Here is a 57671-nt window from a genome sequence, read left to right as displayed (position 1 = left end):
TTCTTCGTTCCAGCAGTACCTTTGTCCAGTGCTTTGGCACCCAGATGCATCCCGCAGCCAAGATCACACCTGCCAGCCAGTGGTGATAGAACAACATACCGACACCGAAAAATAGCAGTCCACTAATCAGCATGCAGACGGTTCGCTGTCTACCGGATAGCGTGTATACGGTATAATCCGTTAACACCTGCCTGGAATCACCCAACCTATTCACCTTCTAACCGCTTTAATTTACCTTGTTATCCAAATCTTCTAATTCCTTGTGGTACCGACCTATGTATTCACTCAGCCACTCTCCAAGCCCGGCCATTTGGATTTTCTCAATCTGCTTCAACTTTCCGACCTGTACCAACCCTCCAATGATCTTGCCTTCCCTTTCATCCCGCTCCTGGAAACGAAAGAGCGGATTCAGCAGTACTTCCCCGTCCTTCATGCCAATGACTTCACTGATTTCCGTCACTCGCCTTGAACGGTCTCTCAGCCGTGATAGATGAACGAAGATATCAATTGCTGAGCTGATCTGCTGCCGCACAACCGAAATAGGAAGCTCTGCCCCGCTGAGTACCATTGTCTCCAATCTGCTGATCATGTCCGAGATGTTATTGGCATGCCCTGTAGACAAAGAACCGTCATGACCGGTATTCATGGCCTGCAGCATATCAAGCGCCTCTGCCCCACGCACCTCTCCGATTACAATCCGGTTGGGTCGCATCCGTAGTGAAGACTTGATCAGATCCCGAATGGAGATTTCACCCTTGCCCTCGGTATTGGCGTTCCGCGTCTCCAGCGACACCAGATTCGGCACCGTGACAATCTGCAGCTCGGCGGAATCTTCAATCGTAATAATCCGTTCATCCGGAGGAATAAACTGTGATAATGCATTCAGAAAGGTCGTTTTCCCTGACCCGGTCCCGCCCCCGATGAAGATATTGAATTTGCTGCGCACCAACTGCTGCAGCAGCTCTGCCGCTTCCTCATGCAAGGCACCTTTTCCAATCAGGTCCGACATGGTCATCGGTTCACTTGGGAACTTCCGGATCGTCATGGTAGGACCTTTTAGCGCAATCGGCGGCAGCACAATATTGACCCGCGAACCGTCCTTGAGCCGCGCATCCACAATGGGAGAAGACTCATTCACGATCCGGTTCACCCCGGAGACGATCATCTGGATAATATCCTCCAGCCGTTCTCTGGATTCGAATTCGAGCTGAATTTGGCTAACTTCCCCTTCCTGCTCGACAAAGATCTCCCGGTGACTATTAATCATAATCTCCGTAATGTCAGGATGATCCACCAGGGGTTGAAGAATATCTAACCCGCGAAACGAATCAAACAGCCTCTGCACCAGCGCATGTCTTTCTCCAGATGTCAGGTCATCCAGTTCCGGATCAGATAACACCTTGCGCTCAATCCCCTGCCACAGTTCCTTGTCCCCGGCTGAAGACGTTAAGTCAAGGCCTGCCCTGACCTCGCGGCGCATGTTCTGAAATTGTTCTTCCCGGTCCAGAACTCTATGGGATGCATCACTCATCATGCCCACCCCTCTCCCTTATGGAGGCGCCCCGTCTGCTTCAGATCATCCTCTCCGTCCTGTACAAGCATGGCACACAGCCTTTTTACCTCACGCTGAAATATGGGAGAGCTTAGCAGCACTTCCTCCTGGTGAAGCTGCTTCCAGGAAGGGATATAGGGCAGCACTGCATCCAGCTGCAGCTCAGGTCGTGGAACGGCATTGACTATGCTGTCTCGGTATTTGTTTACCACAAAGCGGGCACGATCCAGTACACGTTCAACCAAGTCAGGCTCAGTCCGCTCAGCATGCGCAAGCCATTGGCCCCAGCGGTGCATGGCAGACAGGTCATCTTCAACCAGCCATACCAAGGCATCTGCCGCTTTCAAAATGCCTCGACTGCGTTCGTCCCAACCGGAGTCTCCATCCAGAATCAGCACGTCGTATTGCCCGGAAGTGGACAAATAATGAACGAGCCCCGTCGTATCTTCACACGACATCTGCAGCAGTTCCTTCCGGTTGGTTAATGGCCAGAACACATCGGCCTTCAGTCCATCATGACGAAGCACGTAACCATCTATGCCCTTGGAGGGAGCCTGCGTAGTCACCTGCCCGTGCTTGCCCGATTCCTTCCTCCCGACCTTGAGATCATACAACAGCCGGGACAGCCCCGTTTCAGCATCCGGAACACGCTGTACACTTCGGGATAATCCCTTCTCGAGGAACGGCAGCACACTGTCCAGCGTCTCCAGATTAAGATAGAGCACGGCGTAGCCTGCCAGTCCGAGCTGCTTTGTCATATGCAGTGCCACCGCTGTCTTGCCGCTTCCTCCCGAAGCTGACACCACTCCAATGGAAAGGGTTTGCTGTCCTGGACGGTGCACCTTTTTGCGACGAGGCTGCCGACTTGCATTCAGAACGGTATCCAACAATGCAGGCAGAGGTTGATATTTCATTAAGCGCTTATCTTCCGCCACCTCCTCATGACCTTCACTGAGAAGCAGCCAAGGCACACCCGGACTTTCACCCATACTTTCCAGCCAGGGATTCAGAAACTCAGGTTCTGCAATAACCAGATCCGGCTGTTCCTTTCCTTCATGTTCATGCATGTACTCCTGAAACGATTCCCACTGTGAAAAGGCGGTAAATCGCATTGCTGCACCAAATGAACTCCCCTGAACAAAATCAAGCCAGGCACTGACATACTCCTTGTCTTTTGAAGCAAGTACCGCCTTCAGCACGATCAATTTCTCCTCCCTCCCTGTAGAAAAGCACAAAAAAACACCGACCATGATCCGCATGTATTATGCAAGATTATGGACGGTGCTTCCGTCACGTGCTATGAATGTATGGATAATATAGCATACAATTTCTGGACGAGCAAGAGATTTATACAATTAACAATCTGATGCTTCCATCCTTATGATTGATAAGGTGCATCAAATTCAATAATGTTACGATCCGGGTCAAGAATGAAGATCTGTGCGAATCCTGCAACACTATCCGGTCTTGCTTCATACTCAATTCCCTGCTGTTCCAGCCAGGCTATCGTTTCGTTGTGACTTTTCACCCAGATGGCAAAGTGACCATCTGTCGTATCAATTCCCGCCTCACGCAGTGTATGTCCTTCCGGATGCTGGAGCAGATGCAGCTGCTGACTGCCAATCGCGTACCATGTGCCTGTAGAGCGGAAAGGCGGACGTTCAATTTCCTGCATACCTAGCAGTCCGGTATAAAATTGTTTGGCAACATCCAGATCACGCACTGCCAGGCTAACATGATGTATATGAGCATATTCGATCATCGCGTAATTCTCCTTCCAAGTCATATGATATTAATAAAAAAAGTTAATCGTTTTACACGACTATACTATACCTTTGTGCTTCCTGACCAGTTGTAGAAAAGAGAAAAAAACACCTTCGATCCAAGCAGGAACCTCTCTGGGTTCACACAAACTTGAATCAAAGATGTTTTCAATTAGAACCACGTTGCATGGATTTCAAAAAGGGATGTCTTTGCTTGTAGCAAGCTTAATCTCTCCCTATTTCGCGCTGTCCAATGCTTCCTGTGGAATCATAATCTCTTCTACCTGGTTATGGTTGGAGAAGGTGCTGGTCATCTTCATGTCCATGGTGATTTTCTGGCCTTCCTGCTCCATCTCCATCACCATATTCACGTCGGTACCAACAGGAAGATACGTTTCCTTGTTCACCATATATTTCATTTGCATGCTTTTAATATTCATCTGTTCAAGCATCGCTTGTGTCTGGGCGTCCGTCCCATTCTGCTCCATGACGGATTGAGCCAATTCCTTCACGTTATCACCCGATACGTCTGCGGTAATGACATAATTGTCGCCATCTTCGGTGATCTTGGTATCTTCCGCAATTTTATTGAATTGATCCAATTCCTCTTCGGGGTTCAGGGTTGATTTCATTTGCTCAATCAGCTGCTTCGTTTGATCGTCAGGAATTTTAACCCATTGATCTCCCACCTGCGAATAGATGGCATCGGAAGTAATGTACTGCTTCACGTTTTGTGCTTCCTGCCCGGACATTTCCATGTTCATCTCTTGATAGATCATCATTGGATCCTTGATGATATCCATCTTCATTGTTGTTTTTACCTGCTGATCCTGTGACTGTTCGCCAGCCTCCAGCTTCAAATTTTGATCAATGGTTGCATCGCTCGAGAAGCTTTTCATTTCCTTGGCTGCTTCATTCGTTTTGGTAATCAATTCTTCCAGTGTAGGGATCTGTGTTTCCTGCTCTGCAGGTGTATTCCCCTCGTTTGTCGCTTCATTGCCAGCCGGCGGCGTTGCAGTACTGTTATCCGCATCGTCACCGCATGCTGTCAGGCTTACTGCTAATAATGCCCCGATAATGAATGTCGTCCACTTCTTCAACTGTTTGTCCTCCCAAAATAGATGTGATCCGTATTCATTACCCAAATGTTTCCTTTATTAATCATGTTTGTGGTGCATGCTTGCTCTAGTAAGATTTACAAAAACCGATTCTTGATCTCAGGTGTCGGTAGCATACACGCTTCGTCCTTGCCAAACCACCGGTAACGATTACGGGCTACCCAGTTATATACGGCATTTCGAATGAATTTGGGCACAATAATAAAGACGTATAATAATGGATACGGAAATTTCAGACCTTTGGCCAGCCGCAGTGCAGCTGTCGAACGTGTATAGTAACGACCATTTTCGATAAGTACAAACGTATCCATGCTGTCTGTAGACAGATTTCCTTTCTTCAGCAAGTCCTTGGCTACATCGGATTGGAGCGATGCAAAATGATATTTCCCTTCCGGATCACGTTTGATAATCCATTTGGTTAATCCTTGGCAAAAGTGACAAACCCCGTCCACGAGTACAATTGGGTGTCCCTCATGCTCATCCGCTCGAATTGATGTCATAATTGAAGCCTCCTCATTTATGCTGTTAGATTAACTTACCCACTTTTCACCTTCACGTTCGGCTATCCCCAAAATTTATACGACTCAAAGGAATAGAATAGAAAAAGAGCGCAGGCTCTAAAGCCTACGCTCGTATCTGTTTGGGCAATTACTCAGCAATTGCCTTTTCCATCCACTGATCTTCAATCATTTGTTGATGCAGATCTCCTGCCCACTGGTCCATGCATTTGCAAATGAAATCTTTGCGGCATACGGGACAAGGCGTCTTCTGCAGACGGCTGATCGCTGTCATCTTCCATTCCGGAGATTTGGAGTAGAATACACGGCATTGCGTGCCATCTACCAGCTTCATTGTAAATTCATACAATCCGTCTTTTTCGTTTTTACTAGCTACTTGCAATTCTGCAATACTTGGTCTATAAGACATGGATATCACCTGTCAATTCAAATTTGTTTCCTGCATATTCCCTGCATGACACTTCTCAGTACTAAGTCATATTAAAGAAATTTTAGTTCGATGTCAACTCAGGGAGCACGAACCTCTCAGCTTATTTTGAATTGATTCCATACCCACCAAGTTATGCCACACTATCCACCGAACAGAATATCCAATATCGTGCCTACCTGACCCTGCTTTTTGCCTTTTAGTACATCGGGGTCGAATACTTCCACATAACCACATGAGGAACAGGCTACGAACAAATAGTGATTATGCTGAATGTCGAACATTTTGCTAAGACCAGCCCCGGACATGGATACTTCCTTGATGTTGCAATCCGTTCCCCGGCATTTCGTACATACGAACCTTCGCTCAATCATCTCTTCAATACTCATTTGCATTCCCCCTTTTTCAGATGCCTGGCATGAAGCAAGAGTATAATTATGTAAAAGAGTACGCGATTAAACCTGCAATCTCCTGCATGTCTTCTGATTTTAAATACAAAACCCTGCCGTTAGCCAGCAGGGCTTGTACCAAACAACAGGTATCTAGGATAGCCTGCTTCATTTACCTCTCCCTTTACTTCAGCGGGATTTTCGGTTTACACCACGTTCAATACGACATCAATATTCCCGCGAGTCGCTTTGGAATAAGGGCAAAAATCATGAGCTTTGCGAGCCAGATCCTCGGCCTGACTATGATCCACACCCGGCATGCTTACATCCAGCCGGACCGACAACTGGAATCCGTCATCCGCAGGATCTTTTCCAATGGATACATTACTTGTTACAGTCACATCTTCCAGTTTAACGCCAGCTTTACGTGCCACGTTGGCAAGAGCACTTTCGTAACATGCACCGTATCCTGCGGCAAAGAGCTGCTCAGGGTTCGTACCTTCACCGCCGGATCCACCCAGCTCTTTTGGCATTTTCAGATCATGTTTAAGGACTCCATCCGATGAAGTTACCGAACCTGTACGTCCACCTTTGACTGTCGCAGTTGCTGTATATAAAGCTTCCATTAGAATCTCTCCTTTTTCACCAATATTTTTGCTGCCTACAATTCAATTTAAACTTCTGGCTCAATTTGAAACGAATTTGGGTTACTTCATCAGCTTCTGCATCTTTATCATTTTCATGCATCTGGCTTCATCAGCATAACGCCACCTATGATATGCAGGTAAATTTTCTGAAGTTGGGTAATATACTAAGAGCCTGACTCCACCCACTTCTCATTTTGTCCATCTACATAAAAGTTGCACTAGACAAAAATTATTGAATGAGTACAATGTAAGTAACGACATATATTTTCAGACATATAAAAGTAAATGGCTCAGTTCTCATCATAAGGATGATCAATACGATTATTATTAAAAAGTCAGGTGAACATGTATGAGTAAAAAAAATCCATTCAATTCTCCTTCAGCTGAGCAATTAGCCGCAGCAGGCATGGCTCCCTCCCTTGGGGAAGCACACAGCTCCATGAAGGTTCCGAAGAACGCCGCTTGGTGGAAAAAATTCCTCGCCTTTGTCGGGCCAGGTTATCTGGTCGCTGTCGGCTATATGGACCCGGGTAACTGGGCAACAGATATTGCCGGAGGTTCCCAGTTCGGTTACACGCTATTATCCGTAATTTTAATCTCAAACCTGATGGCTGTCGTATTACAGTCACTTGCAGGCAAGCTTGGTATTGTAACTGGACGGGATCTGGCCCAAGCTTGCCGCGAACGGTTCAGTATGCCGGTTGTCATTATGCTCTGGGTGTTGTGTGAATTAGCTATTGCCGCCACAGATCTAGCTGAGGTCATCGGTTCAGCCATCGCACTGAAGCTTCTGTTCAACATCCCGATGTTATACGGCGTCATTATTACGGCTGTGGATGTTCTGATTATCCTTTTGCTGCAAAATAAAGGCTTCCGCGCTCTGGAAACACTGGTCATCGTGTTGATGGCAACCATCGCCCTCTGCTTCGGGATTGACCTGTTTCTGGCCAAACCGGACATGGGCGGGGTACTCACCGGCTTTGTACCAAGTGCCGAGATACTACAGAATCCTGCGATGCTGTATATTGCCATCGGAATCATTGGAGCAACGGTTATGCCGCACAATCTGTACTTGCATTCGTCCATCGTGCAGACCCGGCAGATTGAACAGACAACTCAGGGGAAAAGAGAAGCCATTCGTTACTCCACTATGGATTCAACAATCGCTTTGACCCTTGCCCTGTTTATAAACGCCGCCATACTCATTGTGTCAGCCGCTGTATTTCACAGCGCAGGCATGACACAGGTCGCTGAGATTGCAGATGCTTATCACTTGCTCACACCTCTGCTGGGCACAACCATTGCAAGTATCCTGTTTGGTGTCGCTCTACTGGCCTCCGGTCAGAACTCTACGCTTACAGGTACACTGTCCGGGCAGATTGTCATGGAAGGCTTCCTAAACATTCGGATTCCGGCTTGGCTCCGCCGGCTCGTGACCCGATTAATTGCGATCATCCCTGCCGTTATTGTGACGGCTATCGCCGGCGAACACGGAACGGAAGAATTGCTGATTTTGAGCCAGGTGATTCTATCCTTGCAGCTGCCTTTTGCTGTTATTCCACTTGTGATGTTTACGAGTGACAAAAAAAGCATGGGCGCATTCGCCAACAAACTGTGGCTCAAAGTCATCTCTTGGATCATCGCTGCCGTAATTGTGGTTCTGAACGTTTATCTGATCTTCCAGACCATCATGCTGTTTTAATCTGAATATGCTGTAAAACAGTTTTCCTCTTACCAGAGATTCATTAAAAAAGGCTGATTCCCTTAAGTATAATACTTAAGGGAATCAGCCTTTTAGCTTGCCGTGCACTTGCCTTGTCCTTTATTTAATGACACGAAAGTCATCACTTTTAAATTTTTTCCACTAACCCTCAGAAGGCACAAGCAGTGGAACAAGCTGCTCCAAGGCTTCGATGGTCCAGTCTGCACGCTCTTGGCCCTCAAGCTCAGGCTGAAATCGTCCATAGCCCTGCAAAATCCGAATCGTTCGCATCCCCAGCTTCTTGGCAGGAATGATATCGTTATCCATCCGATCTCCAATCATCACTGCTTCCTCGGGTTCACATCCCGCCTGCTTCAAAGCCACAGCGTAGAGTTCCGGATCCGGCTTCGATACGCCTTCTTCTGCCGAGCAAGCCAGTACATCCACGTACCTCCGCAGACCGTAGCTCTCCAGGCGCTCAGCTGTCCCTGGACTCTGATTGGCGATGATCCCGATTCGATAATGGTGTGACAATTCCTTCAACACCGCGTCAGCAGAAGCGAAGGGCTTCTCCAGCTCCTTCCGGAACTTCAACTTCTCCTGGATCTGCTCCCTATGACGTTCATCGCTGATTAGCGTTCGAATGGCTACCCTCATGGGCCACTGCTCATAATTTCGGTAACAGGAGGCAAATATCTCTCGCACTTCCTCTATTTTCACCGGATATCCAAGCAAGCAGGCTTCTTTTACAAACTGCCCTATAATATCATCTACCGGCTCCCATTCGTCGACCAGCGTATCTCCTACATCAAAGAACAACCATTTTAACACCCGTACATCCGGCACGCCTATTCCTCCTTGTTAGCCATGAACGCAATCTCTAAATCAGCAATGTACAATAATGCTCAAATAAAAAAGAAGACCCACCATCATGCATGAGTCTCCTCAGAATTCCGTTTTTCCACAAGTTCAATTATAACAGGCACCTTACACCGGATCAATCGGCAGCTATCACATTAACCATTAAGCAAGAAGCCAACTTCTCCATTAAGAGAATACACAATGCGGTCAGCTCCCATCCCGCGGTAAATGCCTTTGGGGTGACTCTGTTCCGTAATTACACATAGTGATTTGGAAGTCCAGGAACGGCAGATCTGCAGATAGCGGCAGGTCAGGTTCAAACTGTTCTCGAAAATAAAAACGTTGCCTACGCTCGACTGCGGTAGAAACCACTTCTGAGCTTCAGCTGTATTCATGCGAATGACGTTCTCCACTCCGATTCTGCGGAGCTTCCGTTCTTCCCCTGCACTGTTGGTCAGAACGGCAAACGGCATTTTTTTGTACATCAACAGCTTGATAAACTTGCGTCCTGCTTCATTCGGTGCTGTTACTAGAATCATCTCATTATCCATCATTCGTTCCTCCCTTGGCGTGAAAAGACAACAAAAAAGAAGCGTGGGGGACCAAGGCCTCCCGAACGCTTCTTGAATAACCCATGACGAAAACGCCATGAATATGCGTACGGCTTGTTGCCTCTCCCTTTAACGCTTACGAGGTTAGCTGACGGATTCGGGCGCGAGAGTCGCCCTATTTCCGGCTTGCACCGAAAAATTCACCCCATGGATTAGCTGCAATGACAGCCTTTCCGATTGGTTCCCCCGTTTCCCACCCATGAATGAATGGAAACTCAGCGATTAAAACATCGTTCCTGTTTCATGTATTGACCAGAGCGATATTATCGTTTGTTTCGTTGTTCATGTTAAGTTTAATTGAATTAGAAATTACGATATGAATCATACACCCGCGACATGTTAGTGTAAAGTCCGGTCAGATCACCGAATGGACGAATTTAAGGCATTACATATCAATGATATCGCTTACAACCAATCCATTCTCCATCCATCTCTGTGAATCTCACTAATTCTCGTCCTTATGAAAAACGGTTGTAATTTTAGATATCTGTAAGTAAACATAGGAATTTACTTAATTAGTTTTGCATTATCTAATTGTAAGCAATATAATATAACTATAGGAATTATTAACCCATTATACGATATGGAGGCGACTGATCATGTCCGTTTATGACTACAAAGTCAATACCCTTCGGGGCCAGGAAGTCGAGATGTCCGATTATCGCAACAAGGTGCTGCTGATTGTAAATACGGCAAGCAAATGTGGTCTGACCCCGCAATTTGAAGGCTTACAGGAACTCTACAACAAATTCAAAGACCGGCAGTTTGAAGTATTGGGTTTCCCAAGCAACCAATTCGCTCAGGAATCGGGATCTTCCGACGATATTGCTGAGTTCTGCCAGATGAATTACGGTGTAAGCTTTCCTATGTTTGAGAAAATTGATGTTAATGGTTCAAGCGCTCACCCTCTATTTCAGCACCTGACAAAAGAGGCACCGGGACTGCTCGGATCCAAAGCCATCAAGTGGAACTTCACCAAATTCCTCGTTGATCAGAACGGACGGGTCGTGAAGCGTTATGCTCCAAAAACCACTCCTGACCAGATTGAAGCTGATATTGAGAAACTGCTGAAATAGATCAACATGGAGAGGCCATAATTAACATGGAACCAGAGAAAGTCCGGTTCTGTGTGAATGGCCTTTTTTATGTTTCTCCAAACGCAAAAAGAGGTTTTCCATATTCGGAAAACCTCTTCTTGTCGTACAATATGATGCGGTCGAGAGGACTCGAACCTCCACGGGCATACGCCCACTACCCCCTCAAGATAGCGTGTCTGCCATTCCACCACGACCGCATGTCGTAAATAATCGGCAACAAAATTGATTATACAGGATCTCAATATAAAAGTAAAGCACTTTTATTAAAACTACTTTGCACCTGTGTTTTTCCTCCAAATATCGGTTTTTATCGTCATGATCTTTTGACTGCTGCATACATTAAATTTCAAATCTTTTATACATCTTCATTTTTAATTGTAGCTCTTCACAAGAAAACATATCATATACATAACATTGTATTTTGAGATTACAACTAATATAAGTAATAAAATATAACATTTAAATATAATTAAAGCTTAAAAACAAGAAACCATTGACAAAATACGGATATTTATGTGATTATATATATCATATAATTCGGATTTTAAACATAAAAGCATTCGGAAACCAATATTAATGTTATATAATATAACATTTTACGAACATAGGAGGCGAAAGACCGTGAACCGTGGGAATAAGCTGCTCGATTATGTCAAACTGCTTGATTCCTCCATTCATGTCGGAGGTTTCACCCATTCATTTGGCATGGATGTACACATTGCTGAAGGCAGCATCCGAAATGCCGATGATCTGGAATCCTTCATGCGCTGCCAGCTGCATCCCAGTATCGTTCGACTTGAGGGCATGGCGATTAAAGGTATCTACAGCGCAACAGATCATAATGACACATGGCGAACAGCACTCATTGACAAGTTGGTTCACGTTCAGCGGACTCCTTCTGATCAAAGGGAGCAAGCTGCTGCCATGGGCAAAAGACTGATCAAGCTGGCCCGGGCTCTCCACCCCTGGATTGAATTCAGCCAGCTCGAACACACCCTTGCCAAATACGAGTCTGTTGGCTGCCTCTCTACTGTTCACGCCTGGATCAACCACTACCTCGATATCCCCGTCGAGGAAGCGGTAATGGGTTACTTGCACTCAGCCATGAATGCATGCATAACCGAAGCCTCCAAAGTCCTCCCCATGCATAACGAAGCAACCCAGGAACTGCTGGTTCGCCTGGCCGCAGACCTGGAGCATGAATGGAATACCGTTAGCGCCTCCGCTGCGGATGGACCGGCACAGCCAACCTCAATGTCCATGAAATCGTTGTTCCCCAGCTTCCACATGCTTGGCGCAGGGCTGCATGCTTATCGCGCCTAATCTTACCGACTCCAAGCTCCCCTCATATTTCCCCAAACGAAAAAGCACGCAGCAACCTCCTTGCTGACGTGCTTTTTCACGTATGCCTATAGAAAATCACGTTATTACGTCATTATTTGTTATAAATACACTATTTTTCATCGTTTATAATTGTTACATGACGTAAATACGTATATAATGTAATGAACAGCTCGCATCTCCCACTATTATACACAGCCGAAGGCGGGTTGAAATACTTCTATGAGGGGTGAACCCTTTTGAACAAAAAGAAACCCGTGACTCCGTTCGGATGGGCCATCAAACGCCGCTTAACGGAGCTACAGATGGACCAGAAAACCTTCTGCGAGAAGCACGACATCCCGCCGTATCGTTTATCCAATCTCATCCATGGCACACGAAAAGCCACCCGTTTCCGAAACCAGGTCGCAGACATTTTGCAAATTTCGGATGAACTACGATGACACCGCCATTACCTTGCCGTCCCGATCCTTTAACTGATTGCCAAGGAGGGCCTATTCATGAGCTTCTTTACAACTGACCTTGAAAGGTTATCCTTTCAATCCTTACGTCATCAACTCATCATCGTCGACCGCGACTGGAGAATCCGCAGCTGCAATACCGCATGGCAGAACGGACTCGGGCGATTGCATCTCTCGAAATACAAAAAATCCGACGCCCACCGATCTTCTTGCGAAACGTTTCATTATCTTCAGCTGCTGCAGATATGGGCAGCCCAGGAAGAGGAAACGGAGAATTCATCGATTATTCAGAAGTTAGAGAAGATTCAACATCCCTTTGTTCACTGCCATACATATGACATCACCGTACAGTCTGCGAACCTGGAGCTTCGATGGTTCAGGCTGGAGCTTACCCCCTTGAATCAGACGGATCCTCCTTCTCCGATGGGACTCGCTCTGATCTCGCATACAGACATCACGGAACAGAAGCGAATTGAACAGCAATTGAAGCTGGCTCTATCCGAAGTACGAACACTACGCGGCCTGCTTCCCATTTGCGCCGTCTGCAAACAGATTAAGGACGAGCAGGACGTCTGGAATTCAGTCGAAGGTTATTTGGAGAAACATACCCACGCAGAATTTACACACGACATCTGTCCGGACTGCATCCGCAGGCTATACCCGAAGTACTCCAACATTTTGGATAAACGCTCCTGAGCAAAGCAAAAAAAAGCGAAAAATAACCACCTCTCCTATACGGACAGGTGGTGTTCAAATTGAGACATATCCAATTCCTCAGGTGATCCCTGCAGCGCAATTGCTCCCTTGTCCATGACATAGATAAAATCCGCAGCCCCACGCACAAAATCAATGCTCTGCTCGACGAGCAGCACGGAAATGTCGCCCTTCGCCTTGATTTGCAGAATGACCTGCCGAATATCCTCGACAATGGAAGGCTGTATGCCTTCCGTTGGTTCATCCAGCAGCAATAGTCCAGGCCTTGAGGCAAGCGCTCGTGCGAAGGCAAGCTGCTGCTGCTGGCCACCACTCAGATCACCGCCCTGTCGTCCATACATGGTCGCAAGGACCGGAAACATCGCAAGCACATCTTCAGGAAACGTCTTCACCCCAGGCGCAGATGTCTCCAGGCCGAGCAGCAGATTTTCCTTTACCGTGAGCTGAGGGAAAATCTCACGACCCTGAGGAACATATCCAATGCCTGCCTTGGCACGTTTGGCAGGTTCCAAAGCGGATATATCCTGCCCTTTCCAGTGGATGGCCCCCTTCCTCGTTTTGAGCAGGCCCATCAACGTTTTCATCAGCGTCGTTTTGCCGACACCATTCCGGCCCATTAGGCAGACCACCTGTCCAGGCAGGACATCCAGATTAACACCACGCAGCACATTACTTTCCCCGTAGCCGGATTCAATTCGTTGCAGCGACAGCATAGTCATCCCTCCTTTTTCCCAAGTAGACTTCGGCCACCCTAGGATCTTCCTGCACCTCAGCCATGGTACCTTCCTTCAACAGCTTCCCTTCATGCATCACGGTCACTTTCGCCGCGTACTCACGGACAAACTCCATATCATGCTCCACAACCACGACCGAACGTTCACGCGCTATCCCCTGTAACAGCCTGCCTGTTTTATGCGTTTCCTCGTCCGTCATCCCGGCAACCGGTTCGTCCAGCAGCAATACGCGCGGTTCCTGAAGCAGCAGCATGCCAATTTCCAGCCACTGCTTCTCGCCGTGAGAAAGCGCTCCTGCTCGTGTATACACGCGGTCTTGCAGTCCAATTTGCTCTATGACCTGTTCCATTGCCGTGTTGATTTTCCCAAACCGCGGAATACCAAGAGTCCGAAGCGGTGAACGCTGATTTTCCGCCGCCAAGGCCAAATTCTCCTGTACGGTAAGGCCTCCGAAGATGGACGGAGCCTGGAATTTGCGTCCTACACCCTTCCGGACGATCTGATGCTCCTTCAGACGTGTCAGCTCTGTGCCATCTTCCAGCCGCACCGTGCCGGAGAGGGGTTTGGTTTTTCCACAAATGACATCCAGCATTGTCGTTTTCCCCGCACCATTGGGGCCAATCAGAAAATGTAAATCATGCTCATGCAGCTTCAGGTTCATGCCATTAACTGCGACGAATCCGCCAAAAGCTACGGTAATACTCTCAGCCATCAATACAGGTGAAGCTTCAGTAGACTTCAGGTTTCTCCTTACTGACAGGGACATGTACAACCTCTCCTCTCCGCTTCAGCAATCGAACGACATTTCGATAGACTCCAACGAGCCCGTGAGGCATGAACAACACCACCGTTACAAACAGTCCGCCGAGAACGAACAACCAGCCTTCAGGGTACGCCTCACTTATCCCGGTTTTGGCTGCATTCAGAACCACTGCCCCGATCACAGCCCCAATGAGCGTGCCGCGACCACCCAAGGCAACCCATAACACCATTTCAATGGATGGAACAATCCCCATCATGGACGGCGAGATAATCCCGACCTGAAGAACAAACAGCATACCCGCTATTCCTGCAAGAGCCCCGGAAAGGGCAAACGTCAACGTTTTATAACCCGCCGGATCATAACCAAGGAAACGCACCCGATTTTCTCCGTCCCGCGAAGCTTCAAGCACCTGACCAAACCGACTATTTACCATTCTTCTGCAGAGCAGGTACGTGAGTACCAAAATGGCAAGTGTAATATAGTAGAGCACAATTGTTGTTCCTGCAGAATGCAGCGTGAAACCAAAAATGGAGTTATAACCGGTTATACCATTAGTCCCTCCTGTCCACTCCTGTTTGCCTATAAACAAGGTAACCGTGATTAACACAAGAGCTTGCGTTAAAATCGTAAAATACACACCGGTAATCCGGTTGCGAAACGTAAACCACCCCAGCACAAATGCCAGCAAAGCCGGAAGAGCAATACCCAGAATTAACGCCACTGGAAATGAACGAAATGGTTCCCAAAACCACGGAAGACCTGACAAGCCGCTCCACCCCATGAAATCAGGCAGGGATGTTCCGCTCGCCTGCAGTTTCAGATACATGGCCATGGCGTAACCACCAAGACCAAAGAATACCCCATGCCCAAGACTCAGAACCCCGCCGTAGCCCCAGATCAGATCCAGTCCGATGGCCAGAATAGCCAACGCCAGGAACTTAGCGAGCAAGCTAAGCCGAAACTCGGTAGAGATTAGCGGAGCAAGACACATCAGGATGAGTACGACCGCCCAGATGATTCTCGTTTTTAAACTGCCTGACTTCAGAAGTGCTGACATCATATAACCCCCTTCTTCGTGTTAGTCGAGACTGCGGGTTCGCATGGCAACCAGCCCCCGCGGCTTCCATTGCAGAAAAGCAACGATACATACGAACACCAGCACTTTGCCGATGGAGGCAGATGTGTAGGTTTCAAACAACGTATTAAACATGCCAATCCCGAGCGCTCCGCATACCGTTCCTACCAGTTTGCCAACCCCGCCAAGAACGACAACCATAAATGCATCTACAATATAATAGGTTCCCAGCGAAGGCCCAATCGGCCCAATGAGCGTCAGAGCACAACCCGCGATACCCGCGATTCCTGAACCAATGGCAAAGGTCATGCCATCTACCCGTCTGGTGGAAATCCCGAGACAGCCCGCCATGCTCCGATTCTGCATAACAGCGCGCATCCGTCGTCCGGAAGAAGTGCGGTATATGTACAGATACATACACAGTAGAACAACCGCGACAAGTGCGATGATAAAAATCCGTTTATACGGAAATACGATACCGTCAGAGATCGCAAGACCGCCATTAAGCCATGAAGGACTGGATACACCTACATTCGGCGCCCCGAAAATGGTTCGCGCCAGCTGCTGCAGCATCATTCCAACTCCCCATGTAGCCAGCAAACTGTCCAGGGGTCTACCGTATAAATGCCGGATCAAAATCACTTCAAGCAGCCAGCCGATAAGTGCCGCTACACCAAACGCGATCGGCAATGCCACGATAAAATAAACTTCGAACCACGCTGCCGGAGCATATGAAATGAACAGATTTTGAGTCACATACGTTGCATATGCACCAATCATAATCAGCTCACCGTGAGCCATGTTGATGACATTCATGAGACCAAACGTTACTGCGAGCCCCAGCGCAATCAATAACAGGATCGAGCTGATGCTAAGGCCATTGAACATTTGCAAAACAAACATATCCATCCCGATCACCCTTTCACATGCTAAAAGCCTCTTCCCGATTCAAATACATCACCAAGACTACGCATCAACGCTTTATCGTAATATTGTACGAGGGTGCGCTGTCCCACCCTCATCCGTAATCTCAGAAGTTTGGACATGAAGAACTTGCTTATTGATTGCTTAGAGAAGCTCCCCATTCGTAGGTTTTCAGATAAGGATCAGGCTTGACAGGAGAACCGGAGTTCCACAATTCCTTAAATTGACCATCTTCCTGCACTTCTCCGATCCGGACGGTTTTGTAAATATGCTGATTCTCTCCGTCCACGGTTACTTTCCCCTCGGGAGCATCAAATTCCAATCCTTTTGCCGCTTCTCTGACCTTCTCTACATCGGTTGATCCCGCTTTTTCAACAGCTGCCTTCCAGAGGTACACTGCTACGTAACCCGCCTCAATCGGGTCAGCCGTTACCCGGTCAGCACCATATTTTTCTTTATATTTCTCAACAAATGTCTTGTTCTCCGGAGTATCTGTTGTCTGATAATAGTTCCAAGAAGCCAAGTGCCCTTTTAGCACATCTGCTCCAATGCCCCGAATTTCCTCTTCCGCCACACTGACCGACAGCGTCGTCATCTGTTCCGAGGTGATACCAGCATCCTTCAGCTGCTTGAAAAAGGCTACATTACTGTCCCCGTTAAGCGTGTTATACACCACATCCGGCTTCGCAGCTTTGATTTTGCTTATGATGGTACTGTAATCGGTATGGCCCAGCGGTGTGTATTCCTCGCCAACCACTTCTCCACCTTCAGCTGCCAATTGAGCCTTGATCACCTGATTGGCCGTTTTCGGGAAAACATAGTCCGAACCAAGGAGATAAAATGTTTTGCCCCTATTCTCCAGCAACCAGGTTACGGAAGGAACAATTTGTTGGTTCGTTGTTGCACCTGTATAAAAAATGTTGGGAGATGACTCCAGTCCTTCATACTGCACCGGATAAAATAAAAGCCCTTTATTCTGCTCGAACACGGGGAGCATAGCCTTTCGACTCGCCGAGGTCCATCCGCCAAAAACAGCGGCCACCTTATCCTGCTGAAGCAGCTTTCCTGCCTTTTCCGCAAAAGTCGGCCAATCCGAGGCCCCATCTTCAATGACAGGCTCAATCTGTTTGCCAAGGACACCACCCGCTGCATTGATCTCTTCAATCGCAAGCATCTCGGCATCCTTCACAGACACCTCACTTATTGCCATCGTGCCACTCAAGGAATGAAGAATGCCTACCTTGATCGTCTCATCGGACGCAGCGACTTCCCCCGTTCCACCGGAATTCGAAGCTTCAGGTGGTGTTCCACCTTCCACACATCCCGTCAAAGCAATGACCGCCCCAAGCAAAATTCCCCATAATCTGACCGACCTCTTCTTCAATAGCCTACACTCCCTTTTTTTAGTCTATTGACGAACATTAAGGTCATTTAACTCCGAAATGTTCGTTGATCCAAATTATGGAGGCTCCAACTCTTCATGTCAATAATGCTTACATAATTTTATTTTACGCCTACTTGTTTCATGCATGCTGCTAATATGTTTCAAACCTTATTGACAAAGGGTCACCCTGTGTGAGTATATTTAACATATAATATGATTCATGAAGATATATACTTTTATGGGAAAGGTCGGATGGCCCTTGCACTGGACGGAGCAGGAAAAAGAAAAACTGCTGATTACCGTAGCCGCCAATCTCGCCCGCGAACGCAGAGGACGCGGATTGAAGCTAAATGTTCCCGAAGCCATCGCTTTGTTAACCTCCGAGCTCATGGAACGAGCGCGGGATGGAATGAGCGTAGCGGATTTGATGAGATATGGCGGTACAATCCTTACACGGGATGATTGTATGGAGGGAGTCCCCAACATGATTCCAGAGGTACAGGTGGAAGCTACATTCCCTGACGGGACCAAGTTGGTTACCGTGCATGAACCCATACGCTGAGAAAGGCAGGAGAATGCCATGATTCCAGGCGAATATCGATTGAAACCGGATGAGATTGTCTGTCATCCCGATCGCCAAACGATACGATTAATTGTCTTGAACCGCGGTGATCGCCCCGTGCAGGTCGGTTCTCACGTTCACTTCTATGAAGTAAATGCCGCTCTGGACTTCGACCGCACCGCAGCGTTCGGACATCGTTTGCACATCCCTGCGGGCACCGCCGTTCGTTTCGAACCCGGGGAAGAAAAACCGGTTGAACTCACCACTTTTGGCGGCAAACGGCAGATCTATGGATTTAACGGATTAACGGAAGGATCGGCAGACCAGCCTCCAGACCCGCAGAAGCTCGAAGCATTCCTGAAGGCTTTCGCCCCCACGCCATCACAGGATGGAGGAGATCCAGCATGAAACGTATGTCTCGTGAACAATACGCTTCCATGTTCGGCCCAACAACCGGGGATGCCGTAAGACTGGCAGATACGAAGCTCTGGGCAGAAATCGAGCATGATTACGCAGTATACGGGGATGAGAGCAAATTCGGAGGCGGGAAAGTCATTCGGGACGGCATGGGCCAGTCCGCTACCGCTCTTCGCAGCCACGGCACACCGGATACCGTTATTACGAACGCTATCATTATCGATCATTGGGGAATTGTAAAAGCAGATATTGGCATCCGTGACGGAATCATCTGTGCGATTGGCAAATCCGGTAATCCGGATACGATGGACGGAGTCGATCCACTCCTTGTGATTGGCGCTTCCACCGAGATCATCGCCGGCGAAAGCATGATTGTCACTGCAGGCGGAATCGATACTCACATTCATTTTATTTGTCCGCAGCAGATTCAAACTGCCCTGTCTTCCGGAGTAACTACCATGATCGGCGGAGGTACAGGACCAGCAACAGGCACCAAAGCAACCACCTGCACACCTGGAGCCTGGCATATTCATCGCATGTTGGAGTCCGCTGAAGCCTTTCCTATGAATATTGGTTATCTGGGCAAAGGCAATAGTTCTACCACCGCTCCACTTATTGAACAGATCGAAGCTGGTGTCATCGGTTTGAAATTGCACGAGGATTGGGGGACAACCCCAAGTGCCATTGACGCGTGCCTGACTGCTGCCGGAGAGCATGATATTCAGGTGGCCATTCATACCGATACCCTGAATGAGACTGGATTTCTGGAGAATACCCTTGCCGCCATTAACGGCCGCACGATTCACACGTATCATACGGAAGGCGCAGGCGGCGGACACGCACCAGACATTATCCGCGCTGCCGGTGAATCGTATGTGATTCCCTCTTCAACCAATCCCACGCGTCCTTATACACGGAATACAGTTGAAGAACATCTCGATATGCTGATGGTATGCCATCATTTGGATCCGGCAATTCCGGAGGATGTTGCTTTTGCCGATTCCCGGATTCGTCCAGAGACCATTGCAGCAGAAGACATTCTGCACGATCTCGGCGTGTTCAGCATTATCAGCTCCGACTCCCAGGCCATGGGCCGGGTAGGCGAAGTCATTATCCGTACCTGGCAGACTGCAGACAAAATGAAAAAACAGCGCGGCAAGCTGGAATTGAAAACTGATTCCCCTTCCGACAATGACCGCATCAAAAGATATGTCGCCAAATATACGATCAATCCTGCCATCGCTCATGGCATCAGCCATATCGTCGGTTCTGTGGAAGTGGGCAAGCTAGCAGATCTGATCGTCTGGAATCCAGCCTATTTTGGGGTCAAACCCGAAATGGTGATCAAAGGCGGTATGATCACCTTCGCTCAGATGGGTGATCCGAACGCCTCCATCCCGACACCTCAGCCCGTGTTTGGCAGACCGATGTTCGGGTCATACGGTGGAGCTATCGCCAAAGGGTCCATTACTTTCGTATCCCAAGCTGCTGCTGATGCAGGCATCAAGGAGACACTTGGATTAAACAAACGCGTGGAAGCCGTCAAAGGCTGCCGCTCGGTGAGCAAAAAGGATATGATCCACAACGATGTGACACCTCACATTGAAGTGGACCCTGAGACGTACGAGGTTCGAGCCGATGGGGTACTGCTTACGTGCGAACCTGCGGATGAGCTGCCAATGGCGCAGCGCTACTTCATGTTTTGACATCTTGTGATAAAGGCGAGCGTTTCACTTCTTCAGGTTCGTACTATCCTCTTCGTTATCGTGTAAAATCACGTCCAACCTGTATCCTTACATTATTTTTATATCGGATTTTGGTTGGATGGGAAATAAGACAGAAGCAAAGAAAGGACGCTTGGCATGATGCAAAGTGGCACGAAGCTGCTTCGATATGTTCAACTGCTCGACTCGGCCCTGCCCATCGGCGGGTTCTCCCACTCTTTCGGTCTGGAAGCATACACGCATGACGGCACCATACGAACAATCACCGAGCTTGAACAATTCATTCGCAGCCAGCTTCACTCCAGCCTGATTCGGCTCGATGGACTTGCTATCAAAGGCGTTTACCAAGCAATGGAGGAACGAGACTCCGCTCTACTCGCTCTCTATGATAAGCGGGTACACGCCCAGCGAACCCCCCGGGAGATCAGGGAAAGCGGCCATAAGATGGGGAAGCGACTGCTGAAACTTGCCCGTTCTCTCTATCCTTGGATGGACTTCTCGCTTATTGATGAAGCTGTGCAGGCGCATGGTGCCTATTGCGGGATCACGACCATTCACGGATATATCAATTATCAGTTGGAAATCGGACTGGACGAAGCGGTCACCGGTCATTTGTATACCTCAGTTAATGCTTACGTAAACAGTGCGCTGCGCCTCTTGCCGATCGGGCAAACCGAGGCACAGATGCTCATTCAGAAACTGCTCGATGATATCGACTCCGAATGGATTCGAATTCGGGATGACGACCCGGAAGACATGCACAGTTTCAGTATTGCCCAGGAAATCTACGCCATGCGGCACGAAAGCTTGCCTGCCCGGCTGTTCATGTCATAATAACCCTATTTATAAGCTAAGACGTACTTTTAAAATAAGCCGTTAATCCAAGGAGGAATTTGTTATGTGTGGAGGAGCTAATCATACGCATCATCCGGAGTGGGAACGTAAGGCATTTGATCGCAGCAGACCAATGCGAATTGGTATTGGAGGGCCGGTAGGCTCCGGCAAAACTGCCCTTGTGGAGAAGCTGTCGAAGGCGCTGCGTACTCGCTATAGTCTGGCCGTCATCACGAACGATATTTATACCAAGGAAGATGCCGAAATCCTGCTGCGCCAGAACGCTCTTGCACCTGAACGCATTATTGGCGTGGAGACAGGCGGATGCCCGCACACAGCCATTCGTGAAGATGCCTCTATGAATTTTGAAGCCGTAGACGAATTGGTTGAGCGTTTTCCTGATCTGCAATTAATCTTCATTGAGAGCGGCGGCGATAACCTCTCTGCTGCATTCAGCCCGGAACTTGCAGATGTGTTCATCTACATCATTGACGTTGCCCAAGGGGAAAAACTGCCTCGCAAAGGCGGTCCAGGCATTACCCGCTCAGACCTGCTGCTGATCAACAAAACAGACCTTGCACCTTATGTTGGCGCAAGTTTGCAGGTGATGAAGAATGATACCGAACGGGTACGCGAAGGTCGCCCATATGTGATGTCGAATCTCATGAGCGGTGAAGGTGTATCCGAGATCATTCACTGGCTTGAGCACCAATACATGGATGACGATGCTGCCGCTGCGCATCTCCATTCACACAGCCATGACCACGGCTCAGCCCACAGCCATTAATTCATCTCCCGTATCGGAAGGAGCCGAAACGAAGTTGGGCATTCGTGCTGAAGGAGCGGTGATACGACGCAGCGAGCTTCGAGCCACATTTGCCCTTCAAGAGGGACGTACGATCATGACAGATCGTTATTATAGCGCCCCTCTCCGGTTCAGTCGCTCCTTTCGCCCACCGGGGAACAGCAATGGGTTATGCCTCTACACATCAGACGTCTCTCCCGGTGTTCTTAACGGGGATCATTATCATTCCGAGTGGCATTTGGGTGAAGGCACCCATGTGATGCTGAGCAGTACATCAGCGACACGCCTTCACCCTACGCCTTCACTTCCCTCATCGGTCAACCATCACTTCCAGATCAGGAAAGGAGCTGTGCTTGAATACTTCCCGGAATGTGTAATCCCATTCAAAGGTAGTTCTTCTTCGCTTACCGCCACCTTCCATCTGGAGGAACAGGCTATTCTCGCTTATGCAGATGTCTGGTCAGCCGGACGAATTCACCGGGGTGAGGCTTTTGAGTTCAGCAAATATCGAAATTCAACCGAAATATGGCAAGGGGGCCAGCTTGCTGTGTGGGACCGATTCGGCATGGAACCCTCACGCGATGATCCACAAAAATCAGCTGCATTGCTGGATTTCACCCATACTGCGGCCCTGTGGATGATCGCTCCTGGGCTGGGGACAGCGGAACTGGAAAGCATCAGGTCTGCACTGCCTCCGAATGGTCGAATGCTCGCTGGTGCAAGCCTGCTCGCGAGCGGAGGGATCGGCGTCCGTTTGCTTGGCATGGCTGCCTGGGAACTTCAGGAACAATGCCTGCACATTTGGAACACCATTCGACCGCAGCTGTTAGGCAACGAGAATCTTACGTTCCGCAAATGAACTGGGACATCATAATTTCATGAAGCCAAAGATGAACACGACTACAATCATCTCACATGAACACAAAAAAACCTCTGAACATTTCCGGAAATCATCCGGGTTGGTTCAGAGGTTTTGCATTAGATCGATTCATCCGTTTCGGGTTTATCATCTTCCTTATATCGAAAGTCAGCAGCATTTCTACTTTCCTTGGACTTGCGATATCGGGTAAATTCAATATATTCGCTAATAAAAGCCTGCTCTTCGGTCGATAATTCACTCTCCTGGCAATCCAATTGCCGCAACACGCCAAAAAAATAATCCTCCCGTTTTTCCCGTACCATCGCTTCCTTGGATGGACGTCCAATCATGAGCCAGTCCAGACTCACATCAAAAAACGCAGCGATCTCAATCAGTTTATTCGTGCTCGGAATCGACTTACCACGTTTCCAATCACCCAGATTCCCGGTGCTGATCTTCAGTTGTTGACAGAATGCTTTCTTTGTCATCCCTCGCTCGGCAATCAGGTGTTCAATTCGCTCATATATCGACTGCATACAGGACCGCCTTCCAACCATAATATCTAAAATCCATATCTTGCACCATAACGTAATTCTCCGGCAACATTATATAGACAATTATACCACAACAGATATCAATCCTCAGCCCTTCTTCATCCATGAGCAGTTTTCAAATAGATATATATAAAAATAAAAATAGACTCTCATGGATATCCACGAGAGTCTATTTCCCTAACGTTTACATGTAATGCGGTCGAGAGGACTCGAACCTCCACGGGTATACACCCACTACCCCCTCAAGATAGCGTGTCTGCCATTCCACCACGACCGCATATTCAAATGTATAAATGGTGAGCCATGAAGGGCTCGAACCTTCGACACCCTGATTAAAAGTCAGGTGCTCTACCAACTGAGCTAATGGCTCTTGCTGTAACTTCACCGATGTGCCATATCATCTCTTGGTTTAAGAACAATGACTTGCGAGGTTTCCTTATTAAAAAGGTGGTGAAGATATGACCCGTAGGGGATTCGAACCCCTGTTACCTCCGTGAAAGGGAGGTGTCTTAACCCCTTGACCAACGGGCCTTATTAACAAGTTGTCTTTCTTGGCGACAAGAATGAGTATACCACACCATATAAAAATAGTGCAACACTTTTTTTGTTTTTTATTTAGCGCTTCTTATAAAGATCATTTTTCAAGAAAATAGGCTCGTTTAAATCGCAGATACCATCTGAGATAACCGAATTTCATATCATTGTCATCAGAATCCTTACATCCTGTTAAAATTATATCAAACAACTTATAAAAACTTATATTCACTTAAAATATTGCAAACTAAATTGCAAATACTTATAATTAGGTTATCAGTATTACGGTCACTCATTAGCAAGGAGGCGGCATGCTTGTTTCAGGAAGAACGAATGCAGCTCATTATTGAACATCTTCGCAAACATAACCGGATCTCGGCAGACGAGATCGTTACCCTATTTGACGTCTCGCGGGACACGGCTCGAAGGGATCTGATCAAGCTGGAAGAACAGGACGCCATTATCCGAACACGGGGCGGCGCCATCCTCCCCTCTCCTCCCCGTGAATATATCTCATACAAGGATCGCCTGCTCCATGTTTCAGAAGAAAAGAGGGCTATAGGCAAACTCGCTGCAGCCATGGTCCGCCAAGGTGAAAACATCATTCTGGATTCTTCCACGACGGTGCAGGCTTGTGCTGAGCATCTGAATGGAAAATCATGTACAGTCATCACCAATTCCATTCATTCCGCAGATCTTCTCTCCAATCACTCGGCTGTCCATATTCGTTTACTTGGCGGCAAAGTCGACAAGGAACAACGTTATGTTTACGGCGCATCTGTGATCGAAACACTCTCCCATTATTACGTGGACAAAGCCTTTATCGGTATTGGCGGGATTACGATGGATGGATTCAGCACTTCCGAAGAAGAAGGCAAGATTAAGCAAAAAATGATGCAGGCGGCCAAAGAGGTCTTCGTGCTCGCAGATCATTCCAAATTTGATAAACGTTACGGGTACCGTTTTGCCGACTGGTCACTGATTGATGTACTGATTACCGACCAATGGCCATCAGACGAATGGCGTAACTTTTTAAATGAACAACAGGTTGAGATTCTCATTCCTGAACCAACAGAAGATAAGGAGTTGTAAGGTGATGAAATTATTTGCTACGGATTTGGATGGAACACTTCTAAACAGAGACAGCCAGATTAGCCCGGAAAATGCAGCAGCCATTCACCGGGCCCAGCAAGAAGGGTTGAAAGTTACGATTGCAACGGGTCGCGTCTATTCGGACGTTGTCGGCATTTGCGAAGAAGGCGGGATTAACACTCCAGTCATCGGGTCCAATGGAGCCACGATTCATGATGCTGATGGGAACCGTCTGTATCATCTTCCGCTTGAACGTGAGACAGCAGCATCTGTCATGCAGTGGCTCGAAGATCATGAGTGCTATTATGAAGCTTCCACTCAGCAGGGAATATACGCCCCAATCAGCAGCCATGATACGATGCTTGCCGAGATGGACCGAATCCTGGGTACAAGTCCTGGTGAGGACGTTGAGCGCCTGATTCGCGCCGTTAAGAAGCACTACGACAAGAAAGACTACCATCGTGTTCAATCCCATCAGGAGATTCCTTCAGAAGCTTACATTTACAACATTATGGCTTTCTCACTTGAACCAGATCAATTGCAGCAAGGAAGAGCCTATTTTGCCTCCAGATCGGATGTTGCAATGGTGGTATCCTCCGAGCACAACTTCGAGATGCAGCATCCCGATGTGTCCAAAGGTAATGCTCTTACTAAACTGGCTGCCCATCTCAATGTCTCCATGGAAGATACGGCAGCTATCGGCGACAATTTCAATGATGTTTCCATGTTGAAAATGGCAGGACTCGGCATCGCCATGGGCAATGGTGAACCGGAAATTCAAGCCCTTGCCAAGGCAATAACTTTAACCAATGTAGAACATGGTGTCGCCCATGCCATTCACTCTGTACTGGACGGCAAACCGATCTCCCGGCCCGAAATCGTTGCTGAGGGCGGTCAATAAATTCAGTCCTGTCAGGAAATCACACCCTCTCTCACTTCAACTCGACAGATCTCACATGCGGCACGTCCTGCAGCAGTACAATCAACTGTTCTCCCCGGAAGGACCCGGGCATCTGAACGGTGAATTCAAGCACAGTCTCCTGAGCGGAGCCTGTGCTTATTTGTTGTTCCGTCCTGAATCCGATGACCGAAATCTTCTCCTGCCCCAGCAGTGCCAATATGGCTTTCAGGCTGTCTGCTTCCTGCTCCAGACGAATGGTTAACGTTTCTGTTCTCGCGGAAACCAGCCAGCGTGTCGGCCGATGCAGCAGCATCTGTGCGAGCACGATCAGCAGGGTTACACCTGCTCCCGTCCAGTAAAGTCCAGCACCAACAGCCAGTCCCATGCCTGCCGTTGCCCAGATGCCAGCAGCTGTCGTCAATCCCCGAACGGTATGGCGCTGCGTAAAGATCATTCCGGCCCCAATGAACCCTACACCGCTAACCACCTGTGCTGCAATCCGGGAAGGATCAAGCGACAGATTAGCCCAGCCTGCCTGATCCTGAAATCCATACTTTGAGACAATCATCATTAACGCTGCACCAACAGCGACCACAAAATGAGTGCGTATTCCCGCTTCTTTCATCCGGTTTTTACGTTCATACCCGATAAGGACCCCGCAGATCCCTGCTATGAGAACTCGCATCAAATATTCCATTTCCATTCTCATCACCTCTCTTATGTCAGCATTTTGCAGATGGACCTTCACTAACTGAATCCATGCAATATGCTTATGTATATGCTTACATGTATCCTCCTTTACTACTTACCCACTCTCTCTCCAATAATTAATCCACACAGCAAATTCCTTCTATATCAGGCGGCACAAAAAAAGAGACCTGTACGGCCTCCACTTTACTTTCCTGTATAACCCTCTTATAAAGATAGTCTGTTTCTATCCTTTCTGTTTATACCGATCCCTATTCCGCGCGGAAGTTCTCCCCTTGTCGCTCTCCTAATCCGTAATAATGGCGGAAATTATAGATTAACGGGTTCCACTTTGCCGGATTAATTTTATTCAGTCCAGATATAAGCTTCTTATGTGCATGTACCTCCAGCGATTTCACTTCAACTACGGCCATAAAAGGCGTATGCTCCGGCGTGCGGATATGCTGTACAGATGCCTCAATCTGAAGCGGACACTCGGCTATTCTCAGAGGTTTAACCCGAAGCGAATCCTGAGTGGTTAACCCGGCTGCTTCAAATTTCTCCGAACAAAATTCATAACCCATCTGTCTTTTCTCCTCAGGAACCGGATATGTACCCGTATAACGCCCCAGAGATTCGACAGCTCTCCACATGGACGCATCCGGCAAATTTACAACACATTCAGGATGTCTTTTTAAGTTCTCATAGGCTTTCCCCTGGATACCCAAACCAAGAACAAGACAATCCCCCAACGCCCAGGAAGACGACAATGGCGACAGGTTCGTTGACCCATCCTCGTTCAAGGTGCTCAAGAGAAGTACGGGTGTTCCATAGTATAAAATGCTTGGGTTAATCGTCTCATGCTGGTCCGTTACTACCTCCTCAGCAGATCGTTTACTCGCGTTTTCGAAATTCATTGGTTTGCTCCATCTCCTGTCTCACATACTTGGCCCCTCAATGCAAGTTTGAACTCTGCGGTGGCCTGTCCCAATTGTAATACGCCAACTGTTCAAGTATCATCGAAGTATGAATGCATATCCAAATATATCTGTTATCGCGTCATTGATTGCCGATCCGACTCGCGCTGTATTTCTCGAAGCGCTACTGGGTGGACAGGCCCTGCCTGCAGGCGAGCTTGCCTATATGGCTGGTGTCACACCCCAGACTGCGAGCAACCACCTTGCTAAACTTGTGGACGGCGGGCTGCTAGTTGTAGAACGGCAAGGACGGCATCGCTACTTCCGATTGGCTGGCCAGGAGATTGCCTTTCTAATTGAAACGATGGGCAGTATCGCCCCTCCTGTTCAGGTGAGATCGCTCAAACAGTCTAATCAGCTCCAGCATCTTAGCTTTGCTCGTACCTGTTATGGACACCTTGCTGGTAAGCTTGGGATTGCTCTGTGCGATGCATTGTTGCGGGAGGAATATCTACTGGAGCCCGAAGCAGATCAGGCCAAGGATTATCACATTACGGAGAAAGGAAGACAATGGTTTACATCATTCGGAATTGATCTTCAGGTTAAACCGGGATCAAGACGTGCCATTGCCCGCAAATGTCTGGACTGGAGCGAGCGGCGTCACCACATATCCGGACTGCTGGGCGAACAATTGGAACGCAGACTTTCGCAGCTCGAGTGGACCCGGAAGAAGCCTGGCAGCCGCTCTGTTGAAGTTACCGATGCTGGCAAGAAGGGTTTATACGAGGTTTTGGGAATCTCGCTGTAGGCAGTTACGTTGCAGATCTCATCCAAGAAAGATCTACACCAAAAAATCCCCTTCACAACAAACCGATCAACGGTTCATGTGAAGGGGATTCTATTCGTGTAATCAATACGCAGAGAGAGGGATACTCTCACTTCGTTCGAGACTGCGATGTATCGCTATCGAAGACTATGCTCCGACGAACCTTTTGGGTTCTCATCCCTTTGCAGAGAAGTATAATCAAAACGGAGAGAGAGGGATTCGAACCCTCGCACCGCTTACGCAGTCTAACCCCTTAGCAGAGGGTCCCCTTATAGCCACTTGGGTATCTCTCCAAGAAATGGCTCCCCGAACAGGACTCGAACCTGTGACAACTCGATTAACAGTCGAGTGCTCTACCAACTGAGCTATCAGGGAATAATCTCGAATAAACATAATTTATCATGATTAATAAGCCAAGTCAACATCTTAACTATACTTTCTTCCTAACTATAAAAGAGGGAGAAAATACAGCTCATACAAGTATATTGCATCCCCTCTTCAAGCCGGTTATTTCCATTAGGATGAACGCTACTCGTTAGAGATGGTTTGAAGAGCCAGCTTGCCGGCGCATCGGCCGCATCTGTAACGTTTGGGATCCATTTTTCGTTTACGGAGATATTCCGTTCCACAGCTCTTGCATACCAGCTTGTACCGATAAGGCTGCGGCTTCCTGCCCTTGCCATCCGGAAGGGACTGACAGAACCTCGAACCGCCTACCTTTTGCAGAAGAGCCTTGAATTCCGGGTCCCTGTGGCGATAGCCGCGTCCGCGAATATGCAGATGGTAGTGGCACAATTCGTGCTTTATAATTTTCTCAACCTCATCCCGCCCGTATGCTTCAAGCTGATGTGGATTAATCTCAATTCGGTGACTCTTCAGCATATATCGGCCGCCGGTTGTCGTCAGACGTCGATTAAACAAGGCCTCGTGGGTAAACGGAACCCCGAAATGATCCAGCGATACCTGCTCAATCCACTGCTGCAGCTCAGCATTATCCACCCGGTTCCTCCTCCTTTCTCACCCTTTGGACCGTTCCATTTTCCGGTATAATACTTGAATTTTAACCGTTTCGTAGGCTACACTGTCAAGTAGAATGTATGAGGGGAGATTATTACACGTTATGCCTACAATGCGTTATGTCATCCTGCAGCAGGAACAGCAATTAGAGTTTGTTGAAATGCCCGCTGATTATGCCTATCAACTCAGTGCACTCAACCTGCGTCTGCACAAAGAGATTGATAAACTTACGGCAGCGGATGTACCTGTATTGCCCTGGGCCATCGCTGAATGTGACGACCTTGATCTTCTGAACGAGCAGCTCAGTATCACCGGAGGGCTGGATTACATCAATGCGCTTGAGCATAGTTTCGCCAAACTGCGCGAGACGCATTATCCCTTGATTTCCTTACTCACCGAAATTCGGGCCCTTCAAGCCCAGCTGGAACAATGGTACGAAGAAGAAATGGAAACACTCTGATTCATTTATCGTTTTCTAAAAGTGCACATCCTAACCTGTAAGCGCATTTCCTTAACCGGATTTGCGCTTTTTAATTTATCTGAATCGACAGGTCGGTTGACAAGCCGGACACTGTTTTTTACACGTTTCGCGCGGCTTAATCCGCACAGTCCAGGCTGTTGCCACATATGCTAACGTACAGATGAATTATGCAAGAGGAGGAGATCCCTTTGCCTCAATGGCTTTGCAATCAACTGATGCGTGCATTTCACAAGAAAGACAGCAGACAGATCAAGCTGCTGAACGAATGCTGGTTCTTTTACCGGAACAAACCTGCTAATGGCACACCGCGCAGCGCGGATCGTGAACTCTAGAATTTAACCCCACTCTTCATGTATACAGCCCATTCTCTCTTCCTACATTAACTCATTCGAAGAATATGGAACGGTCGACAACCCCATTCGAGCCGACAACAAACAGCCTTCCCGCAACTGGGAAGGCTGTTCTCGGGTCATGGGACTAGGAAGTCTGCTTCGAAGCAGGCTTTTTCATGGTCAGGCCGACCCGGCCCTTTTTGGTATCCACATTCATCACCCATACCGTTACATTATCACCGACAGAAACGACATCCATCGGATGCTTGACGTAACCATTGCTCAGCTGTGAAATATGGACAAGTCCATCACTCTTGATCCCGATGTCGACGAAGGCACCAAAATCAATTACGTTGCGAACGGTACCTTGGAGCTCCATGCCTTCAACCAGATCCTCAATTTTAAGGACATCCGTACGGAAAATAGGCAGTGGCATTTCTTCCCGAGGGTCACGTCCCGGACGCTGTAAGCTGTCGAGAATGTCGCGCAGTGTAGGCACACCCACGTCCAGTTTCACAGCCAGTTGTTCAGGCTGCTGTTCGGATAGGAGCACGGACAACTCCTTGCTGCCCAACTTGTCCAGTTCCACCTGAAGTTCTTTGAACAACTGATCGACGACCTTGTAGGATTCCGGGTGAATCGGTGTACGATCCAGCGGATTCTCACCTTCACCAATGCGCATGAAACCTACACATTGTTCATAGGTTTTGGCGCCCAGACGCGGTACCTTCTGCAGCTGACGACGGTTCGTAAAGCGTCCGTTTTCCTCGCGGTACTTCACAATGTTTTTGGCAATCGTCGCATTCACGCCGGCCACATAGGACAGCAACGATGGCGAAGCCGTATTCACATCCACGCCTACATGGTTAACCGCAGATTCCACGACCGCTTTCAGACTTTCCTCCAGAATCTTTTGAGAAACGTCATGCTGGTATTGCCCTACACCAATGGCCTTTGGATCAATTTTCACCAGTTCAGCCAGCGGATCCTGTACACGACGGGCAATGGAAGCTGCACTGCGTTCGGCTACGTCCAGATCAGGGAATTCCTCCTGCGCCAGCTTGGAAGCGGAATACACACTTGCTCCTGCTTCATTAACGATGAGGTACACGAGGCTTTCATCGCCATTTTCCTGAATGATCTCGGCTACAAACTGTTCCGTTTCACGGGAAGCTGTACCATTACCGATAACGATCAGTCCGATGTCATACTGCTTGATCATCCGGTGGAATACCTCGGCTGCTTCGCGCTTTTTGTTGTGAGGAGGCGTCGGGTACGTAACAGCGACTTCCAGCAGTTTGCCCGTATCATCCACTACAGCCAGTTTGCAGCCCGTACGATAAGCAGGGTCGACACCGAGCACACGTTTGCCATGAATCGGCGGCTGAAGCAGCAGGTTACGCAGATTGGCGGAAAACACGGAGATTGCCTGGCTCTCTCCCTTTTCCGTCAGTTCTGCCCGGACTTCGCGCTCAATGGAAGGTGCAATCAGACGTTTGTAGGCATCTTCAATGACAGCCCGCAATACATCCTGCACTGCAGATGCACCCTTGATGATCTGACCTTCCATATGACGATGGGCCGGTTCAGGCGGAACCTCCAGACCTACTTTCAGAATGCTCTCCCGCTCTCCGCGGTTAATGGCGAGAATCCGGTGCGGAGGCATCTTTTTGGCCAATTCACGATAATCATAGTAGTTCTCATAGACCGATTCCTGCTCCGCATCCTTCGCTTCTGAAGTCAACATGCCATGATCCAGCGTATAGCGACGAATCCACGCACGAATGGCAGCATCATCAGCGATGTTCTCAGCGAGAATGTCTTTGGCTCCCTGAAGGGCTGCTTCTGCATCGTCCACTCCAAGCTCTGCATTGATGTAACGCGCAGCTTCTTCGAGCACATTCCCCTGTTTCGGTTGACTCCAGATCCATACGGCCAAGGGCTCAAGACCTTTTTCCTTCGCTACGCTGGCACGCGTTTTGCGCTTCTGGCGATAAGGACGATATAGATCCTCTACTTCCTGCAGCTTCACAGCCTGGGTAATGGACTTTTTCAGTTCTCCCGTCAATTTACCTTGTTCTTCTATAATACGGATGACTTCCACTTTGCGATCCTCAAGGTTACGCAGATATACGAGACGTTCCTCAATCAGTCGCAGCTGGTTCTCATCCAGCTCTCCAGTCATTTCTTTACGGTAGCGGGCGATAAACGGAATCGTATTGCCTTCTTCCAGAAGCTCTGACGTCGTGCGCACCTGCTTCAAGGCCAGTGACAGTTCCTTGGCTACCTGTTTGATGATTCTTTCCTGGCGTTCCGCCTTTATTGTTTCTTCATTGGGTTCCAGAACCGTTCCCTGTTCAGACAAATAAATCCCTCTTTCCTTCCTGAATCGTTTCAGATTAAGCATGTTCAGGGCAGCTATGCTGCTGTAATCACAGTATCGAACCTGCACTCATGCAGATTGCTCTTCCCTATATTATCACAAAATCCCGTTCCGTTTTCCAGCATTCCTACCAGTTACAAGTTCTTACAGTGAAGTTTATGGTTCATCGCTTCGCGTAACCCATAAGAAAAGACCGAAAAACGTCACCCCGACGTATTCCGGTCTTCCCCGAAAAGCACTGCATTAAACGCAGGATTACTTATACCCGTTCGAAACGGAACATCTCGCTCAAATAATCTCCTGTGGCACGGCCTACGGAAATTCCGCCATACATCAATGCATCGCCCGTATACGTCTCGGTGCTGCCCTTCAGGCGGTAATCGGCGTCAGGATCCAATCCTTTCAGCTTCAGACGTTGGAGAGGAGCATTGGGCTCGGACAAGACGCGGAAATAGAATACAACCGCTTCGCTTCCATCTGGTGCGATAAACATCCATGCCGTTTCGTTACCCTCAAACGGACTGAGCAGACGACGGAACGTGCCATACTGAATGGTGCCTCGAATCTCCTTGTACAGCTCCACTTGAGCCTTCACAATGGCATTCTCTTCTTCTGTGAAACGTGTCAGGTCAAGCTCGTAGCCAAAGTTACCCGACATGGCAACATGTCCGCGGATCTCCAGCGATGTAATGCGGTTAACCTGATGATTCGGTACGGCCGAGATATGCGATCCCATGGAACTTACCGGATACACGAGACTTGTCCCGTATTGGATGCGCAGACGGGATACAGCATCCGTGTTGTCGCTTGTCCACGTTTGCGGCATGTAATACAGCATACCCGGATCGAACCGACCGCCACCACCTGAACAGCTTTCAAACAAAATATTGGGGAAAGAAGACGTAATTCGTTCCATCACCTCATACAATCCAAGCATATAGCGATGAGCTGTCTCACGCTGTCTGTCCGCAGGCAGCTGCGCAGAGCCGATCTCCGTCATATTCCGGTTCATGTCCCATTTCACATACGAAATCGGCGCAGATCCCAATACGTCGCTCAGCATACGGACGATTTCATCCCGAACGTCTTGGCGGGAGAAATCCAGCACCAACTGCTGTCTGCCCTCTGTCCGGCGACGGTCAGGTACATGAAGACACCAGTCCGGGTGCTTGCGATACAATTCACTATCCGGCGAGATCATCTCTGGCTCGAACCACAATCCAAACTGCATGTCGAGTGCGGTTACCCGGTTCGCCAGGTCATCCAGACCTTGAGGCAGCTTGTTCTTGTCCACAATCCAGTCACCCAGCGAGGAATTGTCACTGTCGCGATGTCCGAACCAGCCGTCATCCAATACAAACAGCTCGATGCCAAGCTTCTTCCCTGCACGGGCAATCTGTTCAATCTTGTCTGCATTAAAACCAAAATACGTCGCTTCCCAGTTGTTCACCAATACCGGACGCTCTGTATTGCGGAATTTGCCTCGAGCAAGCCGTTCGCGATAAAGTTCGTGATAAGACTGGGACATGCCGTCAAGTCCTGCATCCGAATAGACCATGACCGTTTCAGGTGTTTGGAAAGCTTCTCCCGATTCCAGCTTCCAGCTGAACTCAAACGGGTTAATGCCGAGTGATACACGTGTGGTGTGGAACTGATCCACTTCCGCTTGTGCTGTGAAACTTCCGCTGTATACGAGACTGAAGCCGTACACTTCTCCCTGATCCTCATCCGTACCTGGCGTCATGAGCGCAATAAACGGATTTTGTTGATGGCTGCTTGAACCACGGCGGCTTTCCACGCCCTGCAAGCCAGAAGCCAGTGGGCGACGAACAATATCGCGTTCCCGCGTCCATGCGCCTGACAGCTGCAGCAGTTCATAATCAGCATGCGGGAAATCGACGGATGTGCTTAGTGCACGAGCCACATTCACCGAGGTAGCGCTCTCATTAATGATACGCATCGACCGCGTAATTGCATTAAAGGACGAATAAGCTGTGTAGGAGAGCTCGATGCGGACTCCTGCCACGCGATCCTCCATTTCAATAACAAGTGTGTCAGCTTCGTCTGCAGCCTCCACATAAGTCGCCGGCAACCCCTGAAGAGCTGGTTTGCCTTTCTCCAACCGATGGCCAACATACGTGAATTCCGAGACACTTGAACCATTCTCCAGTTGAAGCTGTACGGCCGGGTTACGGAAATCACTTGTTCCATAGACTGGTAGTTCCAGCGGCAGCGTATCGAATGAGATCGTCCGATCCTCAGGAACCGGATTCGGGCTGAAGGAAGCGCGTTCCGTCCGAACATGGAGCCAGCTCAGATCTGAGTCGCGTAATTTTTTGCCATAATACAGATGTACCAAATATCCCGAAGGAAGCACCTGGAATACGTAACTTGCCTTGCGGGTTTGTAAATGAAATTGTAGTTTCTCTTCATTGATATAAATGCTCATATGTCTCCTCCACCTCTATATACATCTTTGGCGTAAACGGTTTCTCAGGTTCCATTATAGCGAAAAGCACGCCAATGTTCTACGCTTTCATTTTTGTTCAGACAAAAGAGCGCACCGCAGCCCTTGGGCCGCGATACGCTCCTCTGAAATGTTGTCTGTAATTGTGTGTTCCCGCAAGGAACATCCCGCTACGGGCGGAATACTGGCAGCCCAAACCCGGTGCCAAGCAACCTAAAAATCGATCAAACCCAGACTGATCTGCAACGCCTCATTAACCAATTTCATGGTCTCCTCGTCCAGATGGGTAATCTTGTCAGTCAGTCTTTGTTTGTCAATCGTCCGTATTTGTTCGAGCAAAATCACAGAGTCCCGGTCAAAGCCATGAGCCGCAGCATCAATCTCGACATGCGTCGGCAGCTTTGCCTTCTGAATCTGGGCGGTAATAGCCGCCACGATACACGTTGGACTGAACCGGTTACCGATGTCATTCTGGATGACCAGCACCGGCCTGACTCCACCTTGCTCCGAACCGACAACGGGAGAAAGATCCGCAAAAAAAACGTCACCGCGTTTTACGATCAATGTCTACACCCCGCTAACTAAGCGGTCCAGAGTGCTGTCCGCATCTTCCTCCGCGTGAAAGGCCTCGGATGCCATGGTCAGATTAATTTTTGCCATCTCCATGTACCCGCGCTGCATGGACTCACGGATGTAACGTTTCTTCCGTTCGGTCAAATACAGCTTCATGGCCTGCCTAATCAATTCGCTGCGGTTGGAATTCTCCAGCGCTACGATGCCATCCACTTCCTGCAGGAGATGATCAGGCAAACTGATCATAATCCGCTTGGTGTTCTGCAAGTTGGCCACCTATCTTCCACCCCCACAAACCTTTCGCCATTGTGAACCAGTATTACGTTTTTCCAGAACTTTTATACAAAGGAATATATATGCCCCGAGTATATCAAGTATGCTGTACTCCATTATAAACATGGGGGGCAATATTCGTACAGACCAAACATCTCTTTTCAGGATTTTTCATCCTCGTCAATATAACAACATTCGAGATGCTCCGACACTTTTCCTTCCGTTCCGAAAAAAAGTTTATTGGTAATAGCGTCCAGTTGTCCTGTCAGGATGTCAAAAGAGGATTAACCTTGGCGACTTCGACACCGTTCCGGAAATAGATTCGCGGAATCCGATGAGCCATCATGCAGATCACCTCATAGGCAATCGTACCAAGCTGGGAGGCCACTTCATCTGCGGTAATCACACTATCAGATTGGTGACCGATGAGGACAACCTCTTCGCCGGCTTGAATTTCTTCCGCCTCTTCAGCGAAAGATTGCAGCGACACCATACACTGATCCATGCAGATCGTACCGACGACGGGAACGCGGCGGCCACGTACAAGCACTTGAGCTTTACCTGTCAGCATTCTTGAAAATCCGTCTGCATAGCCGATAGGCAGGGTCGCAATTCGTTCGTTCCCTTGTGTCACATAACGGGTTCCGTAGCTGACCCCCCAATGAGGTGGCAGTGTTTTGACCAGAACCGCTTTTGTCTTCAGTGTCAATACCGGGACCAGTTTCACTACCTGATGATTCACCTCGGCGGAAGGGTACAGCCCATACAGACTGATACCCACTCGCACCATATTGTAGGATAATTCCGGTGTATCAATGGCAGCTGCACTGTTCGCCGTATGTATAATCGGGATGACACATCCCTGATCCCGCAGCGCTTCAACCACGCTTTGAAACCGTCGATACTGCTCCAGTGTATAGGTCTTGTCTTCTTCATCCGCCTTGGCATAATGAGTGAACATGCCTTCGAGCAGGACCTGATCCATTGCTGCTGCTTCCTGGATGAAAGCAATAGCTTCATCGCCGGGCAGCAGACCCAGGCGTCCCATACCACTATCAATTTTGATGTGAACCTTCAATTGGTTCTGAGACGATCCTGTATCCAGATCACGAATCGCTTCAAGCACTTCCCTGCTGAAAAGCGTTATGGTCACATCTTGTTCCCTGGCTACAGCAATACCCTCAGGCGGTGTATAACCCAATACCAAGATCGGAGCCTTGATTCCATTTTGTCGCAGTTCAAGCGCTTCGTCCAGAAAAGCGACACTCAGATAATCCACTCCGATTCGTTCCAGTTCTCTGGCCGTCTCCACAGCTCCATGTCCATAAGCGTTCGCCTTGACACAAGCTAGAAACTTCATGCCTTGCGGCAGAACCGCGCGGAAAGCGTCTACGTTGCTACTCAAATGATCCAAGTTGATCTCCGCTTGGGTCGGCCGATATTGTCCTTGCACGTTCTGTCACCTTCTCTAGTCATCTTAATCCGGCTCACATATCAGACTCCATCGTAATGCTCAAGCATGTGACTGTCAAATGAGCAGAAGAACGGCGACTCAAAAAGTATGCCCAGCATAATGGCGAAGCTGGAAGCGGATGAAGAAACAGGCGGATAAGCGATACGGACATGAGTCCAAAATGCAGCCTCACGCCCTCTCTCTCTGCCTATACCGATTACTTACCCGGTTCATCCCGCATATAAGCGTGTTTTGTATTTATTGGGTCAACCTGCCCATTTCACTGTTCATTTCTCAAGCAATACCCATTACGAAATGTCCTGCTTTTCCTCTCCATCATATGCTGCGGCAACCTAACTGTGTACATCAAAAAGCACCGGAGAACAAGTCCCCGATGCTCCTTAGCATTCCTAATGCCCTAACGACTATACCTATTACATCATTTACCTGACTGCTCCTGCATCGATGTCGCAATCTGAACCATTTCACTCTCCGGCAGATCCGCGCTCGTGATTCTGTATTCAATTCCATCGGTCATCCATGTTAACGTCTGTAAAGCGTCTCCACTAATCATTCCCAAAGTGAATCCAAGATCCACTACGCGAGATGGTGCTAGTGATACAGCTCTATCCTGCGGTCTGGCTTCAAAGATCGTATAGTTATACGTTCCTTCGTAGCGGAGCATAACCGAGTAATCGCCGGATTCCTCCACAATTTGATCATCCTTCAGCTTGACGCCTTCCGGAGCGTATGTCGGTTCAATCACGCCAAAACTGCCGGCTCCTTCCGGTTCAGTCATGGTAGGCTCCTCTGTGCCTGGTTCACCACTCGCCGGGTCCTGAGCTCCCTGTTGTTCCGGGTTTTCGCTCACACCGGTTTGTCCATCAGTGACCCCTTCAGCAGAGCCTGTAGTCGGTTCTTGACCTGGAGCAGTCTCGGAGCTTGCTGGCTCCTTGGTGCCATTTTCTCCTGCCTGCTCGGCCGGATTCGTTGTGTCTGTTCCACTATTCCCTTCTGTGCCTGCTGTCATGTTGCGCTGCATATCAAAAGCATCTTTGCCGAATTCGGCACCGAACTTGAAGCTGTCAAATTTAACATCTACGACGACGTTTGCGTTGGAGTCTGAGACCTCCACCTGTTTGGGTGCATAATCACTTTTGTTCAGCCAGATCTTCTGTCTGACCAGTGCGTGCGTATTATAATTGGCAGCTACATCAAATACGTAGCTCTCCTTCTCATCTGCGAACTGACGTGTTGTATCACCTGTGATGCTGCGAATCAGTGTCTCATAGAGATAAACCTGTCCCTGGTTATCCGGCCAGTTGCTTTGGAAACGGAAGCTTTTGTTCTGGCTTGGCGTGAGGACGAATACGCCCTCATCGTTGCGGAGTACAATCTGGGTGACATCCTTTTTGGCATTGGTAAGTGCAATTCGGTAATATGAAGGCTTCTGATGCCACACCTCGACCTTATACTGCTGCGGCGTATCTCCGGTATGCAGTGTCATAACACCTGCTCCCTGGTAACTCTCCATCTCTCCTACGACTTCGTTCAGATCTTTGACCACGGCTGCCGCATCCTTCTTCCCGCAGGCGGCAAGTAAGGCCGATAAGACCAATACCATGGCAAGCATCCATGATATTCGGCGCATGACATCATCCCCTTTAGCACAATGTTTTCACTTCAGGATTGTGCGTACAGCAGAACCCCTACTTGATTAGTACATGTCTATGAGGGACTTGTTCGATTTATGCGGACTGGTTTGACAAGCTTTCTATTCCCTTGTTAGGACAAGTGATCACAGGCAAATCAGTCTCGGGTCCGATGTTAACTTTATCCAGAAAAGGCATAGTTGATACTGAACAACTTCTTGGATGTCAACTACATACGAGTTTTGATTTGTTTGAACTCACTTCATATTTTTATTGGAGGGATACTAATGACTACCACAAAACATCGCTCATTACTGGACGGACTGGATGAATTTGTAGCTGAACAGCTGCAAACCTGGAAGGGTGTTGGCGCCGCGGTCGCTGTAATTCACAAGAATGAGGTCATTTGGCAAAAAGGCTATGGGTATCGCGACCTGGAATCCAAACTCGAAGTAACACCAAGCACTCTCTTTGCCATCGGGTCCAGTACAAAAGCTTTTACGGCAGCAACCGCTGCCCTGTTAGTCGATCAGGAACTGCTGAACTGGGATACGCCTGTTAAAACGTATATGGATGATTTTAAAATGTTCGACCCTGTCGCTACGGAACGCCTGACCATTCGTGATATGCTATGTCATCGCTCTGGACTCCCCAGGCATGAAATGGTATGGTACAACTCTTCACGAACCAGGGAAGAGCTCGTAGATGCTATACAGTATCTTGAGCCGAATGAGGATTTCAGAAATAAGTGGCAATATCAAAACCTGATGTACATGACTGCGGGCTTTCTCGTCGGAAAGCTGAAGGAAACAACCTGGGAGAACTTCGTTCAGGATCACCTGTTTGACCCGCTGGGGATGACATCCAGTTTGTTCTCCGTGGATCAAATGCAGCTCCAGCCTGATTTTGCTGTTCCTTATATGGAGAAAGACGGCGAAAATGTACGAATTCCTTATCGAAACATCGATGCAATCGGTCCGGCAGGCTCCATGAATAGCAATCTGGAAGACATGATAGCCTGGTTACGCTTGCAATTGAATCAGGGGCAGCATGATGGACAGCAGCTCATCTCCAAGGAACAAATGGAAGCATTGCACAGTCCGCAAATGCCATGTGATTCTCCGTTTCATGGTCCAGAGATGCCTGTCAGCACTTACGGACTGGGTTGGTTCATCGAACCTTATCGTGGACATTCGTTGATTCATCATGGGGGCGCTATTGATGGCTTTAGTTCACAGGTCGCCTTTTTGCCGGAAGAAGAGATCGGGATTGTAGTACTATGTAATACACATGGAAGCATAATCCCCTATACCATTACATTTCACATCATGGACCGTTTACTAGAAAAGGAACCTGTGGATTGGAGCCAAAAGATGGCCAAATTGATGAGTGGCGAGGAATCAGCGGAATCTGCAGTTACGGATGCGCCTGAAACGTTGGATCCCGCGGCAACACCAGTGAACGATGCTGAGGAAAAAACGGATGATGCACAAGATGATACAAAAATTATGCCCCTTGAGCGACCTCTAATTACCTACGCAGGTACCTATGTTCATGCCGGATACGGAGAATTGTCCATTCAAATGAATGATGACGGCTTACAAGCGATATTCAACGAGATTGAAATGCCCATGGAATACACAGGCAATGATACCTTTTCCGTCCTGCTTGTTTTATTTGGACTCAAAATCACGTTTACTTTCCAGGTCGATCAAGAGAATAACGCCCGTTCCATTTCCATTCCATTCTTGATGGAACCGGGTGCGAAACCTATTGAGTTTATTAAGAAAAACGAAGAGTAGCTGTTCATTACAAGGCTCATCCCGCTGTGTATCACTTACCACAGCGGGATGTAGGCCGGATAACTTGCTTCCTTAGGATCAGCGTCCGGTTTGCGTTTCACCCACAGACGGCGTAGATCTGGCATCCCATATCCCACCACATTGTAATCACGAAGTGAGGCATGATGAGCATGTTCCTCCTTGAAACGATATGTGGGCAGCAGCAGCGCCTCCTCGATCAGCTTGGTCTCTACCCCCAGCAGTGCTGCCATTCGTTCGCCACCTTCCCGAATTCCTACGATGCGCCTGCATTCCATGTCTAACTCCTTTTTCCGATCATCATCCATGGCAACCAGGAACAATGTATTCTGAAAGGTAAACATGATGAACAGGCTCAGCATGACATGATCATCGAACACTTCCCCCGTATACACGAGATCACATGACCTGAATTCATCATGGTACACCGCACTTACGGGATCACCTGGAACGATATCGATATGCAGTCCGATCCGTTGACAGCGTTGTACAAACCAGAGCATGTCCGTCTCCATTTTCTGCCCATCCTCTACCCATAACCTCAGCGTCTGGCCCGCGTAGCTGCTTCGCTTAAGCAGTTCTTCCGCTTGGGCCAATGAGGAATCTGTGATGAAATCCAGTGGCCTCGTTCGTTTCTCTCGTACAGGTAAGCTGCCCAGCTCTACTTCCATCGTATCCCCATCATTATCCCGAACCAGGCTGTATGCAGGCTGATTACGTGTATCCCGGAACGCATCCATCATCTCCTGTTGATTCAGCAGCTGCTGCACTGCCTGGCGAAAATAAAGATCCTGCTGCGGACCTTCTCTGCGCATATTAAACGTCATATATACTCCGCCCTGAACTTCATGCTGTACAGCATGAGGCGCTCCATCCGGAAACAAATCCTGCTTGATCACCGACTCTGCGAGTCCGGACTGCGGGAGCTGCCACACCTCAACTCGATCAATGTAGGCACGTCCTCTGAAATAGGAAGGAAATACATCCAAGACGAGCAGTCTGGGGTGATTCTTCGTTAAACGATAAGGTCCTGTTCCAACAGGATGCATCCGGTCGAACGCCACATCCCGCGGCAAAATCGACGCACACATGCTGCTCATCAGATCCGGGAACATGAAGTTTGAGCTATATAACGTAAAACGTAACGTCAGCTCATCAAATGTCTCGATCTTCGCAATGGTGCCAAACAGCGGCCGGCAGGGATTGCCGGTATCCTCAAGGATTCGTTCAAATGTGAACTTCACATCCTCTGCATCCAGTACTCGGCCATGATGAAATAGAACACCTTTGTGCAGATAAAATGTCCATTCTGTTCCTTCAAGGTTGCTCTCCCAAGCCACGGCAAGACTCGGCTCACAGATGCGACGTTCAGCATTATAGCGTACCAGGCGATCGAATACCTCTGCGACAATGCCCACTTCTCCCCACATGGCTGCCCGGGTCGGATCCAATGTCTCAAATGGGAAGTTCTGTGGGATCCGCAAGATATCTGTCCTTCCCATGGCACCCTGGTCTGAACGAAGACCAAACTGGTCCTGTAAACCCTGCATTAACATTTCCCGTAACGAAAAAGGCAGACTCGCGGCCAGCTGATAGGCTTCTTCCAGCCTGTTGCCCTGCAGCAGGCGATCAAAACGTTCACGGGCTACATCAAGCAGCGGTGCCTGAAAGACAAGCAATGACTTTTTCCCTCTGCCACGCCTCGGACTCCACCTAATCCAGTTGTTATCCATAAACTTGTTCATGATCAAATTCATGTTACGCATGGTGCAGCACAAATGGTGTGCCAGCTCTCCAATCGTCGTTGGCCATTCTTCATCATCATGAACGTTTGGAAACGCCATACGCAATTGAATATAATGGTCAGCTACTTCCACAACTCCCCCTGCCTTCCCGCTCTACTAAAATACGAAATCCATTGATCCGCTTCTACAGTTTTTCTTCAGGTTTTCCTCCATTATACTCAGTAACATCTACATGACAAAGCGGGAAGGAAGACATGCAACCGATGAAATATGCTGATTTGCACCGCAACATTAAAATTCGTATCATCACTGACTTTTTTACAGACTTGACCCAGAAATCAATCATTCCGTTCATGGCCATTTATCTGAGCGTCCAGATGGGAGCTGGCTGGGCTGGTGTGCTGCTTACGGTCAACATTGTATCCTCCATGATTGCTGGTCTGGGCGCAGGATACTGGTCGGATCGGATTGGACGCAAAAAAATGATGGTCATCGCTCAATGTGTACAAGTATTCGCCTTGTTCTGGCTGGCTGCAGCGAATTCGCCATGGCTGAACTCGGTAGAGCTGACTTGCATCATGTTCTTTCTTAGCAGTCTAAGCTCCGGCATCACCGTTCCAATCGCAGGTGCGATGATCGTGGACGTAAGCAGTGAACATGAACGACATTATGTATATGGATTGCAGTATTGGACGACCAATGTAGCCATTACATTTGGCGCACTGATGGGCGGATTGTTATTCGACTCCTTCCGATTCATTCTGTTCAGTCTGGTGTGCATGGAGAGCTTGGTAACCTTGTTCATTTTGTTGTTTTTCATTCAGGAAACCATGGAACAAACAGCAAAAACGGGCTCGGTTCAAACCACCGCGCCAGTCAGAAGAAATATGCTAAAGACCTATGGAAGTGTACTCAGGGACAGAAAGTTCATGGTCTTCTTCACCGCTTCGGTTCTGGCCGTCTCTCTCGAATTCCAACTGGATAAATACATTGCTGTCCGTCTGAAAAGCGAGTTCAGTGCCCAGCTGTTCCACTGGAACATTTCGGGTCTGCAGATGTTCAGTCTAATCTTGGCGATCAACACGATACTGGTTGCCTTGATTGCTATCCCATTCTCCAAATGGATGGCACGGTTTCAATCCAGATCCATCATGACGGTAGGTATGTGCCTCTACACCGCCGGGTTCGCCGTACTTGCATTTAGCAACTGGGCCATACTGCTAATCGGCTCTGCCGTCCTGCTGACAATTGGCGAATTGATGTACTCACCGGTACGCCAAGTACTTCTTGCCGGGATGATCCCCGATTCGGACCGAGCAGCATATATGGCTGCAGATGGCATGAGTTATAATGTCGCTGCCTTGCTGGGCAGCTTGGGACTAATGATCGGTGCAATGCTGCCTTCATATGCCATGGCCAGCCTGTATGTCATCATTGGGGCCTTTGCTCTTGTATTTTTCCGCCAATCACTCAGGCCGTCAGCTGAACTGAGCGAGTCCCAGCGATGTGCGGATGCCTCATAAGCTCCTTACCGTTAGGAAACCATTTAAGTTTCGTAATCTAACTAATCATGAAACCTATCGAGCCAATTGGAAGTAATACACAGTGAACAGGCTTTATTGCCAAAATTTGCGCAAGGGAGTGTTTACATGCATTTATCCAATCGAAGGAGCCGCTTCAGAGTCACCTCGCTAACGGGTGCATTCATGGCTTTCGTCCTGTCATTAAGTCTCTGGGTACCAGCGGTTCATGCGGAAACCTCATCACCTCAGGTCAATGAGAAAGGACAAACCAAGGCTCTAACCTCTGAATCAGCGGAGGCATTTCTGGACACGTTTTTTGATTCGGCTGAAGCCAAGGCACAATATATCGGTGCTTCCGTTGTTGTTGTCAAGGATGGCAAAGTCCTGGCAGAGAAAGGCTACGGCTATGCCGATCAGGAGAGCAAAACGCCTGTCGATCCGAAGAGTACCGCTTTTCGCGTAGCCTCCGTCTCCAAAACATTTACGGCAGCAGCCGTCATGCAATTGGTGGAGCAGGGGAAGGTAGATCTGCAAGCCGATTTTCAAACGTATGTGAAGGGACTTGAGTTTGATAACCCTTTTGACAAACCAGTCACTGTGGAAAACCTGCTTACGCACACTACCGGATTCGAGATTCGCGATCCGCAGCAGGAAGATATTCACGCCGACTTCGCCAAAACAGTCTCCATGGAGGACTATGCACAGCAGCACATGCCTCCTGTCGTCAGAGAACCTGGCAGTGCCTATATGTACGACAACTTCTCATTCCTGCTGCTCGGCATGATTGTGGAGAATGTCAGCGGTGAACCATTTGAGACGTACATGCAGCAGCACATTTTCAAACCACTCGGTATGGATAACAGCAGTTTCGTGTTGAACGACAAGTTCAAGGATCAGCTCGCGACAGCGTATGACGCGGTACATAATCCGCTCGATCTGTACACCCTCTCTCCAACACCGATGCCTCAAGGAGGCATGTTGTCAACGGCCGAGGATATCGGGAACTTCATGATTGCCTTTCTGAATGATGGTGTGAAAGATAACGAGCGTATACTGAAGGAATCCACCGTCAAAAGCATGGAGCAGTATCGCTCTTCCATTCATCCGGTACTCCCGGACACAACGTATGGATTTGAAGCAGCATTTCAGCTGCCTGGTGCGGGAAGCAGTCCCGCAATCATTACCAAGGCAGGCGACCTGATCGGTTTCAGCTCTTATCTCTTCCTTATTCCGGAGCAAAATACAGGCGTCTTCCTTACGTACAATCAGTCGGGAGCTCTTCGTAATCTGTTCTACCCGGCTTTCATTCAGACCTTCTTCCCGCAATATGCGGAGCCGGTCGCAATCAAGGACTTTACGCCTCAATCCACCAATGAACTGCAGCGCTTCGCCGGACTCTATGCTGACCTAAGACTTAGCACGATTGTCAGTTCTCTCAAAAACGGTGGCACAGAACCCGGTAAATTGAGCATTTCAGATGCCTTCCTGGGCCCACGTACCCTGATTCAGGTTGATGAGAATCTGTTCAAGGATGAGTTAACGGGTCAATTCACAGCCTTTAAGGAACAAGCAGATGGAACAATCTATATGAAAGAGCCCTACCTCAATCCGCTGGGATATGAGAAAAAAGGGCAGCAGCCTCAGGGATTCCGGGACGTTCGTCCGGAAAGTCCTTATGCCGAGGCCATTTATGGATTACAGTCGCTCGGTCATTATGACAACGATGCAACCGAAGCATTCCAGCCCAAGTCAGCCGTTACACGTGCGGAATTCATTGAAGATGTACTGAAAATGAGCGGTCTCAAACCAAGCCAAACAACACCGCCTGCGGATAGCGATTGGGCCAGTCACCCTGCAGCAGGCTACATCCAGCTCGGTTATGAAGCCGGCATGATCACGGGTGCGGATTCCAAACAATTCAAGCCGGATCAAGTCATTACCCGCCAGGAAGCCATGGTTATGATCTGGAGATCGCTGCAGCTGCAGTATCCGAGTGAGCTGTTCCAGGATGTGAAGCTTGCCGGACATGCGGATGAGTGGGCTGTACCCGCAATCCAGATGATGGTTAAGCTCGGCATTCATGGTCCGGAAGTGAAGGTACTGAAGGATGGCTCTGTGGATGTTCTTGCCCGCAAACCGCTTATTCGTCAAGAAGAGGCTGCCATTATGTATCAATTGTTTACTCAACCAACGGATAAGATTGTAGCTGAACTTATGGCCCAGCAGCCTCAACCAGAAGCCTCCAATGTGGATGAGGCTGATGACGATCAGCCCTCACCTGCCAATCCGGAGGAAACACCTTAAATGACCAAAGTGTAGTAACTTAATTCCAGACACGTCCAACAGGCTTGTTCGGAAGGAGGATAACCTTCTTCGAACAAGCCTGTTTTTTTACCCTGTTATGTTACACGTTGGCGAGCAACGAAGAGACATGATGATTGCCATTCCGTTGATCGTATTTCTCAGCAGCCGCCTTAGCATAACCCTCAAAATAATCAGCCAATGCGCGCAAGTCTCCAGGGTCTCCTTCATACGGGAAAGAAGCAGGAAGGCGCAATCGGTATCCTGGCGATTCCTCTGCCCAGTGGCGCAGCAGCTGAGCTGCTCTGTCGTAGAACATCATTTTGGCAAAAGGATCTTCATGATCGGCGGCTAGTACCAGACTTTCTTCCAACACATCAATTCCCTTCGACGGGTTGGTTCGTGCCAGATAATCCATTTGTTCTGCAAAGCTCTGTACAAAATCATTTTGTCCCTTAATCATTCGGTAACCCTTCTGCTGATGCTTGTTCGCTTCCTCAATCCGTCCAAGACGATATAGCGGCATGAGGACTTCGGATAACGTCAGGTGCGGAATTTCAGCGCAGCTCATACGACCCTTCAAGATCGGCTTGGCCGCCTCCAGAACCTGCTCATCATCTCCCATTAGAATCCAGTAACGCATGATTTCATCCTGTTCACAAGCTTCACAATCACTCATAAAGTCACGGTCCATTGTTCTGAACTTGGCATAACTGCTTCCTGCTTCCTCCAAGTCGCCAAGATCCATGAATATACGGAAACGGTAATACCAGTATGAACGATCACTGTAGCCAAAGGATTTGAAACGTCGGCCAAAGTCCTCCAGCAGCTCCATCATCTTATCGCGAGAGACCTCGGGGAAACTGGAGAGTTCTCCCAGGATCCATTTGTACGACCACATTAATGTCTCTTCGTCATAGCGCTCAGGCTGCTGATCAAACTTGCCGAGCTGCCAGGAAAAAGCGATAAGTGCTTTCATGGGATATCCACAGAACGTGGCTGTTTCCACAATCTCGGATCGAGCTTCGTATGCCTCTTCCTCCATGCCATTTACGTCGGCCACTCGGGCTGCTTCTTCAAGCATACCCAGTTTCGCTGTACCGTTAGGCAAGCCATAGGCCTCGTCCATCAATTCCTCGAAATCCATCTCTGTATTCATCAGACATCCCCCTTACGATCCGTATTTGCACGTAAACCCCAATCAATAAAACGAACGATGCCTTGATTCAGCACCTCAAGCTCCTGCCGGTTCATTGCATAGTGGCCCATCATTAGCGCATTCACATAGAGCATCTCAATGGCGATCGGCGTCATTTGGGGATCTGGTGTCGTTAACACGCGCTGAATGATTGGATTATTTACATTCAGATACAAGGTGGAGTAGCCAGCAGAGCTGATGCCAGCCGATAATGAGCCCAGTACGGAAGAGAACAGTTCTGTACTCTCCTCACTCGCCTTTTCCAATGCACGAAGCGTAGAAGATTCCTGCGATAGCGTGAACAGTACAGGCAGGTCTTCCGGTTTGAACCCCTTCACCTCGGCACGGCAGCGAAAGCGCTGAAGTGCCGAATCCGCCAGACGCAGCGCATCATAATAATCATTGCGCTGGGCTGGAGGAACATCCGTAAAGCTAAGCGAAACCTGATCCGGCTGCAGTCGCTCTGTATGCACATTTGGTACCGCTAGTGGCAGTGTCGCCATCAATTCGTTGTCATAGATGTATCCGCCATTAATAACCAGAAGGGATTGGGCAGACGCGACATGGTGAATCTGGCGATACTCATCCACCGTCGCTGTGAAGTATAACGTCTCTCCTTCAGCCATTAACTCCCCCAGCTCCCGGTGGCCCCGTGTGCTCTCAAATGGCAGCCAGCGATAGATCATTGCGTAAAAATCCTGATCCTGCACAGCCAGTGCCTTCATGGAGAGTGCATGCAGACGGATGAGCTTCTTCAGGCGCTCTGTCTGGTTCTCCGCCATATCGGACAGTCCTTGACGAAGGGCATCGCCAAGTTCGGAGCGTACTTCCTCCAGCTTTTCATTTTCATAAAAATGTTCACGCGAAGCCGTTGGTTGAAGCTCATCGGTCCAGATCAGACATTTCACAAAGAAGGCCCAATCCGGCAAAATATTCTCTGCCTTCTCCGAGATCAGCATCCGCTTCAGATACACCCGGTGAGAACGCTTGGCGTTCAGATTAACGGCATGTGGAAGCACAAATGCAATCCCTCCGGTACGTCCGGAAGCTGTCGTCAGTGGGATGAAATCTTCAAATGTCTCTCCAAGCAGGCGCCCACCAAATGCAAGCACCTCCGCTTTGCGCCCTTTGGCAAGTTCCGGCTGCGTAAGCCACACAGGCGAATCGGCATTGACGATGTCCTGTACACCTTCGCTCTGAAGCGTCACGGGGTAAGGTAACAAGGCCCCATAATAGAACAAAGCTTCCTTCACATATTCCGGTTCAAAATAATGGGCGGCATCTGGCGTACAGCGCAAATACACTTTGGTTCCCGGGGATAACTGGGTCTCAAGCTGGCGAATGGTATAGGTTCCATCCGGCTTGCCGCGCCATTCCATCGAAGGTCCTCCCTTCGCGGATTGGGTCAGCATGACGATCTCATTGCTCACCATGAAGCAGGACAACAACCCGATCCCGAATCGTCCGATAAAAGAAGTCTCTCCATCCAGTAAGGCTTGCTGCCCACGCTTCGAGGATTGTCCGATCATTGCCAGAAATTCGTGAATATCCGCTTCGGTTAAGCCGATGCCGTTATCCTCCACCATCATCGTTAACTGCTCACCTGTGCCTGTCAGCTCTACGCGTACTTCACCTTGAAACCCATGCTCTGCCTCACTTCGTGCTGTAATGGCATCGGTCGCGTTCTGCATCAGTTCACGCAAGAAAACTTTGGGACTGCTATAGAGATGATTCGATAAAATCTGAATCATGCCACTCAGATTGACCTGAAAACGATATTCGTTGGATGCTGCCATTGTTTGCTCACCTTCCTCTGGTCCAACACAACAGAATTTTAACTTCATATGTGTACATACAATGTGTTAGACGAATTGTAAATTTTCAAATATGTAAATCTAAGACATTGGCATTCCACAACTCATAATGCCAAACGACCACGCCAAGCCGGCCCTGGTGGTAACCAAGACCGGCGTTAGATGAATATTCAGGCATACATCATATGTATAAGGCCTTCCCTTTTATTACCTCATTATGGATGGCAATGAAACGGGATATTGCATCCTTTTTACCACAATACAATGAACAAGAGAATGAGAAAACAAACCTGAGACCCGATTTTTCCGGACTTTAGGGCGGAAATGCCCTTTTCTCCGTGGGACTTTGGACCGAATAATATTTTTTACAATCCATTTGAACGATATTGTCCTGTTAAACGTATCATCTTCAAAATGAGAACGGATGGTGAAGGCATATGATTGAAGTTCGCAGCATATCCAAACAATTCAAAGAGCATCAGGCCCTGCGTGATGTCAGCTTCACGATTGAACAAGGCAGCGTGACCGGATTAATCGGCCCCAACGGCTCAGGCAAAACGACACTGATCCGCATTATGAACGGTGTCCTTGGGGCAACAAGCGGATCCGTAACGATTAACGGATTGGACCCCTCCAACCATGCAGAGAAGGTACTGGCCATGTGCGGCACACTCACGGAACAAAGTGGACTGTATGAAAATATGAGCGGACGCGACAATCTCGTTTTCTTCGCAGATGCCTTTGGTGTACAGCAGCAATCCAAACGAATTGACGAGCTGGTAGAGCTGTTCGAATTACAGGAGTATCAGCACCGCAAAGTGGGCACCTACAGCACAGGCATGAAGAAACGGCTCGGCCTTGCCCGAGTTCTGCTTCATCGCCCGTCCATTCTATTTCTGGATGAGCCGACAAATGGTCTGGACCCAGATGGGATTCAGATGGTACTCCGGATCATTCGCCGGATGAACCGTGAGGAGAACATGACCATTCTGGTCTCTTCGCACGTCCTGTCCCAACTCTCAGCCGTATGTGATCGATATATTTTCATGGAAAAGGGAAGCAAGGTTGAAGAAGGCTCGGAGCAGGAGATTATACATCGTTATCTCACTGCGCCACGGCTTGAGGTAGAGGCCGTCCTGGCTGATGGATGGAGTGCGGCTGCTGAGTTTAATCCGGAGATCCTCTCAGCGGACAAGGCGATTTTCCAGCTCCAGTCCCGTGAGGAAATCCCCATGCTGCTCAAACATTTAACCACGAACGGACAAGTCTATCAGGCTCGCCTAATCGGCAGTGATCTGGAAAGCATCTATTTTGCCATCAGGGAGGCACACCATCATGAATAATCGTCAAGCGATAAAAGCACTGGTACGCAAAGATATTCGGGCCATCACAGCCAGCATTCAGCTATGGCTCCCCATGCTGATCGTTCCGCTCATTATCGGGGTTACCATGCCCGCCATACTCATATGGGTGGCTTCCCGAGTTGAACTTCGTTCCATCGGAAATATCGGATTCCTGCTCGACAGTCTCGATATCTTAAGCAGCTCAGGACAGATCCCGGAACTAGCCTCTATGGCTACAGACAACCATCGCATTGTCTATTATCTGGCCTTATATATGTTCGCACCGCTGTTTCTGATCATTCCGGTGATGGCCTCCAGCATTCTAACAGCGAACAGCTTCGCGGGGGAGAAGGAACGCAAGACGCTCGAAGGACTTCTATTCACACCCATCAGCATGGACACCCTGTTTAAAGGCAAAGTACTGGCTGCTCTTATACCTTCCATACTACTGTCCTGGATTACCTTTCTCATCTATGGGATCATTGCCAATATTCTGATGTACCCCATGTTCGGAGCCGTGATGTTCCCGAACTGGAATTGGATCATTCTTGTGCTTTGGGTGGTTCCGTCATGCAGTCTTATGGTCATCCTGCTCAATGTGCTGATCTCGGCCAAAGTTCGTGGATTTCAGGAAGCTTATCAGCTGGGAGGACTTATCGTTCTTCCTCTGCTAGCACTAATTGCTGGTCAGGCAAGCGGAATGCTGCTTATCAGCCCTGTATTGCTGCTGCTGATTGGAGCTGCGCTTCTGCTCATTAGCCTGGTCCTGCTTCGTCTGGTTTCACTCTGGAATAGTCGCCAGCAGCTGGCTGAGAGTCAGATCTGATCATGGTGACAGCAAAAGTGTATCTATTCAAAATGGCGGCCCGATTGAGAAAACAAAAACGACAGGTTATGATAGGGAGACATGCACTTGGGGATGACCGAAGAAAGGAATGGAACCACTGATGGAATACAGTCTGCTTCAGAAAATGAAATATGCACAGCAATTAACGGCACAGGAGAAGCATATTGTGGACCACATTCTGAACAATCCCGAAGTTGTTTTTGAATCTACGGCTCATGAACTGGCTCAAGCCACCTATACAAGCTCATCAACCATTGTCCGTTTATGCAAAAAGCTGGGTACCCAAGGGTACCCAGACTTTCAATTAAAGCTTGCCCTCGATTATCAGCGTGCTCCTGCTACGCTTCCACCTGCGAATCATCCCTTTACCGAACTGGAGGATGTACGTTCCGCGATGGAATCCGTACCTTACCTTTATCATCAGGCATTGGAGGAAACACGCCGTCTATTGAACGCTTCTGTGTTGCAGCGAATCGCAAATTGGGTGAAGGAATCCGGCCGGATTGATATCTACGGCAGTGATATGAACTACTATCTTGCACAGCAGGCCTGCACCAAGTGGAATGAACTGGGCATCTCCGCTATCGCGCACAACAGTCCGAATATGCATTATCTGAACACGATGAACCCTAATGTATCCACACTTTCCTTCGTCATTTCACATACCGGGGAGAATCAGTCGATGGTTGATGTCGCCAAAATTCTGAACGGGAAAAACATGAACGTCATTGCGATCACGGGTAATAACCATTCCAGCTTGTCCAGACAATCCACCGAAACCCTGCTCAGCTATGGCTACAATGAACAAATGAGGCTTTCCAAGATGTCCTCTATGGTTTCTGTACTTTATCTCTTCGATATCTTGTACATGAGCAGCATTCGTGACAGCTATTAACCCCGATCGGCAGCAAAGACAATCCCCGCATCCTTGCGCGCTTCGGCCAATATGTTCATCACAGATTGACTGTGGCTGAGGAGCTCATAACATTTCGCGTAATCCTTATTGATATAGATATTTCTAAAGGCTTCCCATTCGTAATAAAGCCAGTTGGACTGTGCCTGCACATTGATCGTCTCCAGGGGCTCCTGCCCAATCTGGATCTTGATTTCCTGGCACCCGTTGGCTCCTCCCACAACTTGAATATATCCCTTCTCCCCCTGAATCAAGACAAAATTCATGCTGGTTGTGTCCTTACATCCTACACACTCCGCAATAAACTCGGGATACTTCAGAACCACCACCCCTGATGTATCAATCCCATTGACGTGTCGGTTAGCCGTATAGGATACGGTTTCCGGGCTGCCAAACATTTTCATGACAAAATGAAGGTTGTATATGTTGATATCCATCAGCGCACCACCGGAGAATTTGGGGTTAAATACATTCGGTGTTTCCCCGGCAAGCAGCTGATTGTATTTACTCGAATACTGACTGTAATTGCACTGAATGAACCGAATATTCCCCAGTTTGGACAGCTGCTCCTTCACCTTGTTGTAGTTAGGAAGATGGATGTTTGAGATCGCCTCAAACAGAAACAGATTTTTTTCCCGGGCCAGTTTAATCAGCGCTTGGGCTTCCCATGCCGTTGATGTGAATGGTTTTTCACAGACGACATGTTTACCATGCTGAAGCGCCTGATAGGCCTGCTCATAATGCATGCTGTTGGGTGATGCGATGTAAATAAAGTCCACATTCGGGTCAGTATAGAGTTCGTTCAGATTCGTGTAGATGGTCTGCACTCCATATTTGTCTGCAAGCGGCTCTGCAGTTTCCCTTTTCCGGGAGTAAATGGCTGTACATTGCACTCCATCCACTTCGTCAATTGCCGATAAAATGGCATCCACAATAAATCCTGTCCCAATCGTAGCTATATTCATCGTTGCTTCGCTCCTCTTCTTTATATCCAATCATCTGGCCTTTTTCGCGGCTTCGACTCCATCATGCAAAATATCCAGTACATATAAAACCTCATGATCCTTGACGGGCTTCTCATCGTGATGACGGATAGCCTCAAGCAATTTCTCATATAAAATGCCATAGTCCGTCACTTCAGACGGTACGTTCTCCGTATGGGACTCCCCTTTCTCGTCCACATAACTCAGTGTCCCCCAATTCGTTTCAGGTTCAATATCAAAGGATACGGATGTTGGTCCGGCTCCATTCTTCGATTGATGACCACTGCTGTACTTCACAAAACTGCCCCGGTCTCCGTGGATTATAAATTTTGGATGTTCGATTTTTACGAGCAGGCTGCACTTAATGGTCGCTTTCATCCGTCCGTACCGGAAATCGATATCGATATAGTCATCCGATTCCCCAGGCGCCACCAGACTTCGGACATCATAATCAATCCGGTCTGCTTCACCGTATAACGATATTAGCTGATCAATGGTATGCACCGCCAAACCATGCAGCAACCCAAACCCTTTGCGACTGTACTGCGGATGAAAATAATCATAGTGGGACTGGATCTCCACAATATTGCCCAGCTTGCCGCTCTCGATCACTTTTTTCAAAGTAAGAAAGTCCCCATCATACCTGCGGTTCTGGTTCGCCATCGCGATAAGATGTTTACGTTCCGCCAGTTCAAAAATCTCCTTGGCTTCAGCCGAAGTTGAGGCAAACGGCTTCTCGACCAAAACATGTTTGCCATGTTCCAATGCCAATTCGGCGTATTCAACATGACTGTCCACATGAGTCGCAACAACAATAAGTTCGATATCTGGATCATGCAGTATATCGTTAAGGATTGTAGTAAACGTAATTTCAGGGTAGTAGCCCTCTCGCTCCGTGTCGCCCACCCGGTCTTCCTCACGTCGGTAGATCGTCTTCACCCGAATCTGCTCTCTTCTCTCCAGATAAGGCAGATGATAATTCACTACGGCATTTCCAAATCCAATGATAGCGATCTTCAACATATGGAATCACTCCTCTACTTTGGTTAAGCGCAATGTTATCATGCAGCAGACTCGTGGTGAATGCTTTGGAGAAGGAATGGCAGCAACATTCGAAAATGGATTCAAGGCTTGGGATAGCGTGAAATTCAATTTCAAACTGCGGGCATCAGGCAGCTTGGATATAACAATTTTTCCCTAGTTTACCGATATAATTTAAGAAACGAACTACATACATATGGATGAAGGGTGTCGATGGAGACATGAGCAAATGGTTTACAGGCATGCAGCGCAAGATCAGTACTTTTCTGTTGTTTACACTGATCACTGCAGCAATATTGGGCGGAGGTAATGCAGCACAGGCAGCTTCCCTCAATCAATCTACTGTGTATTACGATTCGGACGGTGTATTGTACAAAGTATCCGGAGATGGCAGCAATACGACAGAAGTTTTACTTGATTTTCAGGGTGTGGACCTTGTAGCGGCAGGTTCTCACCTCTTCTACACTTCAACTGAAACTTCCACAACACTGCTTCGGGTTCCCAATGACGGATCGCGCGATACCGCCGAGACGTTTGCAACCGACGTTCTGCGTTACGATACGGATAACGGATTCATATATTACATGGATGCGAAAGGTTCGATCTATCGTGCGAGTGGTGATGGTGAGCCAACTTCCGTTAAAAAGATCGCAGACAAAGCAGATACGGATTTCCCGCTGCTCGCCGTCATTAAGGGCCGCGTTTATTACAACGCCCTCGTTAACGGCAATACCTGGATCGTCTCCAAAGCTACAAATGGCAGCGGAACTGTACAACGGATTGCTGAAGGCGCAGTGGAAAGCACTTATTTTATGAATTCGGCAAAAAACAAACTGCAACTGATGGTTAACACCAATCCTTATGAAACCTACTACTCCACCAATGCTGTGGTCATGTACACCGTGAACTACAGTACAGGCAAGGCAAGTGCTGTGAATCCAAAAGCCAAGCTGGACGTAAATGCAGTATATTCCGGGGGCTGGAGCAGCTCGTTTTACGTGTATAACAAAGGAATCAGCCTGGATAGCAGCAAGGATTACAACTACGCAACAGGCAAAGCTTTTGCCCTTACCACTTCAGGGAAGACATTCCAGATTCATAGCAAAAGTATCCGAGAAGTAAGTGCACTTGGCACAGACAAGGCAGTTATCATTGATGCAGACAAAAAAGCGTACGCAAAAACCGTATCTGGCAGCAAGGTCACCAAAACGACCAATCTAAATTTGACTAACGTCAATTACGTTGGGGATCAGCTGACCAATGGCACAGCAACACTTGCCTACATTTCTGGCGACAATGGCCTCTACGCTGTAAGTTCGACACTCAAAGTAACCAAACTGGTCGGGGATGAATGGGACACCTTCCATTTCAGAGATGATGTACCAGGCATCTTCTACATTAACGCGAAAGACCTCTATCGTTTGTATCATATCCAGGCGAATGGATCAGGTAATAAAGTGTTAAGTGAAGTATTCCTGGACGACATTCTGTTGGTATCCCCAAACTAAATTTCTTATTAAATAAAGAGGATTACCTTGCAGCCCTGCGGCTCCCGGTATCCTCTTTTTATATGTTCACAACTATTTTTGAAAAACGACTTCCATATGAGAATGATAATTGTTATCATTAAGAAAATGAGACAAAAGGATGGTCCGTATGAATGAACAGCTTCCCTTCATTTCTGAAACGTCAACTCTACCACTCCTCTCTTCCATGTGCCGTGTACGCCGTGGGGAGAATTTCCGTGCGCATGGCAAGACGGTTTCCCGGCCTATGCTGTGTCTTGTTTTGCAAGGAGAAGGTGTCCTGATCCTTAATGATCAAATACATAAAGCCCGCGCCCATCAACTATTTGTATTGGAAAAGGGGACCACGATTGAGGCTGCCTCCCGCTCCGGTATTACGGAATGCATTCTCCTATCGATGAACACGGTCCAGTTGAAGCAAGTACACGGTGAATGGAAGATGACTTCTAATCCCTGCCTCCCCTTCCAATGGTCGACGGGTCCTATGCCTGTTCGCCATGAGCAGCAGATGGTCTCGCGTATGGAACAATTATATACAGCCTATCAGGGCGTTCAGCAGGAGCATTTTATTAATATACACACTCAGCTCCACGAATTGTTGCAGTACATTTCTGAGAATCGTCTAGAAGCCAATCAGGAGAAGGTTGACCCTGCCCTGGAGCGAAGCATTATGTATATGCACCGATTCATGGGTGAAGGCATAAGTATGGACCAGCTGGCCAAGATCGCCGGCCTGACTCCGAGCTCATACTCCCGCAGCTTCAAGAAGGCCAAGGACATGTCACCAACAGATTACCTGAATCGACTGCGGATTGAAGAAGCCAAACAACAATTGCAGCAGGATCGATGTTCAATCAAGGATGTCGCTGAATCTGTAGGTTATGGCAATGAGTATTATTTTAATCGCAAATTTAAACAAGCTGTCGGTATCTCACCCAGTATATATATGAAGAGAGAACAATTGCGAGTAGCAACAGCTTCCGTTCTGGGCCTGGAACATAACTTGGCTTCCCTGGGACTAGAAGCGATTGCGACGCTCAACGGATTCACAGATCAGGAACTGAGCGAGAACGAACACCAGCATAAGCTCACATTGCAATTCAACAAGCTTCGCCAATCGAAGCCTGATCTGATTATTGCCGACACACACCATGAACCCTATCACGATATACTGAAAAGTATTGCGCCAACCG

General features: G+C 48.4%; 55 protein-coding genes, 6 tRNA genes and 1 riboswitch (2 of these 62 running past the window's edge). Of the genes, 24 read left to right on the top strand and 37 right to left on the bottom strand.

Features of this window, described 5'->3' with window-relative positions; all coding sequences use genetic code 11:
• From AC3WQ3_RS05515 to AC3WQ3_RS05475, 9 genes are all read right to left on the bottom strand, one after another.
• Positions 1-205, bottom strand: the 5' portion of a protein-coding gene (locus AC3WQ3_RS05515) for a type II secretion system F family protein (RefSeq protein ID WP_492471644.1). The gene continues 557 nt to the left of window position 1, outside the view; only the first 205 of its 762 coding nucleotides appear in the window; it begins with the start codon at positions 203-205; the stop codon falls past the left edge of the window.
• Between the two features lie 21 nt (positions 206-226).
• Positions 227-1531 (bottom strand): TadA family conjugal transfer-associated ATPase, encoded by a 1305-nt coding sequence (locus AC3WQ3_RS05510; RefSeq protein ID WP_336781512.1) that lies wholly within the window; start codon positions 1529-1531, stop codon positions 227-229.
• Positions 1531-2751 (bottom strand): nucleotide-binding protein, encoded by a 1221-nt coding sequence (locus tag AC3WQ3_RS05505; RefSeq protein WP_336781513.1) that lies wholly within the window; start codon positions 2749-2751, stop codon positions 1531-1533. The genes AC3WQ3_RS05510 and AC3WQ3_RS05505 overlap by 1 nt, the downstream gene beginning before the upstream one ends.
• A 179-nt stretch (positions 2752-2930) precedes the next feature.
• The gene (locus AC3WQ3_RS05500) at positions 2931-3314 is read right to left on the bottom strand and encodes a VOC family protein (RefSeq protein WP_154892564.1); all 384 of its coding nucleotides are present in this window, start codon (positions 3312-3314) and stop codon (positions 2931-2933) included.
• A 237-nt stretch (positions 3315-3551) separates the two neighbouring features.
• Positions 3552-4415 (bottom strand): DUF6612 family protein, encoded by an 864-nt coding sequence (locus tag AC3WQ3_RS05495; RefSeq protein ID WP_492471643.1) that lies wholly within the window; start codon positions 4413-4415, stop codon positions 3552-3554.
• Positions 4416-4510: 95 nt separating this feature from the next.
• The gene (locus AC3WQ3_RS05490; RefSeq protein ID WP_095289183.1) at positions 4511-4933 is read right to left on the bottom strand and encodes a thiol-disulfide oxidoreductase DCC family protein; all 423 of its coding nucleotides are present in this window, start codon (positions 4931-4933) and stop codon (positions 4511-4513) included.
• A gap of 148 nt (positions 4934-5081) precedes the next feature.
• Entirely contained in the window at positions 5082-5360 is a 279-nt protein-coding gene (locus AC3WQ3_RS05485) for a hypothetical protein (RefSeq protein WP_154892567.1), read from the bottom strand.
• 161 nt (positions 5361-5521) lie between these two features.
• Positions 5522-5767: a zinc ribbon domain-containing protein gene (locus AC3WQ3_RS05480; RefSeq protein WP_024629326.1), complete on the bottom strand. Its 246-nt coding sequence runs from the start codon at positions 5765-5767 to the stop codon at positions 5522-5524.
• Positions 5768-5973: 206 nt separating this feature from the next.
• A complete protein-coding gene (locus tag AC3WQ3_RS05475) occupies positions 5974-6393 on the bottom strand; it encodes an organic hydroperoxide resistance protein (RefSeq protein ID WP_095289181.1) in 420 nt (139 codons plus the stop codon).
• 427 nt (positions 6394-6820) lie between these two features.
• Here AC3WQ3_RS05475 and AC3WQ3_RS05470 point away from each other — a divergent pair, with 427 nt between their 5' ends.
• Positions 6821-8116 (top strand): Nramp family divalent metal transporter, encoded by a 1296-nt coding sequence (locus AC3WQ3_RS05470; RefSeq protein WP_336781514.1) that lies wholly within the window; start codon positions 6821-6823, stop codon positions 8114-8116.
• A gap of 162 nt (positions 8117-8278) precedes the next feature.
• Here the strand turns inward: AC3WQ3_RS05470 and AC3WQ3_RS05465 are convergent, their stop codons facing one another.
• Positions 8279-8962 (bottom strand): HAD family hydrolase, encoded by a 684-nt coding sequence (locus AC3WQ3_RS05465; protein ID WP_492471642.1) that lies wholly within the window; start codon positions 8960-8962, stop codon positions 8279-8281.
• A 170-nt stretch (positions 8963-9132) separates the two neighbouring features.
• On the bottom strand, positions 9133-9528 hold the full coding sequence (locus AC3WQ3_RS05460; RefSeq protein WP_095289178.1) for a hypothetical protein: 396 nt from the start codon (positions 9526-9528) through the stop codon (positions 9133-9135).
• Between the two features lie 118 nt (positions 9529-9646).
• A riboswitch (cyclic di-AMP (ydaO/yuaA leader) is annotated at positions 9647-9819 on the bottom strand.
• 368 nt (positions 9820-10187) lie between these two features.
• Between AC3WQ3_RS05460 and AC3WQ3_RS05455 the strand changes: the two genes are divergently transcribed.
• Positions 10188-10664, top strand: coding sequence for a glutathione peroxidase (locus tag AC3WQ3_RS05455; RefSeq protein WP_336781063.1), 477 nt, complete (start codon positions 10188-10190; stop codon positions 10662-10664).
• Between the two features lie 135 nt (positions 10665-10799).
• Here the strand turns inward: AC3WQ3_RS05455 and AC3WQ3_RS05450 are convergent.
• Positions 10800-10882: transfer RNA gene (locus AC3WQ3_RS05450), tRNA-Leu, on the bottom strand.
• A gap of 424 nt (positions 10883-11306) precedes the next feature.
• Here AC3WQ3_RS05450 and AC3WQ3_RS05445 point away from each other — a divergent pair.
• The 3 genes from AC3WQ3_RS05445 to AC3WQ3_RS05435 all read left to right on the top strand — a co-directional run bounded on the left by AC3WQ3_RS05445 (position 11307) and on the right by AC3WQ3_RS05435 (position 13183).
• Positions 11307-12008: an urease accessory protein UreF gene (locus AC3WQ3_RS05445; protein ID WP_336781064.1), complete on the top strand. Its 702-nt coding sequence runs from the start codon at positions 11307-11309 to the stop codon at positions 12006-12008.
• 257 nt (positions 12009-12265) lie between these two features.
• Positions 12266-12469, top strand: coding sequence for a Rha family transcriptional regulator (locus AC3WQ3_RS05440; protein ID WP_095289174.1), 204 nt, complete (start codon positions 12266-12268; stop codon positions 12467-12469).
• A 57-nt stretch (positions 12470-12526) separates the two neighbouring features.
• Positions 12527-13183: a PAS domain-containing protein gene (locus tag AC3WQ3_RS05435; protein WP_492471641.1), complete on the top strand. Its 657-nt coding sequence runs from the start codon at positions 12527-12529 to the stop codon at positions 13181-13183.
• A 35-nt stretch (positions 13184-13218) separates the two neighbouring features.
• Here the strand turns inward: AC3WQ3_RS05435 and urtE are convergent, their stop codons facing one another.
• From urtE to urtA, 5 genes are all read right to left on the bottom strand, one after another.
• Complete coding sequence (urtE, locus tag AC3WQ3_RS05430) at positions 13219-13914, bottom strand: urea ABC transporter ATP-binding subunit UrtE (protein WP_095289171.1); 696 nt, start codon at positions 13912-13914, stop codon at positions 13219-13221.
• The gene (gene urtD, locus AC3WQ3_RS05425; RefSeq protein WP_492471640.1) at positions 13892-14701 is read right to left on the bottom strand and encodes an urea ABC transporter ATP-binding protein UrtD; all 810 of its coding nucleotides are present in this window, start codon (positions 14699-14701) and stop codon (positions 13892-13894) included. The genes urtE and urtD overlap by 23 nt, the downstream gene beginning before the upstream one ends.
• A complete protein-coding gene (gene urtC, locus AC3WQ3_RS05420) occupies positions 14664-15755 on the bottom strand; it encodes an urea ABC transporter permease subunit UrtC (RefSeq protein WP_390583582.1) in 1092 nt (363 codons plus the stop codon). The genes urtD and urtC overlap by 38 nt, the downstream gene beginning before the upstream one ends.
• Before the next feature lie 21 nt (positions 15756-15776).
• On the bottom strand, positions 15777-16682 hold the full coding sequence (gene urtB, locus AC3WQ3_RS05415; protein ID WP_095289165.1) for an urea ABC transporter permease subunit UrtB: 906 nt from the start codon (positions 16680-16682) through the stop codon (positions 15777-15779).
• A gap of 148 nt (positions 16683-16830) precedes the next feature.
• Positions 16831-18081, bottom strand: coding sequence for an urea ABC transporter substrate-binding protein (gene urtA / locus AC3WQ3_RS05410; RefSeq protein WP_193723026.1), 1251 nt, complete (start codon positions 18079-18081; stop codon positions 16831-16833).
• 238 nt (positions 18082-18319) lie between these two features.
• Here urtA and AC3WQ3_RS05405 point away from each other — a divergent pair, with 238 nt between their 5' ends.
• The 6 genes from AC3WQ3_RS05405 (at position 18320) to AC3WQ3_RS05380 (ending at position 23282) form a co-directional block, all read left to right on the top strand.
• Entirely contained in the window at positions 18320-18643 is a 324-nt protein-coding gene (locus tag AC3WQ3_RS05405; protein ID WP_419720004.1) for an urease subunit gamma, read from the top strand.
• An 18-nt stretch (positions 18644-18661) separates the two neighbouring features.
• On the top strand, positions 18662-19051 hold the full coding sequence (locus AC3WQ3_RS05400; RefSeq protein WP_193723027.1) for an urease subunit beta: 390 nt from the start codon (positions 18662-18664) through the stop codon (positions 19049-19051).
• Positions 19048-20766, top strand: coding sequence for an urease subunit alpha (gene ureC / locus AC3WQ3_RS05395; RefSeq protein WP_492471639.1), 1719 nt, complete (start codon positions 19048-19050; stop codon positions 20764-20766). Before AC3WQ3_RS05400 ends, ureC begins: the two co-directional genes overlap by 4 nt.
• A gap of 156 nt (positions 20767-20922) precedes the next feature.
• Positions 20923-21618 carry an urease accessory protein UreF gene (locus AC3WQ3_RS05390; RefSeq protein WP_492471638.1) on the top strand — a complete coding sequence of 232 codons (696 nt, stop codon included), beginning with the start codon at positions 20923-20925 and terminating at the stop codon, positions 21616-21618.
• A 64-nt stretch (positions 21619-21682) separates the two neighbouring features.
• Positions 21683-22405 carry an urease accessory protein UreG gene (ureG, locus tag AC3WQ3_RS05385; RefSeq protein ID WP_127538201.1) on the top strand — a complete coding sequence of 241 codons (723 nt, stop codon included), beginning with the start codon at positions 21683-21685 and terminating at the stop codon, positions 22403-22405.
• Positions 22320-23282 carry an urease accessory protein UreD gene (locus AC3WQ3_RS05380; RefSeq protein ID WP_492471637.1) on the top strand — a complete coding sequence of 321 codons (963 nt, stop codon included), beginning with the start codon at positions 22320-22322 and terminating at the stop codon, positions 23280-23282. Before ureG ends, AC3WQ3_RS05380 begins: the two co-directional genes overlap by 86 nt.
• A gap of 119 nt (positions 23283-23401) precedes the next feature.
• Here AC3WQ3_RS05380 and AC3WQ3_RS05375 read toward each other — a convergent pair whose 3' ends face one another.
• The 4 genes from AC3WQ3_RS05375 to AC3WQ3_RS05360 all read right to left on the bottom strand — a co-directional run bounded on the left by AC3WQ3_RS05375 (position 23402) and on the right by AC3WQ3_RS05360 (position 24367).
• Positions 23402-23818 carry a helix-turn-helix domain-containing protein gene (locus AC3WQ3_RS05375; RefSeq protein WP_492471636.1) on the bottom strand — a complete coding sequence of 139 codons (417 nt, stop codon included), beginning with the start codon at positions 23816-23818 and terminating at the stop codon, positions 23402-23404.
• A gap of 212 nt (positions 23819-24030) precedes the next feature.
• Positions 24031-24113, bottom strand: a tRNA-Leu gene (locus AC3WQ3_RS05370).
• Between the two features lie 17 nt (positions 24114-24130).
• A tRNA-Lys gene (locus AC3WQ3_RS05365) sits at positions 24131-24206 on the bottom strand.
• Between the two features lie 89 nt (positions 24207-24295).
• Positions 24296-24367, bottom strand: a tRNA-Glu gene (locus AC3WQ3_RS05360).
• 318 nt (positions 24368-24685) lie between these two features.
• Between AC3WQ3_RS05360 and AC3WQ3_RS05355 the strand changes: the two genes are divergently transcribed.
• Complete coding sequence (locus AC3WQ3_RS05355) at positions 24686-25462, top strand: DeoR/GlpR family DNA-binding transcription regulator (protein ID WP_492471635.1); 777 nt, start codon at positions 24686-24688, stop codon at positions 25460-25462.
• Positions 25463-25466: 4 nt separating this feature from the next.
• Positions 25467-26363: a Cof-type HAD-IIB family hydrolase gene (locus tag AC3WQ3_RS05350; protein WP_492471634.1), complete on the top strand. Its 897-nt coding sequence runs from the start codon at positions 25467-25469 to the stop codon at positions 26361-26363.
• 31 nt (positions 26364-26394) lie between these two features.
• Here the strand turns inward: AC3WQ3_RS05350 and AC3WQ3_RS05345 are convergent, their stop codons facing one another.
• Both AC3WQ3_RS05345 and AC3WQ3_RS05340 read right to left on the bottom strand, forming a co-directional pair.
• Complete coding sequence (locus AC3WQ3_RS05345) at positions 26395-27066, bottom strand: MgtC/SapB family protein (RefSeq protein ID WP_492471633.1); 672 nt, start codon at positions 27064-27066, stop codon at positions 26395-26397.
• A 256-nt stretch (positions 27067-27322) separates the two neighbouring features.
• Positions 27323-27967, bottom strand: a complete 645-nt coding sequence (locus AC3WQ3_RS05340; RefSeq protein ID WP_336781073.1) for a flavin reductase family protein — start codon at positions 27965-27967, stop codon at positions 27323-27325.
• 109 nt (positions 27968-28076) lie between these two features.
• On the opposite strand from AC3WQ3_RS05340, the gene AC3WQ3_RS05335 reads away from it, so the two are divergent.
• Positions 28077-28775, top strand: coding sequence for an ArsR/SmtB family transcription factor (locus AC3WQ3_RS05335; RefSeq protein WP_336781074.1), 699 nt, complete (start codon positions 28077-28079; stop codon positions 28773-28775).
• A gap of 222 nt (positions 28776-28997) precedes the next feature.
• Here the strand turns inward: AC3WQ3_RS05335 and AC3WQ3_RS05330 are convergent.
• The 3 genes from AC3WQ3_RS05330 to AC3WQ3_RS05320 all read right to left on the bottom strand — a co-directional run bounded on the left by AC3WQ3_RS05330 (position 28998) and on the right by AC3WQ3_RS05320 (position 29792).
• Positions 28998-29086 (bottom strand) — tRNA-Ser (locus AC3WQ3_RS05330).
• A 6-nt stretch (positions 29087-29092) separates the two neighbouring features.
• A tRNA-Asn gene (locus AC3WQ3_RS05325) sits at positions 29093-29168 on the bottom strand.
• A gap of 153 nt (positions 29169-29321) precedes the next feature.
• Positions 29322-29792 carry a SprT family protein gene (locus AC3WQ3_RS05320; RefSeq protein WP_095289073.1) on the bottom strand — a complete coding sequence of 157 codons (471 nt, stop codon included), beginning with the start codon at positions 29790-29792 and terminating at the stop codon, positions 29322-29324.
• A gap of 121 nt (positions 29793-29913) precedes the next feature.
• On the opposite strand from AC3WQ3_RS05320, the gene AC3WQ3_RS05315 reads away from it, so the two are divergent.
• Positions 29914-30270, top strand: a complete 357-nt coding sequence (locus tag AC3WQ3_RS05315) for a hydrolase/acyltransferase (protein WP_110821371.1) — start codon at positions 29914-29916, stop codon at positions 30268-30270.
• Between the two features lie 209 nt (positions 30271-30479).
• The gene (cmpA, locus tag AC3WQ3_RS05310; RefSeq protein WP_095289070.1) at positions 30480-30623 is read left to right on the top strand and encodes a cortex morphogenetic protein CmpA; all 144 of its coding nucleotides are present in this window, start codon (positions 30480-30482) and stop codon (positions 30621-30623) included.
• A gap of 145 nt (positions 30624-30768) precedes the next feature.
• Here the strand turns inward: cmpA and AC3WQ3_RS05305 are convergent, their stop codons facing one another.
• The 6 genes from AC3WQ3_RS05305 to AC3WQ3_RS05280 all read right to left on the bottom strand — a co-directional run bounded on the left by AC3WQ3_RS05305 (position 30769) and on the right by AC3WQ3_RS05280 (position 39423).
• Positions 30769-33030, bottom strand: coding sequence for a Tex family protein (locus AC3WQ3_RS05305; protein WP_419720013.1), 2262 nt, complete (start codon positions 33028-33030; stop codon positions 30769-30771).
• Between the two features lie 235 nt (positions 33031-33265).
• A complete protein-coding gene (locus AC3WQ3_RS05300) occupies positions 33266-35455 on the bottom strand; it encodes an alpha-galactosidase (RefSeq protein ID WP_095289068.1) in 2190 nt (729 codons plus the stop codon).
• Between the two features lie 231 nt (positions 35456-35686).
• Positions 35687-36037 (bottom strand): type II toxin-antitoxin system PemK/MazF family toxin, encoded by a 351-nt coding sequence (locus tag AC3WQ3_RS05295; protein WP_024630714.1) that lies wholly within the window; start codon positions 36035-36037, stop codon positions 35687-35689.
• Positions 36038-36040: 3 nt separating this feature from the next.
• A complete protein-coding gene (locus AC3WQ3_RS05290) occupies positions 36041-36322 on the bottom strand; it encodes a CopG family ribbon-helix-helix protein (RefSeq protein WP_056699650.1) in 282 nt (93 codons plus the stop codon).
• A gap of 262 nt (positions 36323-36584) precedes the next feature.
• Entirely contained in the window at positions 36585-37772 is a 1188-nt protein-coding gene (alr, locus tag AC3WQ3_RS05285; protein ID WP_336781076.1) for an alanine racemase, read from the bottom strand.
• Between the two features lie 439 nt (positions 37773-38211).
• Positions 38212-39423 (bottom strand): outer membrane lipoprotein-sorting protein, encoded by a 1212-nt coding sequence (locus AC3WQ3_RS05280; protein WP_127538191.1) that lies wholly within the window; start codon positions 39421-39423, stop codon positions 38212-38214.
• 288 nt (positions 39424-39711) lie between these two features.
• Between AC3WQ3_RS05280 and AC3WQ3_RS05275 the strand changes: the two genes are divergently transcribed.
• Positions 39712-41226: a serine hydrolase gene (locus tag AC3WQ3_RS05275; RefSeq protein ID WP_492471632.1), complete on the top strand. Its 1515-nt coding sequence runs from the start codon at positions 39712-39714 to the stop codon at positions 41224-41226.
• Positions 41227-41261: 35 nt separating this feature from the next.
• On the opposite strand, the gene AC3WQ3_RS05270 is transcribed toward AC3WQ3_RS05275, so the two are convergent.
• Positions 41262-43121 (bottom strand): ABC transporter substrate-binding protein, encoded by a 1860-nt coding sequence (locus tag AC3WQ3_RS05270; RefSeq protein ID WP_492471631.1) that lies wholly within the window; start codon positions 43119-43121, stop codon positions 41262-41264.
• Between the two features lie 122 nt (positions 43122-43243).
• Between AC3WQ3_RS05270 and AC3WQ3_RS05265 the strand changes: the two genes are divergently transcribed.
• Both AC3WQ3_RS05265 and AC3WQ3_RS05260 read left to right on the top strand, forming a co-directional pair.
• Positions 43244-44512, top strand: a complete 1269-nt coding sequence (locus tag AC3WQ3_RS05265; protein WP_492471630.1) for an MDR family MFS transporter — start codon at positions 43244-43246, stop codon at positions 44510-44512.
• A gap of 183 nt (positions 44513-44695) precedes the next feature.
• Complete coding sequence (locus AC3WQ3_RS05260; RefSeq protein WP_492471629.1) at positions 44696-46816, top strand: serine hydrolase domain-containing protein; 2121 nt, start codon at positions 44696-44698, stop codon at positions 46814-46816.
• A 100-nt stretch (positions 46817-46916) separates the two neighbouring features.
• Here AC3WQ3_RS05260 and AC3WQ3_RS05255 read toward each other — a convergent pair whose 3' ends face one another.
• Positions 46917-47972 carry a hypothetical protein gene (locus AC3WQ3_RS05255; protein WP_336781082.1) on the bottom strand — a complete coding sequence of 352 codons (1056 nt, stop codon included), beginning with the start codon at positions 47970-47972 and terminating at the stop codon, positions 46917-46919.
• Positions 47972-49807: an HSP90 family protein gene (locus tag AC3WQ3_RS05250; protein WP_492471628.1), complete on the bottom strand. Its 1836-nt coding sequence runs from the start codon at positions 49805-49807 to the stop codon at positions 47972-47974. The genes AC3WQ3_RS05255 and AC3WQ3_RS05250 overlap by 1 nt, the downstream gene beginning before the upstream one ends.
• A gap of 455 nt (positions 49808-50262) precedes the next feature.
• Between AC3WQ3_RS05250 and AC3WQ3_RS05245 the strand changes: the two genes are divergently transcribed.
• The 3 genes from AC3WQ3_RS05245 to AC3WQ3_RS05235 all read left to right on the top strand — a co-directional run bounded on the left by AC3WQ3_RS05245 (position 50263) and on the right by AC3WQ3_RS05235 (position 52910).
• Positions 50263-51168 (top strand): ABC transporter ATP-binding protein, encoded by a 906-nt coding sequence (locus AC3WQ3_RS05245; RefSeq protein ID WP_492471627.1) that lies wholly within the window; start codon positions 50263-50265, stop codon positions 51166-51168.
• A complete protein-coding gene (locus AC3WQ3_RS05240; RefSeq protein ID WP_336781085.1) occupies positions 51161-51994 on the top strand; it encodes an ABC transporter permease subunit in 834 nt (277 codons plus the stop codon). The genes AC3WQ3_RS05245 and AC3WQ3_RS05240 overlap by 8 nt, the downstream gene beginning before the upstream one ends.
• A 109-nt stretch (positions 51995-52103) precedes the next feature.
• A complete protein-coding gene (locus AC3WQ3_RS05235; RefSeq protein WP_492471626.1) occupies positions 52104-52910 on the top strand; it encodes a MurR/RpiR family transcriptional regulator in 807 nt (268 codons plus the stop codon).
• Here AC3WQ3_RS05235 and AC3WQ3_RS05230 read toward each other — a convergent pair.
• Positions 52907-53893, bottom strand: coding sequence for a Gfo/Idh/MocA family protein (locus AC3WQ3_RS05230; protein ID WP_492471625.1), 987 nt, complete (start codon positions 53891-53893; stop codon positions 52907-52909). The genes AC3WQ3_RS05235 and AC3WQ3_RS05230 overlap by 4 nt on opposite strands.
• A gap of 30 nt (positions 53894-53923) precedes the next feature.
• Complete coding sequence (locus AC3WQ3_RS05225) at positions 53924-54934, bottom strand: Gfo/Idh/MocA family oxidoreductase (protein ID WP_492471624.1); 1011 nt, start codon at positions 54932-54934, stop codon at positions 53924-53926.
• A 239-nt stretch (positions 54935-55173) separates the two neighbouring features.
• Between AC3WQ3_RS05225 and AC3WQ3_RS05220 the strand changes: the two genes are divergently transcribed.
• Complete coding sequence (locus tag AC3WQ3_RS05220; RefSeq protein ID WP_492471623.1) at positions 55174-56460, top strand: DUF5050 domain-containing protein; 1287 nt, start codon at positions 55174-55176, stop codon at positions 56458-56460.
• A 148-nt stretch (positions 56461-56608) separates the two neighbouring features.
• On the top strand, positions 56609-57671 hold the 5' portion of the coding sequence (locus AC3WQ3_RS05215) for a helix-turn-helix domain-containing protein (protein WP_492471622.1). 566 nt of this gene lie beyond the right edge of the window; the window shows 1063 of its 1629 coding nt (coding positions 1-1063); it begins with the start codon at positions 56609-56611; the stop codon falls past the right edge of the window.

Source organism: Paenibacillus sp. FW104-T2 (genome assembly GCF_058789975.1).
This window is presented reverse-complemented; position numbering and strand designations above follow the sequence as displayed.

Excerpts from the sequence above, each read along its gene's own strand:
- AC3WQ3_RS05510 (WP_336781512.1), bottom strand. The coding sequence starts at position 1,531 with ATGAGTGATGCATCCCATAGAGTTCTGGACCGGGAAGAACAATTTCAG.
- AC3WQ3_RS05500 (WP_154892564.1), bottom strand. The coding sequence starts at position 3,314 with ATGATCGAATATGCTCATATACATCATGTTAGCCTGGCAGTGCGTGAT.
- AC3WQ3_RS05490 (WP_095289183.1), bottom strand. The coding sequence starts at position 4,933 with ATGACATCAATTCGAGCGGATGAGCATGAGGGACACCCAATTGTACTC.
- AC3WQ3_RS05485 (WP_154892567.1), bottom strand. The coding sequence starts at position 5,360 with ATGTCTTATAGACCAAGTATTGCAGAATTGCAAGTAGCTAGTAAAAAC.
- AC3WQ3_RS05480 (WP_024629326.1), bottom strand. The coding sequence starts at position 5,767 with ATGAGTATTGAAGAGATGATTGAGCGAAGGTTCGTATGTACGAAATGC.
- AC3WQ3_RS05475 (WP_095289181.1), bottom strand. The coding sequence starts at position 6,393 with ATGGAAGCTTTATATACAGCAACTGCGACAGTCAAAGGTGGACGTACA.
- AC3WQ3_RS05470 (WP_336781514.1), top strand. The coding sequence starts at position 6,821 with ATGGCTCCCTCCCTTGGGGAAGCACACAGCTCCATGAAGGTTCCGAAG.
- AC3WQ3_RS05460 (WP_095289178.1), bottom strand. The coding sequence starts at position 9,528 with ATGGATAATGAGATGATTCTAGTAACAGCACCGAATGAAGCAGGACGC.
- AC3WQ3_RS05455 (WP_336781063.1), top strand. The coding sequence starts at position 10,188 with ATGTCCGTTTATGACTACAAAGTCAATACCCTTCGGGGCCAGGAAGTC.
- AC3WQ3_RS05435 (WP_492471641.1), top strand. The coding sequence starts at position 12,527 with ATGAGCTTCTTTACAACTGACCTTGAAAGGTTATCCTTTCAATCCTTA.
- urtE (WP_095289171.1), bottom strand. The coding sequence starts at position 13,914 with ATGCTGTCGCTGCAACGAATTGAATCCGGCTACGGGGAAAGTAATGTG.
- urtD (WP_492471640.1), bottom strand. The coding sequence starts at position 14,701 with ATGTCCCTGTCAGTAAGGAGAAACCTGAAGTCTACTGAAGCTTCACCT.
- urtC (WP_390583582.1), bottom strand. The coding sequence starts at position 15,755 with ATGTCAGCACTTCTGAAGTCAGGCAGTTTAAAAACGAGAATCATCTGG.
- urtB (WP_095289165.1), bottom strand. The coding sequence starts at position 16,682 with ATGGATATGTTTGTTTTGCAAATGTTCAATGGCCTTAGCATCAGCTCG.
- AC3WQ3_RS05405 (WP_419720004.1), top strand. The coding sequence starts at position 18,320 with ATGGGAAAGGTCGGATGGCCCTTGCACTGGACGGAGCAGGAAAAAGAA.
- AC3WQ3_RS05400 (WP_193723027.1), top strand. The coding sequence starts at position 18,662 with ATGATTCCAGGCGAATATCGATTGAAACCGGATGAGATTGTCTGTCAT.
- ureC (WP_492471639.1), top strand. The coding sequence starts at position 19,048 with ATGAAACGTATGTCTCGTGAACAATACGCTTCCATGTTCGGCCCAACA.
- AC3WQ3_RS05390 (WP_492471638.1), top strand. The coding sequence starts at position 20,923 with ATGATGCAAAGTGGCACGAAGCTGCTTCGATATGTTCAACTGCTCGAC.
- ureG (WP_127538201.1), top strand. The coding sequence starts at position 21,683 with ATGTGTGGAGGAGCTAATCATACGCATCATCCGGAGTGGGAACGTAAG.
- AC3WQ3_RS05375 (WP_492471636.1), bottom strand. The coding sequence starts at position 23,818 with ATGCAGTCGATATATGAGCGAATTGAACACCTGATTGCCGAGCGAGGG.
- AC3WQ3_RS05350 (WP_492471634.1), top strand. The coding sequence starts at position 25,467 with ATGAAATTATTTGCTACGGATTTGGATGGAACACTTCTAAACAGAGAC.
- AC3WQ3_RS05345 (WP_492471633.1), bottom strand. The coding sequence starts at position 27,066 with ATGGAAATGGAATATTTGATGCGAGTTCTCATAGCAGGGATCTGCGGG.
- AC3WQ3_RS05340 (WP_336781073.1), bottom strand. The coding sequence starts at position 27,967 with ATGAATTTCGAAAACGCGAGTAAACGATCTGCTGAGGAGGTAGTAACG.
- AC3WQ3_RS05335 (WP_336781074.1), top strand. The coding sequence starts at position 28,077 with ATGAATGCATATCCAAATATATCTGTTATCGCGTCATTGATTGCCGAT.
- AC3WQ3_RS05315 (WP_110821371.1), top strand. The coding sequence starts at position 29,914 with ATGCCTACAATGCGTTATGTCATCCTGCAGCAGGAACAGCAATTAGAG.
- AC3WQ3_RS05305 (WP_419720013.1), bottom strand. The coding sequence starts at position 33,030 with ATGCTTAATCTGAAACGATTCAGGAAGGAAAGAGGGATTTATTTGTCT.
- AC3WQ3_RS05300 (WP_095289068.1), bottom strand. The coding sequence starts at position 35,455 with ATGAGCATTTATATCAATGAAGAGAAACTACAATTTCATTTACAAACC.
- AC3WQ3_RS05280 (WP_127538191.1), bottom strand. The coding sequence starts at position 39,423 with ATGCGCCGAATATCATGGATGCTTGCCATGGTATTGGTCTTATCGGCC.
- AC3WQ3_RS05275 (WP_492471632.1), top strand. The coding sequence starts at position 39,712 with ATGACTACCACAAAACATCGCTCATTACTGGACGGACTGGATGAATTT.
- AC3WQ3_RS05265 (WP_492471630.1), top strand. The coding sequence starts at position 43,244 with ATGCAACCGATGAAATATGCTGATTTGCACCGCAACATTAAAATTCGT.
- AC3WQ3_RS05260 (WP_492471629.1), top strand. The coding sequence starts at position 44,696 with ATGGCTTTCGTCCTGTCATTAAGTCTCTGGGTACCAGCGGTTCATGCG.
- AC3WQ3_RS05255 (WP_336781082.1), bottom strand. The coding sequence starts at position 47,972 with ATGAATACAGAGATGGATTTCGAGGAATTGATGGACGAGGCCTATGGC.
- AC3WQ3_RS05250 (WP_492471628.1), bottom strand. The coding sequence starts at position 49,807 with ATGGCAGCATCCAACGAATATCGTTTTCAGGTCAATCTGAGTGGCATG.
- AC3WQ3_RS05245 (WP_492471627.1), top strand. The coding sequence starts at position 50,263 with ATGATTGAAGTTCGCAGCATATCCAAACAATTCAAAGAGCATCAGGCC.
- AC3WQ3_RS05240 (WP_336781085.1), top strand. The coding sequence starts at position 51,161 with ATGAATAATCGTCAAGCGATAAAAGCACTGGTACGCAAAGATATTCGG.
- AC3WQ3_RS05235 (WP_492471626.1), top strand. The coding sequence starts at position 52,104 with ATGGAACCACTGATGGAATACAGTCTGCTTCAGAAAATGAAATATGCA.
- AC3WQ3_RS05230 (WP_492471625.1), bottom strand. The coding sequence starts at position 53,893 with ATGAATATAGCTACGATTGGGACAGGATTTATTGTGGATGCCATTTTA.
- AC3WQ3_RS05225 (WP_492471624.1), bottom strand. The coding sequence starts at position 54,934 with ATGTTGAAGATCGCTATCATTGGATTTGGAAATGCCGTAGTGAATTAT.
- AC3WQ3_RS05220 (WP_492471623.1), top strand. The coding sequence starts at position 55,174 with ATGAGCAAATGGTTTACAGGCATGCAGCGCAAGATCAGTACTTTTCTG.